This window comes from Stenotrophomonas sp. AS012628 (genome assembly GCF_010608305.1).
Classification (GTDB): domain Bacteria; phylum Pseudomonadota; class Gammaproteobacteria; order Xanthomonadales; family Xanthomonadaceae; genus Stenotrophomonas; species Stenotrophomonas geniculata.
In genome coordinates, this window is the sequence record NZ_VMBJ01000004.1 from 56,094 (window position 1) to 111,655 (window position 55,562).

66 protein-coding genes (1 of these 66 only partly in view) are annotated in these 55,562 nt (G+C 56.7%); 32 read left to right on the forward strand and 34 right to left on the reverse strand.

Annotated elements, in window-relative coordinates:
• Positions 1-680 precede the first annotated feature (680 nt).
• Complete coding sequence (locus G5A07_RS03425; RefSeq protein ID WP_262405814.1) at positions 681-1,436, forward strand: hypothetical protein; 756 nt, start codon at positions 681-683, stop codon at positions 1,434-1,436.
• 30 nt (positions 1,437-1,466) lie between these two features.
• On the opposite strand, the gene G5A07_RS03430 is transcribed toward G5A07_RS03425, so the two are convergent.
• The 11 genes from G5A07_RS03430 to G5A07_RS03480 all read right to left on the reverse strand — a co-directional run bounded on the left by G5A07_RS03430 (position 1,467) and on the right by G5A07_RS03480 (position 7,068).
• Positions 1,467-1,622 carry a hypothetical protein gene (locus G5A07_RS03430; RefSeq protein ID WP_191862747.1) on the reverse strand — a complete coding sequence of 52 codons (156 nt, stop codon included), beginning with the start codon at positions 1,620-1,622 and terminating at the stop codon, positions 1,467-1,469.
• A 193-nt stretch (positions 1,623-1,815) separates the two neighbouring features.
• Positions 1,816-2,229 carry a hypothetical protein gene (locus G5A07_RS03435; RefSeq protein ID WP_191862749.1) on the reverse strand — a complete coding sequence of 138 codons (414 nt, stop codon included), beginning with the start codon at positions 2,227-2,229 and terminating at the stop codon, positions 1,816-1,818.
• A 127-nt stretch (positions 2,230-2,356) separates the two neighbouring features.
• Positions 2,357-2,530, reverse strand: coding sequence for a hypothetical protein (locus G5A07_RS03440; protein WP_191862751.1), 174 nt, complete (start codon positions 2,528-2,530; stop codon positions 2,357-2,359).
• Between the two features lie 122 nt (positions 2,531-2,652).
• Positions 2,653-2,880, reverse strand: coding sequence for a hypothetical protein (locus tag G5A07_RS03445; protein ID WP_191862752.1), 228 nt, complete (start codon positions 2,878-2,880; stop codon positions 2,653-2,655).
• Positions 2,881-3,014: 134 nt separating this feature from the next.
• Positions 3,015-3,299 carry a hypothetical protein gene (locus tag G5A07_RS03450; RefSeq protein ID WP_191862754.1) on the reverse strand — a complete coding sequence of 95 codons (285 nt, stop codon included), beginning with the start codon at positions 3,297-3,299 and terminating at the stop codon, positions 3,015-3,017.
• Positions 3,300-3,647 carry a hypothetical protein gene (locus G5A07_RS03455; protein WP_191862756.1) on the reverse strand — a complete coding sequence of 116 codons (348 nt, stop codon included), beginning with the start codon at positions 3,645-3,647 and terminating at the stop codon, positions 3,300-3,302.
• Positions 3,644-4,351, reverse strand: coding sequence for a hypothetical protein (locus G5A07_RS03460; RefSeq protein ID WP_191862758.1), 708 nt, complete (start codon positions 4,349-4,351; stop codon positions 3,644-3,646). The genes G5A07_RS03455 and G5A07_RS03460 overlap by 4 nt, the downstream gene beginning before the upstream one ends.
• A 305-nt stretch (positions 4,352-4,656) precedes the next feature.
• Complete coding sequence (locus tag G5A07_RS03465; protein ID WP_191862760.1) at positions 4,657-5,091, reverse strand: hypothetical protein; 435 nt, start codon at positions 5,089-5,091, stop codon at positions 4,657-4,659.
• A 72-nt stretch (positions 5,092-5,163) separates the two neighbouring features.
• Positions 5,164-5,580, reverse strand: a complete 417-nt coding sequence (locus tag G5A07_RS03470) for an ankyrin repeat domain-containing protein (RefSeq protein ID WP_191862762.1) — start codon at positions 5,578-5,580, stop codon at positions 5,164-5,166.
• Positions 5,581-5,742: 162 nt separating this feature from the next.
• Positions 5,743-6,261, reverse strand: a complete 519-nt coding sequence (locus G5A07_RS03475) for a hypothetical protein (RefSeq protein WP_191862763.1) — start codon at positions 6,259-6,261, stop codon at positions 5,743-5,745.
• A 207-nt stretch (positions 6,262-6,468) separates the two neighbouring features.
• Positions 6,469-7,068: a hypothetical protein gene (locus G5A07_RS03480; RefSeq protein ID WP_191862765.1), complete on the reverse strand. Its 600-nt coding sequence runs from the start codon at positions 7,066-7,068 to the stop codon at positions 6,469-6,471.
• A 399-nt stretch (positions 7,069-7,467) separates the two neighbouring features.
• Between G5A07_RS03480 and G5A07_RS03485 the strand changes: the two genes are divergently transcribed.
• A complete protein-coding gene (locus G5A07_RS03485) occupies positions 7,468-7,980 on the forward strand; it encodes a hypothetical protein (protein WP_191862767.1) in 513 nt (170 codons plus the stop codon).
• 9 nt (positions 7,981-7,989) lie between these two features.
• Here G5A07_RS03485 and G5A07_RS03490 read toward each other — a convergent pair whose 3' ends face one another.
• Positions 7,990-8,790, reverse strand: coding sequence for a hypothetical protein (locus tag G5A07_RS03490; protein WP_191862769.1), 801 nt, complete (start codon positions 8,788-8,790; stop codon positions 7,990-7,992).
• The gene (locus G5A07_RS03495; RefSeq protein WP_262405815.1) at positions 8,787-9,593 is read right to left on the reverse strand and encodes a hypothetical protein; all 807 of its coding nucleotides are present in this window, start codon (positions 9,591-9,593) and stop codon (positions 8,787-8,789) included. The genes G5A07_RS03490 and G5A07_RS03495 overlap by 4 nt, the downstream gene beginning before the upstream one ends.
• A 200-nt stretch (positions 9,594-9,793) precedes the next feature.
• Here G5A07_RS03495 and G5A07_RS03500 point away from each other — a divergent pair, with 200 nt between their 5' ends.
• Both G5A07_RS03500 and G5A07_RS03505 read left to right on the forward strand, forming a co-directional pair.
• Positions 9,794-10,168: a hypothetical protein gene (locus G5A07_RS03500; RefSeq protein ID WP_191862771.1), complete on the forward strand. Its 375-nt coding sequence runs from the start codon at positions 9,794-9,796 to the stop codon at positions 10,166-10,168.
• 171 nt (positions 10,169-10,339) lie between these two features.
• Positions 10,340-10,651, forward strand: a complete 312-nt coding sequence (locus tag G5A07_RS03505) for a hypothetical protein (protein WP_191862773.1) — start codon at positions 10,340-10,342, stop codon at positions 10,649-10,651.
• Between the two features lie 56 nt (positions 10,652-10,707).
• On the opposite strand, the gene G5A07_RS03510 is transcribed toward G5A07_RS03505, so the two are convergent.
• The 9 genes from G5A07_RS03510 to G5A07_RS03545 form a co-directional block, all read right to left on the reverse strand.
• Positions 10,708-11,253, reverse strand: coding sequence for a hypothetical protein (locus G5A07_RS03510; RefSeq protein ID WP_191862775.1), 546 nt, complete (start codon positions 11,251-11,253; stop codon positions 10,708-10,710).
• 1 nt (position 11,254) lies between these two features.
• Complete coding sequence (locus tag G5A07_RS03515) at positions 11,255-12,067, reverse strand: hypothetical protein (RefSeq protein WP_191862776.1); 813 nt, start codon at positions 12,065-12,067, stop codon at positions 11,255-11,257.
• Between the two features lie 72 nt (positions 12,068-12,139).
• Positions 12,140-12,673 (reverse strand): DUF4113 domain-containing protein, encoded by a 534-nt coding sequence (locus tag G5A07_RS22560; RefSeq protein WP_316248766.1) that lies wholly within the window; start codon positions 12,671-12,673, stop codon positions 12,140-12,142.
• Positions 12,674-12,828: 155 nt separating this feature from the next.
• Positions 12,829-13,401, reverse strand: a complete 573-nt coding sequence (locus tag G5A07_RS22565) for a hypothetical protein (protein ID WP_316248765.1) — start codon at positions 13,399-13,401, stop codon at positions 12,829-12,831.
• Positions 13,401-14,033, reverse strand: coding sequence for a hypothetical protein (locus G5A07_RS03525; protein WP_191862778.1), 633 nt, complete (start codon positions 14,031-14,033; stop codon positions 13,401-13,403). Before G5A07_RS03525 ends, G5A07_RS22565 begins: the two co-directional genes overlap by 1 nt.
• Positions 14,034-14,270: 237 nt before the next feature.
• Complete coding sequence (locus G5A07_RS22405; RefSeq protein ID WP_262405816.1) at positions 14,271-14,552, reverse strand: S24 family peptidase; 282 nt, start codon at positions 14,550-14,552, stop codon at positions 14,271-14,273.
• A gap of 262 nt (positions 14,553-14,814) precedes the next feature.
• On the reverse strand, positions 14,815-15,588 hold the full coding sequence (locus G5A07_RS03535; RefSeq protein ID WP_191862780.1) for a hypothetical protein: 774 nt from the start codon (positions 15,586-15,588) through the stop codon (positions 14,815-14,817).
• A 90-nt stretch (positions 15,589-15,678) separates the two neighbouring features.
• On the reverse strand, positions 15,679-17,034 hold the full coding sequence (locus G5A07_RS03540) for a hypothetical protein (RefSeq protein ID WP_191862782.1): 1,356 nt from the start codon (positions 17,032-17,034) through the stop codon (positions 15,679-15,681).
• Positions 17,035-17,042: 8 nt separating this feature from the next.
• Positions 17,043-17,561 (reverse strand): hypothetical protein, encoded by a 519-nt coding sequence (locus tag G5A07_RS03545; protein ID WP_191862784.1) that lies wholly within the window; start codon positions 17,559-17,561, stop codon positions 17,043-17,045.
• Positions 17,562-17,671: 110 nt separating this feature from the next.
• Here G5A07_RS03545 and G5A07_RS03550 point away from each other — a divergent pair, with 110 nt between their 5' ends.
• From G5A07_RS03550 to G5A07_RS03590, 8 genes are all read left to right on the forward strand, one after another.
• Entirely contained in the window at positions 17,672-18,166 is a 495-nt protein-coding gene (locus tag G5A07_RS03550; RefSeq protein ID WP_191862786.1) for a hypothetical protein, read from the forward strand.
• Between the two features lie 56 nt (positions 18,167-18,222).
• On the forward strand, positions 18,223-18,708 hold the full coding sequence (locus tag G5A07_RS03555) for a hypothetical protein (RefSeq protein WP_191862788.1): 486 nt from the start codon (positions 18,223-18,225) through the stop codon (positions 18,706-18,708).
• A gap of 276 nt (positions 18,709-18,984) precedes the next feature.
• Entirely contained in the window at positions 18,985-20,202 is a 1,218-nt protein-coding gene (locus G5A07_RS03560) for a S1 family peptidase (protein WP_191862790.1), read from the forward strand.
• A 525-nt stretch (positions 20,203-20,727) separates the two neighbouring features.
• Entirely contained in the window at positions 20,728-21,024 is a 297-nt protein-coding gene (locus tag G5A07_RS03570) for a hypothetical protein (RefSeq protein ID WP_191862794.1), read from the forward strand.
• A gap of 124 nt (positions 21,025-21,148) precedes the next feature.
• A complete protein-coding gene (locus tag G5A07_RS03575) occupies positions 21,149-21,634 on the forward strand; it encodes a hypothetical protein (RefSeq protein WP_191862796.1) in 486 nt (161 codons plus the stop codon).
• Entirely contained in the window at positions 21,631-22,227 is a 597-nt protein-coding gene (locus G5A07_RS03580; RefSeq protein WP_191862798.1) for a hypothetical protein, read from the forward strand. Before G5A07_RS03575 ends, G5A07_RS03580 begins: the two co-directional genes overlap by 4 nt.
• A 200-nt stretch (positions 22,228-22,427) precedes the next feature.
• A complete protein-coding gene (locus G5A07_RS03585; RefSeq protein WP_191862800.1) occupies positions 22,428-23,138 on the forward strand; it encodes a hypothetical protein in 711 nt (236 codons plus the stop codon).
• Positions 23,135-23,581, forward strand: coding sequence for a hypothetical protein (locus G5A07_RS03590; RefSeq protein ID WP_191862802.1), 447 nt, complete (start codon positions 23,135-23,137; stop codon positions 23,579-23,581). The genes G5A07_RS03585 and G5A07_RS03590 overlap by 4 nt, the downstream gene beginning before the upstream one ends.
• A 35-nt stretch (positions 23,582-23,616) precedes the next feature.
• On the opposite strand, the gene G5A07_RS03595 is transcribed toward G5A07_RS03590, so the two are convergent.
• The 6 genes from G5A07_RS03595 to G5A07_RS03620 form a co-directional block, all read right to left on the reverse strand.
• On the reverse strand, positions 23,617-24,573 hold the full coding sequence (locus G5A07_RS03595) for a hypothetical protein (RefSeq protein ID WP_191862804.1): 957 nt from the start codon (positions 24,571-24,573) through the stop codon (positions 23,617-23,619).
• A 239-nt stretch (positions 24,574-24,812) separates the two neighbouring features.
• On the reverse strand, positions 24,813-25,100 hold the full coding sequence (locus tag G5A07_RS03600; protein WP_191862806.1) for a hypothetical protein: 288 nt from the start codon (positions 25,098-25,100) through the stop codon (positions 24,813-24,815).
• 23 nt (positions 25,101-25,123) lie between these two features.
• Positions 25,124-25,654 carry a hypothetical protein gene (locus G5A07_RS03605; protein WP_191862808.1) on the reverse strand — a complete coding sequence of 177 codons (531 nt, stop codon included), beginning with the start codon at positions 25,652-25,654 and terminating at the stop codon, positions 25,124-25,126.
• Positions 25,655-25,710: 56 nt separating this feature from the next.
• A complete protein-coding gene (locus G5A07_RS03610; RefSeq protein ID WP_223107577.1) occupies positions 25,711-26,241 on the reverse strand; it encodes a hypothetical protein in 531 nt (176 codons plus the stop codon).
• Positions 26,242-26,370: 129 nt separating this feature from the next.
• Positions 26,371-27,024: a hypothetical protein gene (locus G5A07_RS03615; RefSeq protein ID WP_191862886.1), complete on the reverse strand. Its 654-nt coding sequence runs from the start codon at positions 27,022-27,024 to the stop codon at positions 26,371-26,373.
• A 127-nt stretch (positions 27,025-27,151) separates the two neighbouring features.
• Positions 27,152-28,606, reverse strand: coding sequence for a DUF5906 domain-containing protein (locus G5A07_RS03620; RefSeq protein ID WP_191862812.1), 1,455 nt, complete (start codon positions 28,604-28,606; stop codon positions 27,152-27,154).
• A gap of 31 nt (positions 28,607-28,637) precedes the next feature.
• On the opposite strand from G5A07_RS03620, the gene G5A07_RS03625 reads away from it, so the two are divergent.
• On the forward strand, positions 28,638-28,976 hold the full coding sequence (locus G5A07_RS03625) for a hypothetical protein (RefSeq protein WP_191862814.1): 339 nt from the start codon (positions 28,638-28,640) through the stop codon (positions 28,974-28,976).
• A gap of 657 nt (positions 28,977-29,633) precedes the next feature.
• On the opposite strand, the gene G5A07_RS03630 is transcribed toward G5A07_RS03625, so the two are convergent.
• The 4 genes from G5A07_RS03630 to G5A07_RS03645 form a co-directional block, all read right to left on the reverse strand.
• Entirely contained in the window at positions 29,634-30,314 is a 681-nt protein-coding gene (locus G5A07_RS03630) for an ankyrin repeat domain-containing protein (RefSeq protein WP_191862815.1), read from the reverse strand.
• 140 nt (positions 30,315-30,454) lie between these two features.
• The gene (locus G5A07_RS03635) at positions 30,455-30,961 is read right to left on the reverse strand and encodes a helix-turn-helix domain-containing protein (RefSeq protein ID WP_191862817.1); all 507 of its coding nucleotides are present in this window, start codon (positions 30,959-30,961) and stop codon (positions 30,455-30,457) included.
• A 127-nt stretch (positions 30,962-31,088) separates the two neighbouring features.
• Positions 31,089-31,502, reverse strand: a complete 414-nt coding sequence (locus G5A07_RS03640; RefSeq protein ID WP_191862819.1) for a hypothetical protein — start codon at positions 31,500-31,502, stop codon at positions 31,089-31,091.
• Between the two features lie 5 nt (positions 31,503-31,507).
• On the reverse strand, positions 31,508-31,996 hold the full coding sequence (locus tag G5A07_RS03645) for a hypothetical protein (RefSeq protein ID WP_262405818.1): 489 nt from the start codon (positions 31,994-31,996) through the stop codon (positions 31,508-31,510).
• Between the two features lie 335 nt (positions 31,997-32,331).
• Here G5A07_RS03645 and G5A07_RS03650 point away from each other — a divergent pair, with 335 nt between their 5' ends.
• From G5A07_RS03650 to G5A07_RS03675, 6 genes are all read left to right on the forward strand, one after another.
• Positions 32,332-32,922 (forward strand): phosphatase PAP2 family protein, encoded by a 591-nt coding sequence (locus G5A07_RS03650; RefSeq protein WP_191862822.1) that lies wholly within the window; start codon positions 32,332-32,334, stop codon positions 32,920-32,922.
• A gap of 109 nt (positions 32,923-33,031) precedes the next feature.
• A complete protein-coding gene (locus tag G5A07_RS03655; RefSeq protein WP_010484749.1) occupies positions 33,032-33,340 on the forward strand; it encodes a hypothetical protein in 309 nt (102 codons plus the stop codon).
• 88 nt (positions 33,341-33,428) lie between these two features.
• Complete coding sequence (locus tag G5A07_RS03660; protein ID WP_010484747.1) at positions 33,429-34,535, forward strand: polysaccharide biosynthesis/export family protein; 1,107 nt, start codon at positions 33,429-33,431, stop codon at positions 34,533-34,535.
• A gap of 13 nt (positions 34,536-34,548) precedes the next feature.
• Positions 34,549-35,241: a YjbF family lipoprotein gene (locus G5A07_RS03665; RefSeq protein WP_010484744.1), complete on the forward strand. Its 693-nt coding sequence runs from the start codon at positions 34,549-34,551 to the stop codon at positions 35,239-35,241.
• Positions 35,238-36,011 (forward strand): capsule biosynthesis GfcC family protein, encoded by a 774-nt coding sequence (locus G5A07_RS03670; RefSeq protein WP_100053203.1) that lies wholly within the window; start codon positions 35,238-35,240, stop codon positions 36,009-36,011. Before G5A07_RS03665 ends, G5A07_RS03670 begins: the two co-directional genes overlap by 4 nt.
• A complete protein-coding gene (locus G5A07_RS03675; protein ID WP_191862824.1) occupies positions 36,011-38,131 on the forward strand; it encodes a YjbH domain-containing protein in 2,121 nt (706 codons plus the stop codon). The genes G5A07_RS03670 and G5A07_RS03675 overlap by 1 nt, the downstream gene beginning before the upstream one ends.
• A 182-nt stretch (positions 38,132-38,313) precedes the next feature.
• On the opposite strand, the gene G5A07_RS03680 is transcribed toward G5A07_RS03675, so the two are convergent.
• Positions 38,314-40,542 (reverse strand): polysaccharide biosynthesis tyrosine autokinase, encoded by a 2,229-nt coding sequence (locus G5A07_RS03680; protein WP_191862826.1) that lies wholly within the window; start codon positions 40,540-40,542, stop codon positions 38,314-38,316.
• Positions 40,543-40,580: 38 nt separating this feature from the next.
• Positions 40,581-41,021, reverse strand: coding sequence for a low molecular weight protein-tyrosine-phosphatase (locus tag G5A07_RS03685; protein ID WP_010484736.1), 441 nt, complete (start codon positions 41,019-41,021; stop codon positions 40,581-40,583).
• 315 nt (positions 41,022-41,336) lie between these two features.
• On the opposite strand from G5A07_RS03685, the gene G5A07_RS03690 reads away from it, so the two are divergent.
• The 13 genes from G5A07_RS03690 to G5A07_RS03755 all read left to right on the forward strand — a co-directional run.
• Entirely contained in the window at positions 41,337-42,758 is a 1,422-nt protein-coding gene (locus G5A07_RS03690; protein WP_191862828.1) for an undecaprenyl-phosphate glucose phosphotransferase, read from the forward strand.
• A 505-nt stretch (positions 42,759-43,263) separates the two neighbouring features.
• Positions 43,264-44,343: a hypothetical protein gene (locus tag G5A07_RS03700; RefSeq protein WP_171952074.1), complete on the forward strand. Its 1,080-nt coding sequence runs from the start codon at positions 43,264-43,266 to the stop codon at positions 44,341-44,343.
• A 188-nt stretch (positions 44,344-44,531) separates the two neighbouring features.
• On the forward strand, positions 44,532-45,650 hold the full coding sequence (locus G5A07_RS03705) for a hypothetical protein (RefSeq protein ID WP_191862830.1): 1,119 nt from the start codon (positions 44,532-44,534) through the stop codon (positions 45,648-45,650).
• The gene (locus tag G5A07_RS03710; protein ID WP_171952076.1) at positions 45,647-46,849 is read left to right on the forward strand and encodes a glycosyltransferase; all 1,203 of its coding nucleotides are present in this window, start codon (positions 45,647-45,649) and stop codon (positions 46,847-46,849) included. The genes G5A07_RS03705 and G5A07_RS03710 overlap by 4 nt, the downstream gene beginning before the upstream one ends.
• Positions 46,850-46,875: 26 nt before the next feature.
• Positions 46,876-47,997, forward strand: coding sequence for a glycosyltransferase family 4 protein (locus G5A07_RS03715; RefSeq protein ID WP_223107590.1), 1,122 nt, complete (start codon positions 46,876-46,878; stop codon positions 47,995-47,997).
• Between the two features lie 19 nt (positions 47,998-48,016).
• Positions 48,017-49,060: a UDP-glucose 4-epimerase GalE gene (galE, locus tag G5A07_RS03720; RefSeq protein WP_191862834.1), complete on the forward strand. Its 1,044-nt coding sequence runs from the start codon at positions 48,017-48,019 to the stop codon at positions 49,058-49,060.
• Positions 49,061-49,218: 158 nt separating this feature from the next.
• Positions 49,219-50,751 carry an aldehyde dehydrogenase family protein gene (locus G5A07_RS03725; RefSeq protein ID WP_191862835.1) on the forward strand — a complete coding sequence of 511 codons (1,533 nt, stop codon included), beginning with the start codon at positions 49,219-49,221 and terminating at the stop codon, positions 50,749-50,751.
• A gap of 40 nt (positions 50,752-50,791) precedes the next feature.
• Complete coding sequence (locus G5A07_RS03730; RefSeq protein WP_191862837.1) at positions 50,792-51,601, forward strand: SDR family NAD(P)-dependent oxidoreductase; 810 nt, start codon at positions 50,792-50,794, stop codon at positions 51,599-51,601.
• Positions 51,602-51,761: 160 nt separating this feature from the next.
• The gene (locus G5A07_RS03735; RefSeq protein ID WP_010484694.1) at positions 51,762-52,046 is read left to right on the forward strand and encodes a DUF4190 domain-containing protein; all 285 of its coding nucleotides are present in this window, start codon (positions 51,762-51,764) and stop codon (positions 52,044-52,046) included.
• Positions 52,047-52,051: 5 nt separating this feature from the next.
• Positions 52,052-52,822, forward strand: a complete 771-nt coding sequence (locus tag G5A07_RS03740) for a class I SAM-dependent methyltransferase (RefSeq protein ID WP_010484693.1) — start codon at positions 52,052-52,054, stop codon at positions 52,820-52,822.
• An 8-nt stretch (positions 52,823-52,830) separates the two neighbouring features.
• The gene (locus G5A07_RS03745; RefSeq protein ID WP_019338469.1) at positions 52,831-53,886 is read left to right on the forward strand and encodes a quinone-dependent dihydroorotate dehydrogenase; all 1,056 of its coding nucleotides are present in this window, start codon (positions 52,831-52,833) and stop codon (positions 53,884-53,886) included.
• Between the two features lie 8 nt (positions 53,887-53,894).
• Entirely contained in the window at positions 53,895-54,956 is a 1,062-nt protein-coding gene (gene murB, locus G5A07_RS03750) for a UDP-N-acetylmuramate dehydrogenase (protein WP_019338468.1), read from the forward strand.
• A 32-nt stretch (positions 54,957-54,988) separates the two neighbouring features.
• On the forward strand, positions 54,989-55,562 hold the 5' portion of the coding sequence (locus G5A07_RS03755) for a DMT family transporter (protein ID WP_019338467.1). The gene runs 314 nt beyond the window's last position; only the first 574 of its 888 coding nucleotides appear in the window; the start codon lies at positions 54,989-54,991; its stop codon lies beyond the right edge, outside the window.

A 55,562-nucleotide genomic window follows, 5' to 3' on the forward strand; every position in this document is an offset into this window, starting at 1 on the left:
TCGTTTTTTTTTCTTTCGCTCTCCTCCGCCCCACTCCTTCGGCTTACCTTGGCCGTTAATCGTCGGCCAAATGAAATTTCAATTCATTCAGAACACTGTCCCTTCCCGCCATCCGTACTCGGTCGCCTCAATTCCCCCGCTCACGTTTGCCACAGGCCATCAATAAAATTTTTCAAAGCCATTGCTCTCGCCCGGCCTTCCTACCAAAGAAAAAATCCCGCCATGTGGCGGGATGTACGACTTTTCCTTAGATGTTTTGTTGAAGCCCCCTCCTTCTCGCTTGATGCTGCCCTCGTCGTTTGGTGCTGCTTGTTATGAAGCTTTTGTTTTTTATTCGACTCACCCATCACTTCAAACAACAATGGATATTGACCAAATGGGGATTTCTGCTTATCTGATTGAACACTTCCCCAGTTAAAGGCACACCCATGCTTCCCCCAGAGCGCGCACAACTGCTCCTAGAGAAATCCAAACCCGCACGTTGCCGCGTCCCCAGGTATCAGCGGGCAACGGTCTTTGATTTGTGGAAAGGCGTTTGTGTGTACTGCGCTCGTCCACTGAACCGCGAACGTAAAGCCGCCTGGGGTGTGACTCACTTGATCCCAACGCACCTGGGTGGACCACAAGACATCTTCAACCGCGCACCCGCGTGCCGGTCGTGCCTGGAACGCTACGCCCGCGTGGATGTGTTGCACGTCCTTGAAAGCGGCGCGCTCGCCTTGGCGGATCACACCCACACCCAACGCATCATTGATCGGAGAGCGAACGCCTTGTTTCTGTCGGCGAACCACCTCACGCACGTCTCTCCGCGCTCTGGCATAAAGCCTGTGAGGAACAAACTTGCCCAGCGGTTCCAAAACGAGCGCACGCGTCTGCTGGTTTCCCAGAACAGTACTCACTGCCACATCGCCTTAGCCCAACACTCCGGCTCACCCTCGCGCGTCGGCGAGATCGCAGCGTTGCTTCGGGTGGGCTTTGGAGCCCAACTGGTCTTTGGCGATAGCAGTTCTGAGATGGTGGTGTTTGAAATGAGCGCAGACGATTTCAACTCCGCAGCCTGGGAGCTCATCGAAGAGAACGCTCTCTTGATTGTTGCGGGCGACAGGCCCCACCAGGCCGTCTCAGATGATTGGGTTCAGTTTTGGGATTGGACGTTCAATACCGTGCGCGCGAACCGTGCTCGATGCAGGCGAAGCCAAACACCTGCCCCTCGTCGCATCTTGGTCGCGCCACGGTCCCATAAGTCCTCCGCCCGTGCGGAACGCAAACGCTATGCAAACAAGCGCGCGACGGCAGCGCATCGCACTGCAAATCAACTCCATCTTGCAGATCTTCGGATGCTCAGCGGTGCGCTGACAGACCACAGACAGCGGGAGCGTCAGGTGGAGTCCGCGTTGCTTCAACTAATTAAGCACAACAAAAAAGGGACCGATTGACGGTCCCTTTTAACTGAACGGCGGCATATTTCACTCTTCGTCGCGTGAGTCCAAAAGTTCTTTGACGGCCACATAGAGATCTGAAAGCAGTGCGACATGCGCGTCAGTAATGTTCTCATACAACTCTCTGCGGTTCTCCGTGAGCATTTCTGTGGTGCGCTCGATCTGTTCGTATATTTTATCCATGCACGTTTTCTCCGATTTGGGCGACTGGAGCCGCGTCATAAATGTCAGGATAGTTGGGCTCAATGAAAGCCACATACAAAATTCCCGTGACAAAGCAAACAGTTGCCACCCACATGACAGCCAGTATTTGTTTTTTCTTTTTGTAGTACGTTTTGTTATTCATAGACACCTCTTTAGTTGTTAGTATGTTTAATTACGCTATAGCGCTACGCCTTTGGATGAAATACGTATCAGACGTATGGTAGTCAGCCTCAATATGCTGACGGATAGCAGGAGGCAATGAGTTGCGGTAGCGCATAAATATTGTCTGACCTGAGCCAGAAACAAATCCATGCGAATTGCGTCTGCGTGCGAATTCCTGCCCCAAACAGACACCGGCTTCAATCATTGCCCGGCAAATCTGATCATACGACTTCTTCTTGTCCTCTTCGGCCTCGCTGTAACGTTGGCAGGCCACAACGATAGGAAACAGATCTGTTCCTGCAATGCGGCGGTTGACCGCCTGCATGGCTTCAAGCACATCCCGAGCTGAGGCTTCCTTGAGTATTGAGCGAACGGCGGCAGCATTTCCGGCATCAATGGCGCTTAGCAGTTTTGATGGGCTCATATTATTTTCTCCTCATCTTGTCCAGCTGCCGGTTGCACAGATTGCTTTTGCGGCGCACCTTGCGCTCAATGCGCTCTTTTCTCAGCCAGTCCACCAAAGGCATGTAACTCCTGATCATTGGCCCACCTCACTTTGTGTAAGCCGACGAAACAATTGCTTCGGCTCGGTCAAACTGAGACGTCGATATTGTCGCCGCACCGAACAAACTGCCGACAATCAAAGAGAATACGTACAAGCCTGCGCAGACAATCAATCCAATTGCAGCCACCTTGATTGTTGTTTCATTGATATATTTTTCCATTGCGAACCTCCTTATGGTTGCTTATTAGAAATTGACCAGGGCATTGATTGCCGTGGATATGATTGAATAAAAACCGATTGCTGTAATTAAAGTTGCTAAAATCATTTTTATCTCCTTTGTGATTATGTATTCATTAAAGCAAACAATTTGCATTCGTCAATACCTATTTTGTATTTTTTACAAATTATTTTCCCAGCGAAAGCAGCACACCCCACTGCAAACAGAGCGGCACAGATAGAAATGGAGAAACTCATTCCCGTCACTTTCGAGTGGAACAAGGCTGTCAATTGGGCCATCAGGACCAAGAACAATGCATATATTGATACTTCCATCTTGGCGCTAGTGATCATTAGAACCTCCTTTATTGCTTGATGTAGACATATCGAGTGAAGCAAAGAATTTGCAATTATCAATACATAGCCCACAAAAAAGCCCAGCAAATGCCAGGCTCTTTCTATCGCAAACGCGGTTATTGCATTTCCAGTTACGCCAACACCCCACCCTCAAGCCGAACATTCAATTCTTGATATTCTTTCTTGCTGATTTGGCTTTTTTTGCGCAGGACATCAAGCAGCAACGCCGATCTTTTCCATGGCACAACTTTTGCAATCAGGCTCGCGGTGACAGGTAACACCACGCGGTACTTACGCGCCAGGGCGTCAATCTCTTGAACAATGCTGGGCCGCGCCGCAACAACCAACTCCACACACTCTTTTAGCGATGCTTTGTCGTACGTTCGCCCTTCCAGGTGATGTGCAAGATCCCACAATTAGGTTTCTGAGGGATTGATCAAGCCCAAATCACCGGCAAGCTTAGTCACGTCTTGGATGGTAATTTCGGCGTTGGTGATTGTATCAATGGCCGCCATTTTATCGGTCACCACCATCTGAGCGCCCACATTTGGTCGCTGTGAGTACCGGCGAATCCACAACGCTCGATACAGCAAAGATGGCTCAACGTGGTTGTTCACAAGCTCCTCGTCTACATTGTCTCCTTCGTAGACAATTCGGCTTTTGCTCAGATATGGGACGCCAAGCTCAACGGCAAGCCCTCCGTCAGGCTCAACCGTCACCGATTTAACGTCATGGAAATGCCTGAAATATCGAATGGATTTCATACCGCCCCCTTGTAGCGGGTGTGCAACGACTCCAAAAATGTCGCATTGCCTAACGCACTTTCGATGTAGTGTTGCACCAACTTGCTTGGCCGAATTTTTTCTTGAGCCGCCTGGAGCAGCAGTTGCGCGTATGCAAAGCGCTTGCCGTCAATGGTGGTCACCACCACCTTTTTTTCACCCGATGGCGTGCCACGGTTCGCGACGGGAACATTCTGCTTCAATCCGTCGTTGACGATCTCCACAATCAGCGTCTTCACTGGCATGTCCAGCTTTTCTGCCTGCAGCTTAAGCGCGTGCGCTGTTTCAACTCCGACCATCAAGCGGAACGAATGGGGAGGGTCCGCTTCAATCGGTATCGGGCGAGGAAAGCCCACCACCTGGGTGGCAACGGCGTACCGCATCAATTCGCAGGGCAACACCCCAAAGCTGTGAGCGAGCTCTTTGAACTCTTCCACCTCATCACTCTCGCCACACGGGGTTGCAATCCACACCCTCTTGGGAGCATTGGCAACGCGGTGCATTTGCCCGCAGTTCAAGCGATCAAACTCTGCGCGATCAAAGTGCGGTTCCTGAACGAACCCATCGATGGCTTGTTTGATGTATGCCCTTAATGGGACACCTAGCGAGCTCGCGAAGCCTTTCAGTGCGCTGCGCACCTGTTGCGTATCTTGGTAAATCGAATAGTTTGCTGCGTGTTTGGTCATTAACCCTCCATTTTGTTTGCCTTCAATCGTTGCTCAATGGTCATTAGTTTTTTCTTCCCGTATGTCGGCGCATCTTCATGTAGTCCAGGTTGATGCCGCCTTTGCACAAGTAGTCGTGCACTCCCTTGGGAAACCAGAACGTTTGCTCAGATACAGATATCCATTCGTAGTGGTATTTCCGCATAAGCCCCTCCTGAATTCGCGCACATATTGATCCAAACAGAGAATGCGCATTTGTCAATATCCATTCTCGGAAACAAAAAAAAAGCCCGCTTTCGCGGGCTTATATGTATGGGGTGCGTTTATTACAGATCGCCGTACGTCGGCTTGCCTTCCTTGATCAGCTTTACACCTGCTTCGCTTGCTTCAAAGTCGCGCAGAATGTCGGGCTTACGACCCTTGCCGCCGTACGCAAACGGGGTCTTCTTACCATCGTGCAAGAAGCGGTTGTGTTCGCGCGGCGCCTTCGGCGTGGCGCTACGGGTCTTAGAAGCACCCTTGATCTTCTTGGCGGGGCCAAAGAAGTTGCTCACCTGAGCCTTCTGTGCGTCGGTCAGGTACTCGGCAATGTTGGAAAGCGTTTCCAATGCTTCATTCAGAGCATCACCGGCAGAAGCGCGACGAGCTTCTTGGATGCGCAGACGATCCGCAGCCTGCTTTTCTTCCAGAGCCGCCAATTCCTTAGCAAGCTTCTCCTCCAACGCCTGGGCTTCTTTCCAACTCAAAGATTTATCGGTCATCTCAGCAATTCGTCTGTAAGGCCGCTATTGGCAATTCGATCATATCGCATGGGATTTCCATTGCCAAGCTTCCTACATCTTTCTTTTAGGGTGCGAAATGTCAGGCACAGAGCCTATTTCGATCCAGATCACACCCCGCTGCTCGTAGGCCTCAATGAGTTCACACAGATCCGAGCGGGCATTGAATTTAGCAGCATCTTTTGCGGTCATGCCGGATCCACACGGCAAGTCTGGGTTGGCTCCCAGGTCCAACAGCAGACGAACTATTGCGCGCTCCATTTCGTTGACATGACCGGTCACTTCATCCATTCGTGCAGCGCCCCAGACAAACGCGTGAAGTGGGGTCTCCCCCATTTCGCTGAGCGCATTGATGTCCCAACCTTGATCGATCAGAGCACGCACACCGTCCAGGTCACAGGCCTGCGCTGCGGCGTGTAAAGGCGTGTAGCCATAGATGTTGTAATACGGGGGAGCCCCTTGGTTCAGCATTTGGCATGCTCCACGTGATCTGCATTCAACCAAACACAGATCGATAACTTGTCAAGCCCCCCACGCAAGCACACGTCATTCCAGTTGTAAATCGAGATCGAAAAATTTCAACCACGAAAAATACCCCAATTGGGGGCCATTTTGAAAGAGTCAATCTAAGCATTACAACCTCGATGGCGGTGGACGACGACGCCGTGTCGAAGACGGATGGGACCAACCACTCAGAACATCATCGACTAAGTTGTAAGCCTTGTTTTGCTGGTCAGCGTCGCCTTCGATCTTCTGCTTTTCCTCTGCGCGCATGCGCACGTAGTCTCCGTCAAATTCTTCAAAGCGCGCTGGATCTGCCCACTTGCCTTTGAGCGCGTCAATTGCTTTACGAATGCTAGAGCGGTCCAAAATGACATCCGCAGCGATGTCGCGCAGAACCTCATTGCTGTGTTTTAGCTTACGCAACTCACTTTTCAAAGCCTCCGCTTCGCGAGCTTTTTCTTGCCCGTATTGAATGGCTTCCAGTTCATCGCGCATGCTCCTGCGCTCGCGCTTTTCATCCTGCTGATCTAGCTTAATTCTTCGAAGCTCGGCCTGCCCTTCCGCGAATTGCTTGTTTTTGTTTAACAGGTCGCTGGTGCTTTGGTCCGCGTCCCGACTGACTTGCCCCGCAATATTCACCAAGTTCATAAGTCCTCCTTTGTATATGGGTCAGCATCAAACAAACACGGATGCGAACTTTGTCAAGCTCATTGGAACGGCGTTCGACGTGCGCACAGCCCCACCCTCAAACAAAAGTGCTGGAACGATCTGCCTCGGAACGGCTATCGGCATGCATCGACCGCTGCACACCCTGCTAGCTAGCTCCCCTTTCGGTTGGGAGTCAAGCTCAGTGGGTTAAATTCCCGACAAATTTCGTCCGCCAAGTCGGCGCCCGAAGAAGTCCCCGCCGTTGCTAAACGTGGGGTCACCTTTTTCAATCCTTAACTTTTTACCACCTTCACCGCACTGCTTGTTCAGAAATTCATGAAAGGATTTAAGGTAATCCAACCTTTTTTGAGGCGACGCTAAACGATACTTCCAGGATCTGATAAGCCCTGATCGTTGTAGGTAGTACTCCTCCAAGCGTTCAGGTTCACACTCCAAACCAGTGATGACAACTGTTGAGCCGTACGGCAAGAACCATCGAGGATCGTTGTTTTGATGATGATTACCGGACCCATTGAAGTCGTACAGCACGTTTGGCGTCGAATAGTCATGCGCTTCGTACGGCAGGGGCACACTGATAAGCCCTTCCCATTTGCAATGCAACCTAGCACCACGCCCCCTGGGCCATGTATTGCCGACTGGCCCAAGCACGCCGCAGAAGTTCATCCCACCGTCGTAACCGATCTTGTTCGATCTGTATGACCCCGTAATGATCATTTCAGCAGCGGCACGAGCGTTGCAGATGTGATAAATGCTCTTGGAACCAATGTACGTCTTGTGTGAAGTCATGCGTCCACCCTGGCTTGATTCATTCATTAGTTCGAATTCTTCCCATACAAAGCCCGACTTTAATTTGATTTAGACCCTCATTGGCAGGCGACCGCTGACACCTATTGTTAATTATAACGCGACGTGTAGAATTCCCACCGCACACTTCAGAGATGAATATGCAATATCCCAATAGAAGGAAAAATAATGGATATCTATATAACTATCGTGGTAATAATTGCAATTTTAAGTCACACCCCAAACTCCAAGCTAAAAATTATTCTGAAATTACTTTTAAAGTTTGGTGGCCGCGACAAATGAGAATGGGCCGGTGCACGCACCGGCCTTATCTTTTACACCCCTTGCCAAATCATGATTACTGGTGTAATGAATCAGTGTATCCACATCAAAGGGGGCTTCATGAGCTACATCAAACAAACTGGCGACGTAATTGTTTCAAGCGGCGCCGACACTCAAAACCTGCTTGCAGATGAAGTCCAACGCAGCGCGGGCGTAACCGCTGTGATGATGATCAAGAACGATCAGCAGGACGAAAAGCTCAAGAGGTTGAAGGCTCGAAACGACCTGGACAACATCCAGAGATTGCAAGAAGCCCAGCGCGAAATCGCCAACCTTCGGTTACAGCTGGTGCAAATGCAAGCTCGTCATGACGTGATGCGTGACTTGGCGGCAGACATCTTGGTTGACCGCTCGTGCTGCACAGCCGCTGCACGTCAGTTGGGACAGAAGTGGGCTGGAACTGGTGAAGGTCAAGATATTGAGCGCGACTTTGAACAGTTCAGAGCAAATGAAAAGAACGCAATCAACTCCGACGTAGAGCGCCAGAAGAACGCTTATCGAATTGTGGATGAGGTGGCAAGTGGCTGGCTGCTTCCTGAGTCCACTCGCCGGCGCCGTCCGCCCAAGGAATGATGAATAGCGCTACTGGTCGAGCCAGCCTGGACGCCGGCAGAAGCGCCCGCGTCCGACAAGCTTATCCAACCGCGTAATTCTTTCATGTCTGTTGTGCCGGGGGGCGCGCCGCTTGAATTCGGCCAGTGCCTCCCGTGCCGCCTCAATGTCTCCCTGCCCCATGTACCACTCCACAATGTACGTAATGAACGATGTGTTGATTGGCTGGTACGCGTCCATATCCCGCAGCACCTCACCAAAACGTCCGGTCTCGGTCCGGTAGGGGTTGAGGGCGTATTGCATATTTTGGGCCGTGAGTGCGGCCTGGAAGATCACTGCAGCTGGCTTCTTGCTGCGCACGATCGGGTAATACGGGCGGATGGCGTCTTTTTTGTCGTTCTCTTCCTTGAGCGCCGCGTAATCCATGCCCCGGTGGAAGCTTGTTTGGTTGAGTAGCCGTTTGTTATAGGTCTCCAACATCTGTTCAAAAATGCTTTGGGCGTGGGCCTCCGACATGCCAACGGCCAACACCACCACGCGGTACTCACCGCCCAGCCGCTCACGAACAAACCATTCCCAGGCTACACCACCGTTCTTCTGCCACGCGAAGGCCCCACGACCGTAGCCGGCGTAGAACGGCACGCCCTCCGCGTCCACGTGCAGCCATGCGTAGTTCTTGTTGAAGTGGGGGCCGGCCATCCACTGCGTTTGCGTCACGCACGCGTCTTGGGAGTAGGACGCAAGCAAGGGAACATCCACGCTGATCTTGCTCACGCCGGACATCTTGGCCTGTGCAACCAATTCTTCCACGTCCACAAGCTTGAACGTCACTGATCGTTCCCCAGTTCGTACACCTTGAGGATGGTGCCGGTCTTGACATCAACTACGGCAACTTTGATCAAGCGCCCTTCAATGAAGTGCTGCTCGTTCTCGTAATGCGTCGGAAGATCAAAGGTCGGGTATTCCAGCTCGGTGTCCTGCGAAATGAGGGGCGGAACAACTTCATACTGGTAGATCTCCGTAAGGCGGCCTTTATGCGCGCGCGCATCGGCAGGCTCCATAGGAAGAATGGCCACAATCGACTCTTTGTCCACTGTCAAGCCAGGAACGTCAGACGCGGCATCGGTGAGCGCGTTGCGTGGCAGTGCAACTTGGTAGGTTGTTCGCTCAACCTTTGGGACGCGCGCGGTCACACCATAGGCGTTGGTTCCCATATACGAGCTTTCGCGTCGCCTCGTCTCTTTGCCGTAGATCGGTGCGTAGTAGCCACTGACACGATGCATCTTGGTGTACAGAGCCGTTACTTCGTACTGGCGTTTCTCAGCGTTGTACTTCCACCTGTCAACCAATGGGCTGATCACCATGCTGTCCGCGCACAGTTGTCCCGTGGCAATTGCCGCTTGGAGGCCAGCGACAGCGCTTTTGACACGCGTGGCGTGATCCGCAGCAGTCTCAAACTCGTCTTTGGCCGGTATCGAATTCAAGGCGTTGTACACCGCCACCATGTCGTGCCCGGCAAAATTGGTTGGGAGGGTTGCGCCCTCTTCCAGTGTGCACGGAGTGGTGAGCGGCAACGGCGCTGCCGACAGACTGCCACACCCCACAAGCGCGGCGATCGCGAAGATCCTTTTCATGTTTTCCCCTGTATGTACTTTTTGATCGTAAAACGTCGATGATAAGCCGGCCCTAGCCAGATCTTGCACCAATCAACCGGTCGGAACCCAGCCCCCCCTTTGTCGGATACACCCCAGCCGGCCAGGGAAGTAACCATTAGGGTTCAGAGGAACGACAGGCTGCGTGTAGCATGGCCGTTGAGCCACCATTACACACCGACATGAGCCTGATATCGACCGTTTTCCTGCTGGCCGTTGCTGGAATCCTTCCACAGCCGGCCCCTGTGGACGCCAAGGTGCTTGTCGCCGCCTACGCCCGTGACGCTGCCTCTGCCGACAGGCGCTACAAGGGCCAACGGCTGCGGGTCACTGGGGTGGTTGCCGAAGAGCCCGCCCTGTACCGCCGCTCCCCCTCCTTGGCCTTTAAGGGCACAGGGATCCACGACCGGCCCGTGGCTGTGCTGGACCCGGCACGCAAGGACGAACTGGCCGGTTTGCGCAGTGGGCGGTCGGTGACGCTGGATTGCCTGGGCAACGGACACGTCTCAGGCACGCCAATGTTGAAAAATTGCACGCTGGTTCATCCAGCCCGTTGACCACTGCCGCTTGGGTTGTGGGTTGGTCAGCCCCCATAGACTTAGTGGTGGCTTACTCAGGCGTGGTGAGAGCGGGAGAGTGCATCGTTCAGCTAACGGTCCGGCGAAGCTTGTCATCCGCAAAAATCTTTGCCTATATCTTTCTCGCCGCTCCGGCAAGAGAGTATTGAAATGGCCAAAAAGTTCCACGATATCGATGTGCGGATGATGCACACCACCAACCGCATTGCTGAAAACGTCAATGAGGGCGCCAGTCCCGACGCAATTGCGCTGCTGATTAACGTTCCGGGTGTCGATGGCACCTTCATCAACACGCTTTGCGCGCTCCGCGCGGCCAACGATCGAAAGGCTGCTTACACAAAGAAGCAATATAAGACGATGAGCCGCGTCACCAAGGAAGTTCGGGCGGAGAAGAAGGCCGAACCGGCTGAGGAACCGTCCCAGGAAGATCTGGATACCTTCAAAGTTACCTTTAAAGACTGAGGCGCGAAAAATGCATCACCTACGCCCGCTTATAGCGGGCTTTTTTATTGCCAGAACTATTGGACTCTGAGCTTTGAAAAAGCAATGAGCGCTGTTTCCGTGTCCAACAGTCGCGCTCGGTACTTGCGCCGTACTTGGTCAATCTGCTCTTTGGATATGTGCGCCGTGTACTGCTCCATCTTTCGCGTTATTTCGGCCATAACGCGCTCAAATTCATCTGCACCAATCCTGCCACTGATGGCATCCAAGTACACCTTGGAGCGGCTTTCGTAAAAAGCCCTGATTTGAGGTGAGTTCGTAGCTAATGGCACAAGCATTGCATTTGAAGTTCCTGCGACCTTCAAGACCCACTGCATGTCCCCCCTACTCTTCACGGCCGGGATGAGCTTAGTGTCCACGTGGGTGGATACAGCAAGCCCCAACGAAACCAACACAACCTCTTGCTCAAGAAGCGGTAGCTCTTTGACCCAGGCCGAGTTGACCGCCCAATTTTCGGAATTCTCCGGCTCGTACTCATCCGCATATGCACTTCGCAGACCGCACAGCACCAGCAACACCAACAGCACCCACTGATATCTGCTCACACTCACAGCGCTTTTCATTTTATTTCACCGATACCGACATTGGTTTTACAGCAAGAACTTTTCCATCCCGGCCATCTATCACACCAACAGCCACAAGATCTGCCAGTACCACAACCTTCTCAACGGCGATGCTCACAGGCGCGTCGATTGTCGCGGCATGGACATCCGTACCACGGGCAACAAATGGATCCCTGAGTCGATACTGATACACAATTGCTGCGTGCGGCTTCACATCGCGGGCAGCGTCTGACTCAATTGGAATAGACAAAGCTCTAGAGGGGAACGCGCTTTTGAAGCGGTGATACGGCAGCGACTTGTGTAGATCATTCATTTGATCTGTGGTGAAGCCAACCGACGCCGACTTACTTGTGGAGTTGATCCCCGCTACTTGGACCCCCATTGCGTTTGTCAGAACGCGATCATCCACAACTTGATCCCACTCATCGGACACAACATCCCGAACTGTTATTCGACCTACAGTGGACCGAAATATCCGCGTACCAGATGCCTCTTCCACATTTGCCCATAAAACTTGGGCATCGGCGTCGTAGTCGAACAACTTTTGGTCGGCGATTGGCGATACACACAATTGCCCGCCCTGCACTTGTGCCGGGAGAGTTGCAAGAAATGCCTTTACGTTCGCTGCGTGTTGCTCCGATGTCTGGAATTCATCCGTGGTCGGCGCCGCCTCCAGCAGTGCGGCAACTTCCAATGTGGGATGCGTCCCAACCACGGCCCCAACAGTCAACACGCATGGCGAAGCAAGCGGAGATGCACTCGCCCACAGATTGGCACACGCGGCCATTGCGGCAACACCAAAAATCCATTTCATAAAAAGCCCCTGTCGTGATCGTTCGCGCCTGTCTACATCTGTAAGCCAGACATCATGAGGCTAGGTGCCACCTCATCTGGCAACCAGTATCTCACTCCAACGTGTGGTAAACGAGGGCGACAGATGCTCCTGCCGCATGGCCCATGCGGGGGTACTGTCGGGCGCTGCACTGGACGACGCGAACGATACGCTGCCGCGCCCGAATTTGTGGTTGGCCGCGTCCAGTACCTTCATCAAGGCTTCGTTTTTGGGGTTGCGCGCTGGGGCAAACAGGTCCGCTTGCTGGATGTGTTCGGCGCTCAGATCCACCAGCCCTACCCCGGCCTTCTTCCATGCAACGTTGGGGCGGTACATCGCTGCTGTTGCTGCCTGTACCGCTTCCAAAATAATTCGGGTGTCGGATGTCGGCGCAACCAGACGGACGGTGCGAGATGGGTGGTATTGGGAGGTCTTCCCAAACGGGTTGGTGTGGAAGAACACCCACACCCCGTGCGCTTTGAGATGGCGGGCGCGCAACTTCTCGGCGGCACGCTGAGCGAAAGTGGCCACCGCTTGCGCCAGGTCGTCATGGCTTTCAATTTCCGTTCCAAAGGAGCGGGACACCATGATCTGCTGTCGCTCGGGCTCTTCCTCCTGCAGCTCGGCGCAGCGCACGCCGTTGAGTTCGGTTTGCGTACGGACCAGCACCACCCCGTAGCGGTCCTGGATGGCTCGCGGATCTATCTCCACCAGATCCGCTGCTGTGTGGATCCCCTCGGCCGTCAGGCGCGCAGCAAACTTCCTCCCAACGCCCCACACATCATTGATTGGGAACGCGCCCAGGTCTTTGCGGCGAACGTTCCACACCCCATGCGGTGTGCGCTTGGCAATCTTATTAGCCATTTTTGCCAACGTCTTTGTGGGTCCAATTCCCACACAACACGGCCCCCCCCCCATTGCAGGATCCGCGCACGCGCTTCAATGGCAACCGCCCGCCTCTCCTGGGCGCGGATCCCGTCAAAGGACACGAAGCTCTCATCGATCGAGTACACCTCCACCTGTGGAAACAGGTCGGTCAGGATCGTGGCGATGCGTCCGGAGATGTCGCCGTACAAGGCAAAGTTGGGTGAGCGAAACGCGATTTGCTTGCGGATGTGCGCGGGGATTTGGTGGATGGGTTGCCCTATGGTCACGCCCAGCGCTTTGGCTTCCTCGCTGCGGGCAATGGCGCACCCATCGTTGTTGGACATCACAACAACAGGAACCCCGCGCAACTTCGGGTCAAATACGCGCTCAACGGAACAGTAGAAGTTGTTCCCATCCACCAAGCCGATCAATGGTTGCGCAACAGACATCACATCCTTCTTTTGGGTTTAGGGGCGTCATCTTGCGTCAGGCCGGCATCGGCAAGTGCTTGGGTGATATTTGCAGCGTCACGCTCGGCGATACGGCGTTCGCCTTCATCGATTTCCGAATTGATATATGCGGCCATCTCCGACAATCCATGTTCCGTCGGACGCTCAACACTTACGCCCCACTCGATCAAATCAGAAATCAACCCAGGGCTGGGATTTGGGCAAAAGAATGTCTCTGGTGCTACAGGAGAACCGCCGTGGAAGTCGTAGCCATTCTTGTGCATGATCCGAAGAACATGGTGGACGGCTGACGCCCCATTCTCTAGCGGCGGGCGAGTCACTTGATTAAGCACTTTCACGTAGCTCACCTTACTCCGCCGCCGGATGATGGCTGCAATCACACTCTCAATTTCCGCAGGACATTTGCACCACGCAGACAATTCAAACAGAATTTCCTCGACGTAAAAACATTGATCCAAAAGCCCCGAATCGACCAACTCAATTGTCGTCTTGATGTCGAGATTAAATGCAGCATTGTGCAAGAATGCATCTCGTATAACTTCAAATCCAGCAACGCTTGCAGCGGCCTTAAGAATGCCCGATGCTGAATTATTGAAATGCGAGTTGTACATAACAGCGCTACCAAAGATGTCCCAGTCTTTTTTGGCTTGACCGACAAGAATAATTGAACTGCTCTTACACCGCACGCAACAACCAGAACAATCAAGAGTCGATCAATAAAATCGATCACAGAGATCAATGATTCAAGCGACTTCACATAAATATATGACTTAAACGATGAACAGACTCCCATATTGAACCCCTAATTTGCCTTTAATACGTTCAAGCAAACATGGATGCCAATATTGTCAAGCGTGGCGGGTAAACGACCACGTGACCACGCCCCACACATCCAATTCAATGTCGGGCGGTACGATGATGGGGGGGATATCTTCTGCGGACGAATGCAGTTCAAAACGGCCGCGCCGCTGAACCAACTTCTTTACAGTGAACCCGCCTTCCCAGTTCACCATCACGATGTCCCCGCTCCTGGGCGTGCGCGAGCGATCGACAATCAGGGTGTCCCCAGGCCGGATCCCAAAGCCCACCATCGAGGTTCCGGTATCGGCCTGGGCAAAGAAGGTGGCCACAGGGTTGGAGATGCAGTGCTAGTTGAGGTCCAGCCCGTCGCCGGCGCCGTAGAAGTCCTCTGCGGGGCTTGGGAAGCCACAGGTCACGCGTACCGGCAGAAGCGGTGAAGAAGCCGCAGCAGGCGCAGGGTGGGCGTTGACGGTAGACGGGCAAGCCATGGGTGCAGCCGGTGTCGATGGCCCGGTATCCTACACCCATCGTTAGCAGGATTACTAACGAAGTTGACTGAACGTCTTCACTTAGGCACGCCAGGAAGGTCGCCTACTCGGTGTCAAACAAACGCGTGCTGTAAGGCGTCTGGGCGCACAGCGCAGCAAACACTTTGACCATGATGTCCGCCAGCGACGGGTGGGAAACTGCCTTCTCATACGCAGCGTAGACGGCTTGGTCGTACTTCAACAGCAGATCCACATCCCCAGCGGCGACAGCTTTAATAGCGCGGGTGTACACGGCTTGGTCGAACCATAGAGCTTTGGCGTAGGCCACAAGCGTTTCTCGATTTCGCGTGGCTTGCCCCTCAAGCTTGTAGTTCACATTCATGTAGTCAGTCACCCCTTCAAACGACAACTCGTTGTTCAATATGTTCGTTACACGCTGCTTGCCTTGATTCAACTGCTCACTAGCTTGGAGCATGAGGGGCGGGTATCGGCCACTGGCGGTCTTAAAGTGTGTAGAGCGGAGCATGTCGTGAAATGCCGCTCCAACAATCCACTCATCAATTTCGCAGATCAATTTGTCGTCCGCACGCATGGATTGAGTTTTCAATTCAACAACCGTCTGATCCCCTGAAAGTTCACCGAAGGCCGTCCTCTTCGCCTGGAAAACACACCAAAGCTGGATGACTTCTTCGGCATGACGCGGCCCCTCGCGCAGCAAGCAGCGCCGCCACATCTGCGCACCTTGTTGATGAAGAAGATCCTGCTCCAAGTCCAGCGTTTGGTTCATCATTGAACGGCGCTGGATGTCGGCGGTTCGCGCGCGCGACCGCAACAAGAACAGCGACACCTGCGTATCCATATCGGGTGTGTGCGGCACTGCCATCTCCTTTTGAATTATTCAAAGCGTGATCCGACGCATGCATCCTACACGTATGCGGCTTTCGTACACCTGGTCAAGCCCAAAAACTCAACCGGTCGATGTTCCCGTCATTGTTTGGAACGCTCTTGGTACATCCGCACCGTCGTATGAACACAAGCGTTCCAGCGAAATCCGAAGCGTGATCCCGCACAACTGCTGAGCAACTTGGCGCATTTCCGCAAAGGACTTAAGCCGGTCCACGTGGTTGCCGTGGAGGATCTGAGACCGGCCCTTTTCGTAGATGTCATCAACCCATTTTTTCAGTGTCTTCGGCTCGGGCCACTTCGTGACGACCGCGTCGCTGTCCAAACCCAGTAGACAGCATACGGTCCGGCGAATTCCACTTGCTTTATCACCACCGGACAGAACGTCCAACGAAGCGCCAATCTTCGCGACAGCAACCGCGTCGTCAGGCTCGCGGCAACCTTCAGCAAACCAATGCAGCGCCATCGACCAACGCGCGCACAGTTGGGGGTGAGCAACATCGGGGGCAGTCAAAACGGCCCCTACAACTCGGGAAATGGACCCGCTTAGTTCACTGACGCGCTCCATAACAGCGCCAAATCGAGAGCCCCCAAGCATGGGCCTGAGCCTGGTGTTCCCGGATATATTGAGAAATCCATCCATCTCGCTGAGCGTGCGCGTCTCAAGCGGCTGCAAGCGGTCTTCAATAAGCCCCTGAATGACAAACGTATCTGGGGTCTCATGAAGCAGCGAGAGGATGTCTAAACAATTCTTTGCCGCGATATGGGCGAGCTTTCGTGAGAACTCCTGCTCAAAGCCCTCGATCGTCACTGCAACAACGGCGTTGCATGTGCCTAGCGACTCTTCGACGGCATCGAGCAAAAGGCTGGTACGTGCATCGGTTGGCCTTGCCGCGTCACCCTGCACTGCCAGCTTCCACGAAGGGTCGATCGAGTCATCCTCCGGACCCGAATAGATTTCAACGGTCTTCAACCAGTCGGATACAGACAGAACTCGGACCGGCCCAAGGAAGACAGGTCCTTTCCGCTCAAGTCCCGTGGTCCACGCCGGGAAGAAGTGGGTGACGGGATCGGCGGCCTCTTCTATTTTTGCTTCCAGCCGCTCAAGCAACTCACGCTTGGCTTTGCGAATTGCCGCTTTGTCCCCGCGCTGCAACAACCCGTCTGCATAAGCATGGGCCACAACCGGCCGAAGCATCTTGATCAGTTCCGCCACCTCGATCCGCACATCCGACGCGCGCCTGTTGCTGTGGATCATCCGGCCGATCCGGGACAGGCTCACCAGCGCTTGGCTGGAAAAATGGCATTGGCCTCCCCTTACAGTCACGAAGTTGGGGAACTCTCCCTCTGCGCTCCAATCGAAGTCCTTAGAGTTCACCCGCTGCAACTGAGCAATAAGCTGATCGATCTCGTCGTCCATCAGTGCCCTCACTCCGGCAAGCGTGTGCGGTACGGAGCAAGCTTCACGAAGCCGTCCTGATCCAAGCCCACAATTTTGGATGTGAGCGCGTACTGATTGAGATAGATCTTGACTGGGCGATCCTCGATCGTGGCCCACGGCCGCGCAACACCGTACGCAACCGCGTCCTTTTCACCGTCACTGCGGAACTCAAGCCGGTCGTGTCGGTAGTGCAGGCCCAGGACCTCGGTGTCGTCGCTGCTACCACAAGCCATGATCAACTCGCGCTCAGAACCGGCGCTGAGGGCTTTGAAATCGTCCAGAGCGAACGGTGGAAGTTCGTCAAACCACTTGACGCGGCGTTGCTCGCGGCTCAGAAGCACGCGATCGGCAACCGCGTCCATCACTTGCCTCAACGCGGCAATGTCCCTGCCCTGCTGCCCCGACTGTTCGCGCAGTTCACGGATCACCCGATCCCTGGACGCCACAACGTTGAACAGGACCACGAGCAAAAGCACCAGTACCACGATCCCCACGAAACCAGCCATAGAACCCCCTTCCTTGACGGTCCCAGTCTAGCTGCTTCGTGGTCGGGTGCGACGGAACCAAGGGATATGATGGCGGTCGGCATACCGAGCTTTTGGACAAGGACCGTGGAATGAGCATGGAAGACCTGACGGACCGGCAGTTGCTGGAACTCCATTGCACGGTCATGGAAACACTACGGGAACGAGGGGTGGTGCGCTCTTCCAACAACCCCGTGGCGGACTACACAGAGACGCTGGTGGCTCGCGCCCTCAACGCCACTCTGGCTGTGGGCTCCCAGGCTGGTTTTGACGCGGTTGGAAAAGACGGCACGCGCTATCAAATCAAGGGACGACGGCTTACCGCAGCCAACAAAAGCACGCAGTTGAGCGCACTGCGGAACTTGACGTCCAACCCTTTTGACCAACTTGCCGCCGTCGTCTACAACAGCACTCTGAATGTTGAGTACGCCGCCCTCATTCCGTTGGACGTGGTGGTGCATTTTGGTCGTTACCGTGCCCACACAAATGCACACACTCTGAATTTTCGACGCAGCCTATTGAACGAAGACGGCGTTATCGACATCACGAAGCTCATCGCTCAAACAGCGGCCGAGAAATCGGAATAGTCACCAGCCACCCATCCCATTCACGAAGCCAATGCAAATAGGACTTCGCACAGATCATGAAACACAGATTCACAAAGATCATCGAAAACAAAGCGCGATCGAAGCAGCCTGAACTGCACGACTACAGGCCTGTCTACACCATCCACATTACATACAAAGACAGCAAAACCCCGACGCCAGCATATTTCGTCTTCGTGTGCTTCTTAAACGCCGCAACGATGAGCGACGCCGCAGCAGAAGCAAGCGAACGCAACTTATCTGTACTCCAAGTATTGCTGCCCGTGTTCGATGCGATGTACCAAGACACCACCTACCGCCCGGCAACCATGGTCAACGCCATCTTGTACAGCATGGAAACGGGGATGGAACTGTATGAGGACTCAATTGAATTTGAGACTGTCCCGAGCGGTGCGCGCCGCACTGGCTTCATGGGCGCTTGCTATGGCCGAGAGTACATTCACATCATCTACAAATTGTTGCACACAGAAATCGAACGAATTCCCTCCACAGTCGTGGTAAGTGAGCTTCAAGGGCTGAGTTAGACCCGTATCTACAACCAAACCTGGCGGCTTCGTGGGCGGGCGCCACTCAGCCAGGGGATATGATGACGGTCTGCCGACCCCAAATATGGGCATTAAGCCTCGCAAGCGCTGACACTCTTTAGTCAAATCTCAAACCGAAAATCACCCTACAAGCTTTGGCACCAGCGCTCACCAGTTGTGCGTCCCGTCTCGTTGTGCATGGGGAGACAATGGTAGTCTCTCATATCGAGGCAAGTGAACGCCTCGATAACTTGTTACAAACTCTGGAGATGTCGCATGAAATGGAAGGTTCTAGGATGCTCCGCAGCACTTCTTGTATCCACCTGTGCTTTAGCGCAGGTGCCTGACGCTGACACGCAAGAAGGCAAGGAGATGCAGATTCAGATTCACAGCTATATGAGTGAACACCCCACGGTCTCGATAGATGACGCAATCACGCGCCTAGCGGTTCAAGGTGAGGTGATGTCGGATATTGAAGCGTTGCGAATCGAGTTCGCAGATCGTCTAACGGAACTGTCGATCAAAGACGCGCCAGATCAACACATCCTGGTGCAGCTCAAGGGGCCAGATCCAGTCGCGGATCGAACGATCAACACCGAGAGCGGGACGACCCGCGTGGTGTTTGAGGTTGGTCACAAGTACACCCAGGACGAGTTTTACGCGCTCCTTGCTCAGCACAGACCTCTTCTTCAAAGCGCCATACCAGGCATCACGGGGACGACTGGGTTCCCAGGCGAAGAACGGGTGCTGATTGACATAAACGGCGACAGCCGCCAAGCAGAAGAGTTGAAGGATACAATCAAGAAGCTTGAAAGAGTCACCGGTCTCAAGATTGAAGTCCGCCCCAACATGCCGAAGTCCGTCAACGCGGAGTATGTTGTTGGCGGCGCCCCCCTCCAATCTAACAATAGCTACTGCACCTCAGGATTTCCGGTTATTCATAAGGCCACTGGACGAAGGGGTATCACCACTGCGGCGCATTGCCCTGACAATCTGATCTATGGAAACTACGCAACCGGCGCAGGGAAGTACACCGTGCCGCTGACGTTCGTGGACCAGATCAATGATGCGAGCCACGACGTTCAGTGGCATACGGTGGGGTCACACACACCGCTCCGGGAGGTGTATGCCACCTCCACTTCGGATTACAGTAGGCGCCGCATCATGTACATGTGGACCAACGCTACTCAAGGCCAGAGCATGTGCTTCAGAGGCGTCACCAGCCAATACACCTGCGGAACTGTCGTGAGCATCAATCACAGGCCCGAGCTCGCATGCGGCCCAAGCGGAAACCTTCCCTGCGCGGACGCGTGGATACGCATCGAAGGATCGTCGTTGGCGTGCGGATTTGGAGATAGCGGTGCCGCTATCTTCTTCGGAGACAATGGATACGGCATTGTCGCTAAGGCAAGCCTGAAAGACGGAAGCTGCAAGGGAGTCTCCGCAATGCCTTGGGGCGCAGTGAGCGCATTAGGGCTGGAGGCGGGCGGTTAGTCTCTCCGACGAAATGTCCGGCTGAGGATGCAGAGCCAGCATCCTCAGCCGGACGTCAACGGACAGATTCTGAACACTTGGGATTGCTGTGGGCTCTATGGTCCTGCTGACGGCCTACACCCGTGACGCTGCCGCTGCCGACAGGCGCTACAAGGACCAACGGCTGCGGGTCACTGGGGTGGTTGCCGAAGAGCCCGCCCTGGCCTTTGAGGGCACAGGGATCCAGAACCGGCCCGTGGCTGTGCTGGGTCCGGCCCGCGAGGGCGAACTGGCCGGTTTGCGCAGTGGGCATGGCGTGACGCTCGATTGCCTGGGTAACGGGCACTCCGATGCTCAAAAACTGCACCATGGATCAGCAAGCTCACGAACACAGCCTCTAGGGTTGTGATCGACGGCCCATACGCATATCTAGTGGACTTGCTTCTGTGCGCATTCCATGACGGCCCTGTCTGTTCAGCTTTGCGGCTTGTCTTCACTGCGTGGCGCACTTATACCTTGCTTGGCCCTCGGGGGCAGGAGAACAAGATGACAAAGAAAATTCACGATATTGATAGCAGAACGGCAGTTTCTATTGCGCGCATCGTTGAAGAGATGGAGAACGGTGCAAGTGGAGAACTGATTGCAGCGAATTGCGGAAAGGGGCGACTCAATGGCGACTTCTTCCGCGACCTGATCATTTTCCAATCGGCCAGCAAGACCAAACCGGCTTTTACGAAAAAGGCGCAAAGAACGGTTCGCCGTATCACCGACGAAATCGCTGCGGAAGTGGATGCCGAACTTCCAACGACGCCCAAGCGTAAGCAGCGTGAAACCAACTCCTAACACCCCATACAACACCGCATACGCCCGCGCACAGCGGGCTTTTTTTTAGCCGCACCCAGGCGGGCGTGCCCAACATCGCGGCCTCGGGCGAGATCTGTTCAGCGTGGTGGACAAGGAGTGCGCAATGGATACGGATGAACTGACGGACCGGCAGTTACTGGACCTCCACTGCCTGGTCATGGAAGCACTTCGACAAAGAGGAGTCGTGCGCTCATCAAACAATCCCGTGGCGGACTACACGGAGACATTGGTGGCGCGCGCACTCAATGCAAAACTGGCCGCGGGCTCCCAGGCCGGTTTTGATGCGATTGGCCCAGACGGAACGCGGTACCAAATCAAAGGCCGAAGACTGACCGCAACCAACCGCAGCACACAGTTGAGCGCGCTGCGGAACTTGGCGTCTGATCCATTCGACCACCTCGCAGCAGTGGTCTACAACAGCTCGTTGAATGTCGAATACGCGGCACTTATTCCATTGGACGTAGTGAAAAGGGTGGGCCGCTACAGTTCGCACACAAACGCACACACGCTTCACTTTCGGCGTTCGCTATTGAACGAACCGGGAGTGGTCAATATCACCAAGCAAATCGTCAAGGCAATGGACGCATGAAGGCTCAATTGGATTTCAACGACTATCCGGACATCGTTGAGGGCGACATATTTTGGCGACCACCGCCAAGCGCACTGCAAAAAGTGCCCCAGTTCTATGAAAGGGCGACATCCGCTCTTTATATGCTCTTTCTTTCGGGCGGCTCAGACATCCCTCTTCGCGACGGGGTGCCAGCCGCGCTCCACGTAGCGATGCATGTCCGTGCGGCACTGACCGAATTCGTGGGCATAGAAGAGGCCATGAAGAACGCAGGACACGCCTATCGGATAACGAACAGCACAAGTCCACTTCTACATTTCATGAGGATGCTGCGCAACTATCAAATCCACATTGGCACACAGCCAATGGCGCGCAAGACCATCGAAATTGTTTTTGGAGGCTCAGATGCAGTCATAGAAATCGCAACGGTCGACAACTTGCGTACCGACGACTTCATGCAGCTGGATACTATCAAGAAGTACAACTCGTACAGCCGGAATGCGGTGGAACGAATGATTGAGTTGTTTCGCGATCAGCAGGAGCGGCTTGGTGTGTACGAAATTCTCAAACAAGGAACCAATCGTCTGATCCATGAAGTGCTCCAGGTCATCTAAAGATGGGCAATGGTTCGCCTACCAAATAGGTCCGAAAAAATTCAATGAGCACTTGACGGCTGCGAGCTGCTGTCGCTCGATGTGTAACATCTGTCGCAGCTTACGAGACTCGCTTGGTTCATGGTAGCGTCTCACCCAAGAGCAAGGAGCACTGAGGTATGTGTGGGTATTGCACTGAAAGCGCAGTGCTGGAAGATAGGTTGCTGGCAGTTGAGGACCCTGTGGATCCCTTTTTCTGGCCGCTCCACTTCCAGGTTGCCCCAAATTGGTTGACGGCGCTTCGCCAGCACTTCACGGGCAACAGCCACGCGCTGGATCTGGCGACAGAGGTGGTAGCTATGTGCCGGTGGTGGGACGACCGTCTTACGAATATCTCGTCGTTGTCGTTAAATGAACTGAGCTCGCTTCTCGGCAAGCCTATCGATGCGCTGGCCGCATCAACGCCGCCAGGACTGACTGTCGCTTTGAACGCGATTGATGCTTATCTGCAAGCCAACGTGACCGGGGTCGAGAGAGACAGTGAATGGGAAGGCGGCGCGCTTGATGAAGGATTCATTCACCTCTATCTCTCGCTAATAGTGTTGATTTGCAACTTACCTCATGATTCGCGTATTGACCGTCTCGCATTGGCGCAACCTGATCATACGCCCGCCTTCGATGGGCCCGATCTTTGGTTGAAGCGACGGGCACTGCGTGGCTGCGTCCAGCGAGATGGGGCCGCGTTCCTGTCCCGAAACGCGGAGGCCTTACGACTGGAGGACCTTGCGGATCTACTGATATCCAGTGTGCTTCAAATGGATGACCTTTTGGTTGTGCGCGCGTTGCTCGACAACAAAGAATGGTTTGAGACCGGTTTGGCTAAGAGTACGGTGGAGCAATATTTTGCAACGAAAGGGCAAGAATGCGAATGAAGCCGACTGAAGAACTCACCGAGAACGATGTAGTCACGATCACTGTTGAATGGTTGGAGCAACATGGATTTTCATGTACTGAGCCGCCAAAGCTGAATCGTAGAAAAGGCGACGACATCGCTGTTTTGGGGCCGGACGGAACGCGCCTTTTCGTTGAGTGCAAAGGCGCTGTATCACTGGCGGGCAACGTGCTGAACGATTGGGGCAACGCTGCCATGGCGATGTTCGGAGCCCTTCGCGAAACTGAAGGTGGGCGCAAACTAGATCTACATGCAATCGCTGTGCCCGACACAGGCCCATACCGAAAAACGCTGGGGCCATTGGAGGCGTTCATGGCTCGTCAAGGAATTCTACTCTTGTGGGTGCATGGGACCGGCGAGGTATTCTTGGGCGGTGCAACTGGGCGAATTTCTAAAACACTCGAATTTGAATCAGGGTTCTAAGGTCGTTTTGTCAGGTGAACAGATTTTGGGGTCTCTCACCGCCGCCCCTCCATCATTCCCTTGACCACAAAGGGCTTCTTGATTGAGGACGGCCCCATGCCCCTGAGATCACCACGATTGATCTTAGAACTGGTGGATGCCGAATGTTGTTGCCCGGCCAGATCGAACACTTTCAAAATCAGTCCAGTGCGAACGTTGATGACAGCCAACTTCTTGAGGGATGCGATTACCAGAGTCTGTTTTTCTTCCGACTCAAAGGGCCAATCAATTTTCGGAAACTCATACTCAGAGTGGCTACCCACGTACGGGCGCACAACACTGTACAAGTACACTACATCAATATCATCCTTTTGAGCGCGTGCATCAGCCCCACTCATTTCCACGTCAGCTCTCAGTGAAAGCTCCTTGTGCGAAAGCCCTGGAAGCCCACCGGCCTCCACCACTGATTGCTTGTCAAAAGCAACGTAATAGGCATCCCGCTTCGCCTTTGTGACAGACACGGACACCCCATAGGCGTTGCTTGCGTCGTAGACGCTTCTGCGAACGTTTCTTTCACCCCCGTAGACCTTGGCAATATCGTGGAATTCCTCGCCATCAAACCATCGGCTGCTGTACGTGCCGAGAGTGCGTACCCGCAGAACTTGTGCATCCGCGTCGAAGTCGTCCGTCAAACGCGCACCGGCACTGATCACACATAGATGACCGTCTCGCAAAGCAGATGGCTTAGTAGACAGCACGTTCTCAGTGCGCATCTTGAACTCATCGTTGGTTTCGTACTGATCTTTCGGCGGGATATTTCCTATCGCCGCAACCACCCCAATGAGCGAATGCCCCTTGAAGTTGGGACCGAGACTCACCCCCTCCTCTAACACGCACGCTTGCGTCAAAGGCATGTAGCCTCCGGCTGGGACTTGGGCTTTTGACTTGGCCGCACCAAAACCAGCGGGAATTACAGCCATCCCGACGCACAACAGCAGCAAACGCTTGAACACTGATCACTCCTCAATACCCAGCCCTTACAAGAGACTGCGCTTAAGCAAAAAAATAGACCAAAGATTAGATAGGCAACTCCAACAATGACAGTCCCAATGACAAAAATAGCGCCAGAACGTTGCGCACTCAGGAACCTTTTGGGCACCCTGTGACTTGTCCATGTTGAACGCAACCTTGAATTGATGCATCTGGCTTTGACCATTACCAACCCCTGCAAACCTCCCCCTTCCAACTAAAATCAATCGAAGAAGTTTTCCAAGTCATCGGACACAGTATTGGCATTGGCGATCACCGCGTCGTAAATTCTCAGCATCTTGGGATAGTCTTCATCACTGTCGCTGACACTGAACGGCGTGCTCTTGCCGCTGGAAATAAAGCGAAAAACAACGTAATCCCTCTCGCGCTCTTCATCGAAGTGCCGACGAATGATCAAGGTATATTGCTTGTGATCGCACACGTAGGAGTCATATTCACCATCACTCCAAACCAACGTTCCATCTTCGGTCTGCTGCAACAGCTGCGTCATGAACCCCTGAAATACTTTTGGTATCACTTGATTTTCTCCTTGCCGCGTTTGGTGTAGCCCTGCACTTGTCCCAGGTGCCCTGATATCGACATCAAGGCCCTTTGAGTTTTTACGGGGACACTCCCATTCTCCTGCACATGATCGGCAAAACGATATGACTGCAAGATCGAACGATTCTTACGATGCTCGGACTTATCGTCATTCATTGCATCAGGGAATACCTGGGTGTACAACCGAATGATCTTGACAACATACCGTGCAGAAATATCCTCATTTCGAGTAATTCCTTCGATGGCGGACTCAACAGCAATCTGGCACTCTGTAATCTCACGCGCGGTCATCAAGTCTTCAACCACCCGAACAACTTCCGAAACCTTCTGCTCGGCAAGTTCTGCCGCACTTCGTGTGCGCGCAAGCTCAATTAAAGCAATAATAACGGCGTAGATCGTAAGGAAGATGCTTATTGAGCCCAGTGTCTTGGGCAGACCATCATAAAGATCCTTGTCGTAGACAAAGCAACCAATAGCAACAATCAGCAAAGCCAAGAAACTCAACAAATGATCTCGTTTGCTTGGAACCCATCTGCGGTATCGATCTTTAATGCGCATTTTTAGCCCAAGATGAGATAGGCGGCACCGACAACGACCGCACCGATCAAAAAGTAGCGCCAAAACGATGCGATTTGTCTACTGCGTCCCTCAACGACAAACTGATTGAATGTGGCCCTACGAAATGCGTACATCGAATTCGCAATCATCAGGATCGCCGTCAAGTACGACTGGTCGCTGTCAAAGCTGGATTTGTACTGCATATCTTTGAGCAACAAGTTGACCACAGCCCCCGATATTGCCTTGGACTTTGCATCATTGACTTGCTGCATGGTCAACATCGTGAACGCCTGGGCAGCGTCTGCTGTGTCCTTGAACGAAAAATTGAACTCGCCCCGATTAAACGTAAGCGCCACGCCGTTCAAACGTCGTGCAAAATACTCGGCAAACTCTTGGTTGTGAGCTCGCACAACCACTTGGCTGGCAGAAAAGGCCGCCGCCACTGTCTGAGCGTCTGAGCCTGGCTCGTTGGCCTTATCCATCAACGGTTGCAGCCGCACAAGATCCTGTGCGAGCTCTGGCGTCATCTTCATGTGGTCGTCCATGCCCCTGTTCGGTGCATGATAGCCCAGCATAACCCTCATTCCCAACAGTCCGAACACCGGACATCAAAAAAGGGCGCATGCCTGCGCCCCGTCTTTGATCACCATTGCGGAACTCGATCAGTACGTCACCGTAAAGGTTACAGAAGCGGTGTAGGTGCCTTCCGCCAGCAGCTTGTAGTAGCCGAAGTGGTCGTCGCGCTGGCCGAAGTCATAGGACAAGGCAATTGGTTGGTGCGCGCCTGTTCCCACACCAGACAGAGCTAAGCCGTTGGCGTCGGTTCCGAACTTCGGAGCGGAACGGGTGTCTATTCCGCGATACAACGTCACGGGGTACTGGCGTGACGACGTGGCGGACGTAGCCAACACCTGTCCATTGGCGTCGGTGGAAGCCTCAACGATGTAGGGCAAGTCTTCGCTGCATGTCACGCCCAGGTTGTCGTCCCAACCTTGACCGGCGATGTCATGTACGTCGGTTTGATTGATGGTGTCGGTTGTGGACAGGTAGATGTCGCAAGTGGACGCGACAACGAACGAAAAGTTCATTGTGGCGGACTTTGAAGCTGCGAACGACGAACCGGATGCCATCAGGGCAACAGCGGCGGTTGAGCCATTGCCGTCGGCGATGTAATTGCCGGTTTCGGTGTCGAAGCTGAGCTTGTCGGTACCGACGAACTGGTCACCCCGGCGCAGCGCCACGTTGCCCTCGTACTGCGGCACGGTGGTGGTGCCCAGCAGCTGGTCACCCTCGATGTCGTTGTTGTTCACCGTCATATTGGCCAACCCATCGATAATTGGAATTTATTAAATGGGCGAAATTCCGAAAGTCAAGCTTTTGGAATTTTAAAAATGAGAAAGGCGGTCTTTCGACCGCCCATTAGACCATGCTCATTGTATTTCCTCAGAACGACCAGTTTGGATCGGAAAAATTCACATCACTGATGACAATCGGAACCGTAACTGCGGGCTCAGGATTGCGTTTGATTGGCTCGCATGGCTTTTCCTTTTCTTGTGAGGTGGAAGCCAACACCAACACCTCCCCGGTGGGCAATTCGTAGCTCGGCTGCACTGGAATGCGGGCACGCACACAATTGACTTGCACACCATCGATTCGCCGTGTATCACCGCGCGGGGACTGTGGGCGTTCAAATCCAGGCATGGCCCAAAAGCGCGTCCAAAATTGCGGTGCGTTGAGCACATGGCGATCATCAGCCTCGCAGAATTTTACATACGAGTTGTACACTTCTTTTTTGGGCGTCAGGGTGTTGGCATCGGGAACAATGCCAATGTCCTCGCGCCAGGCTCCAACACAATCGTTCTTATTGCGAATGGATTGTTTGAACGCTGTGGTAGCTTCGGGCCATTCGCTCTCCGGCATAAATCCACCGCGCCTAACGATGCGGCTGACCCCATCCAACAGCCAATCCAGAACAATGTGAGCTTCTTCCTTAAGAATGCGCTCGGCGAGATCCCCAATCTTGTTGAATGAGCCGTACCGCTGATTCCACTTGACCACGCACAAACGGCGGTACACGCCATCGGTTGCGTCGGTGATCATCGGCTCGTCATTGGAACTGACGATGTGGCAAGAGGTGTTCACGAACTCAACCATGTCGCGGTACAAAAACTTAGCAGTCAGCAGATCGCCGCCACTGAGAGCTTTGAAGGCCTCCTGATCAATGCCGCGCGCGCCCTTCTTTACTTCCGGGGTGAAGATCAAACTAGCGTTCACGCAGTTGGCGAGCATCTGTGGTTCACCGCACTTATCCAACCAAATTTGGGCGGTGCGGTGGTGGAAGCCGCGAATGATTGACGACATCACACCCTTGCCATTGCCACCCGTTCCAACCCACCACCACACCAATTGATGGGGACCAGGAATAAGCGTCAGGGCGCACTGCTCTTGAACCAGCGCTCTAATTTCGAGGTCAGGCAATGCGCTGGCGAGAAAGCGACCAAACATTGAATTGGCGGGGACGGCTTGAGGGGTGTGAAGCTTGTTGTAAGACGTGCTGACAGTCGCGTTGACACCAAATGTCATGCCAAGCTTCTTGTCAGCTGGAAGAACAGTAACCGTCCCGTCCTTTTCCACGTGGAGGTAGCCGTTCTTAGCGGCAATGACAATCTTGCTTGCGTCCAACTTGGGCAGTGGATCAAGCATGTTCGTGGCAAATTTGAAGCAATCCGTTGCGGCCGCATTGGTGGCCTTGTCGGGCATGTGTTTGAACAAGAAATCGGTTGCCAGAAGCGTTCCATCAGCCTGCGAAACGGTGTCCCAGAACACGCCATTCCATTTGTACGCCAGACCGTTGGCGCGGGCCCAATCTCCACACGCACCGCTGTAGATGTAGTTCACCCAATTCCATGCGGGCGTGTGGGAGGTCACAATGTTCGCGCTGTTGATTTTCTTGATTTTCGGCGGGCCAGCTTTCGTCTTGGCCTGTTTTGCAGCATTGGTGGATGGGGTTGACACCCCGACATTATTTGATACGTTGATTTTAGACATAAGCTTCTCCTATATGGTGCACCTCTTTGAAATCGCGCGGCTGCAACCGCGCGGTTTTGTTTATGCGTTCTTGGCCGACTGGAACAACCAACTGTCCTGGACCGCCAAATCAGTGAGTTCGCGGATGTACTCTGAAACCGTCAATCCACTGCGTTGCGCCACGTCCTCCAAAAGCGCCAACTTCTCCTGGTCAAACCGAAATGTCCGGTTAACCTTCTGAGGCCGCGCACGGCGACGGTATGGCTTTCTCTTTTTTGTAATCTTGAATTGCAAAACATCACCCATCAGAACCTCCATTTTTATGTAAATACAATTTAGTTCTAATTTATTTTTCTCACTTGTCAAGCATATTTTGCAATACAAATTTCAAAGCCCTTGTGCTGCAATGAATTTCCAGTTTTCCGACAATCATTTTTACCCGCATTTCCATCATTGAAGCTAACTTTTTAGCGGTGATTTGATAAAACCCCTCCAAAGCCTTATAGCGCAAGACTTGGAGCGCAATTTTCAATGAAATACGCAATACAAATTATTGCGTGAGTAGGGTGTTGAGTAGGGTGGTTAGTAGGGTCTTTTGAATCCACCCTACTCAACCGAAACCATTGGCATATATAGATCTCACTCTTTTTGAGTAGGGCGAGTAGGGTAAAACGTTAAAAATTTTATTCTGAGAACTCAATTCTGTTGTATTTGGCATTTTTCCCTAAAATATTTTTCAACAACCACCCTACTCACCCACTCACCCAGTTACGGCCCACTCCCACAAGGCTCTCGGTGAGTAGGGTCAACTTTAATTGACCTTACTCACGCAATAATTTGTATTGCGTTTTTTAATCGATCCTTGCTTTCATTTAAATGCCAAGCGACCAATACACCCTTACATTCGACGCTTCTTTCCGCTTTCAGCATCTCTCCCCTCAACCTGCTCCATGATTTTTCGCGCCATTCGCTCGTCCAGGATTTTCCGCGCCTGATTTGTGTAATACGAGTCAGCAATCTGCTCCGGCATGAACCCGTAGTCATCCAGCGCGTACAAATCCGCACCATTGTCCAAAAGAAAATTGATTGTCTCGCTTTCGGGGAACAAGAACGCAGCGTGCAACGGCGTAAAGCCTCGATAGTCACAATCCAAGTTGACATCAGCTCCGTACGAAATCAGCAACTTCATTGCCTTAATGTCCCGCTGCCTCACTGCCATGTGCAAAGCGGCGTGACCTGGGAAATCCATGTCACTCAATGACGCGCACGTATTTGGATCCACCCCCATTTTGAGAACATCCTCAAGCTGCCACTGATCATTGCGGGTGCAGTAGTGAACCATTGTGTAGCCACAAGAAAATACAATGTTTGTGTTCGCCCCGTATCGAACCAAAATCTCCAACGACTCCATTTTCTTGCACTTGAAAGCTAGCTCCACAAGACTGCGAAGGTCACCTTCTTTGTAGTAGGTTGAATCTGGGTCAACGCCGAGCTTCAACCTTTCTTCAAGCAGATCCAATTTCCCCTTCACAACAGCAAGTCCCAGGACCGACTTGCCGCGCTTGTTGTAGTTCTCCATTTCATATCTCCACATTTGCCCGCTGGGGCGATAGGGAAATATTGACAATGGCGAATGGATTTCTCCACATAAAAAAAGCCCCCAAATTGGGGGCCGAAAAGGACTGCAAGGGACAACTAGGGACTGAGGCTTAACACCGCCTATCTCAGTGCTTGCGTGAGGGCGTTTCTTTCGTGCAAAGCAATACGCTCTTGCACCACATCGCGCTGTTGTTTTTGCTCATCGAACAACACCTGCTGTGCTTCGATCATCAGTTCAGTGCTGCTCCACTGCAGCTCGGTGAGCAAGTCAAAAATACAGCCGACAATTGTGTTGTCGTCCAGATCCTTGGCATGTCCAATAATGACGCCGTTCGCCATCTGAAACGCTTGCAATTGCTTGCCGAGCAATTGCGCGCTGGGCATTACAGGATGTTGGAGCCATGCGTCCACGTCGCTCTTTCTGTAGCGCACTGGTGTGGTGGACCATCGCTCGTCGGTGCGTTCTGGACGCTCCCCAATGGGTGGTGGCGGCATCCTTTGGTTGCGCAGGCGCTGCAACGTCTTTGTGCTGACCTGCATCAACACAGCGGCTTGTGCCGCAGTTAGGTGAAGATCCCCAGGTGCTTGAGCCAGCGCTTGGCGCTGCTGCTCGTCAACTCTCGCCATCGCCGCCTCCAATGTGCCTCATCAGATCGTGCCGCTGGACTCGGGCGCTGTGGAGTTCGTCTGGATCTCTAATTTGCATGGACGGGCATTGGTCGGCGTTTTGCGTGATGCTCAGTTCACTCATCCGTTAAACCTCGCTTATTTGGATTTCCACACCAATCTCTTGGATCTCATCCAAAATCATGTTGAGGCTACCAATTGTGGAGCCCATCTTACCCTTTAGACTATCTTTTCTTTGAACGGCCAGGGCATTGGAGAAGTTTTCCAATATCCAATTGCGCCTGCGGCGGACATCATCACCATCCAATGCCATCAAACGCTCATTGATGGGATGAAACAACCGTCTTAGTTCTTGAAATCGTGTGTGCGCGTATTGCGTGTAAGTAGCATTAGCTGAGCGCCGGTTCATTTGCCGCGCCTCCTCAACCATCCTTTTGAAGTTACGCACATCACGATACAGAAGCCTCAGTTCTTCGACCGAGAGCTTCCGCACTTTCTTTTTTTCATTGCGTTCGTCAACAAAGAGCATCCCATCACTCATAGCTCTTATTCATCCTTGGTATGTCCCTGCCCTGTGAGCGCCGCAAGCAAACTCAACTTCGAGCGTTCTGCGCGGCGGGCATAGTCTTCTTGACGGAGTTCCTCACGCACGGTCCAAGCATCATTCCGGAGAGCCTGCGCGCCCTGCGCGTATCCAATGAACTCGCACACCTGGGCGAAAAACCGTGCATTGATCACAAAGCGAATTCGTGGGCCAACCTGGGAGCGGCGGCGACCAGATTTGGCGACAACCGGCACCAGCACCGTTTCGGGTGTTGGGTCGAGAATTTCTGCCAAGTCCTCCAGCGGCAGTTGCCAGTGCCCGTCAATCTTTCGGGCACCTGGGTAACGGCCACTTTTCATGCCCTCGCGGATCTTCTGCAACACGCCCCGAGAGTTGGAGTTGCGACCGAGAACAACCGCTACTTCTTCCGGGTTCAACGCATGGCGCTTGGGCCAGTCCCGACGCAGGTTTTCCAACGCTTTTCTGCTCATATCGAGACAGTAGCAGCCGACCCAGGCTGGGGCAAACAACTGGGGCAAAAAGGGGGTGTTCGGAGATGTTTGAGGGTGTCTTAGGGTGTTTGGCTGACGGTGATCAACCAACGCACGACACGCCTAACTCACGGAAAATAAAGGGGTTCCCCGTCCACCCTAAACTTGCCCCTAAAAAGAGTTGACCTTAGGAGGGGGACGCTCTATCCAGCTGAGCTACGGGGCCATTGGCAGCGGGAAAGGATACCGCGTCTGGCTGAATGGACCAAGCGGGCGTCGTTCTGCGCAGCCCACGAAGTGGATATGCTGGCCCGCCGCGACCCGTTGTGAACTGGATGTCCGACATCTGGCGAACCCTCTCCGCCCTCGGCGACAGCCGCTGGCTGCTGCCGATGGCCCTGGTGCTGCTGATCACCCTGCCCCGCGCAGACGCACGCCTGAAATGGCGATGGCTGCTGGCCATCGCCGTCACCGCCGGCGTCACGCTTGCTTCGAAGCTGGCCTTCATGGGCTGGGGGATTGGCATCAAGAGCGTGCACTTCACCGGCTTCTCCGGGCACGCCGCGATGTCCAGCGTCATCTATCCGGTCGTTGGCGCGCTGCTGGCGGGGACCAGCAAGCTCCCCCGGAGAATCGGCCTGGTCATCGGCGTGCTGCTGGCCACCGCCATTGCCTGGACACGAATCCCGTTGCATGCGCATAGCCTTTCGGAGGTCATTGCCGGGCTGATGCTTGGACTGGGCTGCAGCACGTGGGCAATGCACACCGCGGGCCCCTCGTCTCGTCCTAACGCAGTGGCAGCCGCTGCTGCCGTACTCGCGGGAATGGTCCTGCCCCTCGCCTTGCCCGATGTCCACACGCACCAACTCGTCATCGCGTTGGCAAAGCTCATCTCTGGCAGGGCCGAGATCTTCCAGCATTTCTGAGAACTGCCAACGAGACCGCACAATTCCTTCACGTTCCTTGACAGAGCAAATGAATAGCAGCCAACATAGCGGTGGAAAAATTTCCCTCACGGAGTAGGAGACCCCGTAGATGAAGAAGATGATTGCCGCCCTGGCCCTGCTGGGCCTGTCCTCGCCGGTGTTCGCCCAGGAAGCTCCTGTCGCCGCCGAAACCAGCGCCGAAGTTGCTGGTGCTGAAGCTGCTGGCGCTGCCGCCACCGGCACCCTGACCACCGTCGCTACCGTGGGCCTGGGCATTGCCGCTGCTGGCGTGCTGTACAGCGTTGCTGCGGACAGCAGCAAGGACGACGCGGGCAACAACGGCGGTACCGGCACCACCAACCCGCCGACCGGCACCACCGGTACGACCGGCACCACCGGCACCACCGGCACCAACTGATCGGTCCGCCGAAGCAGTAACCCCGCCCTCGCCGGGCGACGTTCGGCGAGGGCTTTTTCATGCCCGATCGGGCCAGGAACAGATTTCGATGGACTGCAAGCGTTTCGTAGCCACAATGACGGTGGCACTCACCCTGACCGGCTGCATGTGGGCGCCAGGCCAGCATCTTCGCTCGAGCACCTTCGCTCGCGATGATCAGCCCATTGGCAACGACCAGATCGAACTGATTCCGATCACGCCCAAGTTGATCGCCATGGAGCGCGCCACCCGCGACGTCGCGGCGCTGCCCGCTGCCCTGACCCAGTATCAGCCAGGCCCCTACCGCATCGGTGCTGGCGACATTCTCTACATCACCGTCTGGGATCACCCCGAACTGACCGTGCCAGCGGGCCCGCAGCAGCAGCTGAACGCCGCAGGCCGCCTCGTGCAGTCCGACGGAACGCTGTTCTATCCCTACATCGGCAAGATCACCGCAACGGGCAAGACGCCCGGCGAACTGCGCGAAGAGATCTCCACCAAGCTGGCACGCTACATCGAAGCGCCGCAGGTGGACGTCTCCATGTTGACCTATGCCAGCCAGCGCGTCTGGGTCACCGGCGCCTCGCGCCAGGCCGCCACCGTTCCGCTGACGGTAACGCCGCTGACGATGGGCGATGCCATCAGCCAGGCAGGCCTTGACCCGGCACAGGCCGACCTCTCCGGCATTCGCCTGACACGTGATGGCACCACCTACACCATCGATCTCGATCGGCTGGGTCGCAGCGGCGGCGGTGACACCAATGTGTTCCTCAAGTCCGGCGATCACATCTACGTGCCTTATCTCGACCACAAGGAAGTATTCGTGGTTGGCGAGGTCAATCAGCCGGGTGCAATGAACTTCAAGACCGGCGAAATCTCCCTGAGCCAGGCCCTTGGACGTGCGCGCGGCCTGCTGCAGACCACGTCGAATGGCAACGCTGTCTACGTGATCCGCGGCTCGAACGACCTGCAGAGCACTCCGTCGCAGGTGTTCCATCTGGAAGCCAAGTCACCGACCGCATTTGCCGTGGCCAGCCAGTTCGACCTGCAGCCCGGCGATGTCGTGTTCGTCGGCGCCGCTGGCGTGACCCGCTGGAGCCGGTTCGTGAACCAGCTGCTGCCGTTCACCTCCATCATCAGCAACGCCGCCAGCGCGCGCAGCGACCTGGACAAGTAAGGTGGCCCGCACCATGAGCAGGATCGCTCAGGCCGCCACCCGACACGCAAACCGCCAGCGCCCCGTGGCGCTGGCCTTGCTTGTACTCATCACCGCAACCAGTTGCGGCGTGGTGGGCAAGACCAGCGTCAAGTCGGTCCAGATGGCGCTGCAGGGCAAGCCCGACGTGGACCCCACGGCCGCCGAGGTAGCCGCCAATCGATTCCCGCAGATCAAGGTCACCGGTCCGGCAGGCGGCGCCGTCTTGGTGCTTGGCAACATCGACTCCGGGCGCCAGGCCTGGTACAGCTCCGAGCGAAGCATCGTCTTCCTCCGTGATGGTGTCGTCGTCGGAACCCACGGCAGCAGCCCGGAGCTTCAGGACATGACGCTCGAAGGGGACTCCCCCTTCCACGCGCTGCACCGGATAGCAGACGGCACGACCGTGCAACGCCGATACGACGTGATGCCTGATTATCGTTATGGAATGAAGGTCATCGGCACCCTGACCACCCTGGGCAAAGAGAAGGTCCATATCCTGGAGAGCGAACGCGAGCTGCTGCACGTGCGGGAGCAGCTTCAGGGCGAAGGCTGGAAGCGCGACAACCACTACTGGGTCGATCCTGCCAACGGGTTCATCTGGAAGAGCATCCAGGCCATCGCACCCGACACCAGCCTTGAAGTTGTCCAGCTCAAGCCCTACTCGCAGGACCTGCAGAACCGATGACACTGCGACCGATCATCCTTGGGCTGGCACTGGCGCTGGCCACCCATGCGCACGCCTCATCGCCGATTGGCGTCGAAGCGGTCGGCCATGTCCGTAACCCTGGCGCACACACCCTGCCTGCCCGGGCCCGCCTCAGCGCGGCAGCACTCGCAGCAGCACCGGATACAGAAGCCTACATGCCGGGAGCGGCGCTTCTGCGACAACGCTCACTGCTGCCTCAGACCCGCCTCAAGGCCGGCCTGCTCTTCGACCTTGAAACGCTCGCTTCTCAGCAGGACGCCCCGGAGCTTGCCGAGGCAGCCGCTCTACTGGCGCGCGAACTCGGGGATCTACCCGTAACGGGGCGTGAGCCACAGCTGCTTGATCCGCGCCGCCTTGAAGCAAGCGCCACGGAAAATCGGCCCGCACTTGAGGGCGACCGCGTTGTCTATCCCGGCCGACCCGATACCGTGCAGGTGACTGGTGCCGTAGCACAACCGTGCAAGCTCGAACATCAGTTCTCGCTTGACGCACGACACTATCGCAGCGCCTGCCCCATCCTGCCAGCGGCGAGCCGGGATGATCTCTACGTCATCCAGCCCGACGGCAAAGTGCAGCAACTCGGCGTGGCCCTGTGGAACCGCAGCACACCCGTGCACCTTGCTCCTGGAGCGGTGATCTATGTGCCGCTGGACGCCGCGAAGATCCGCACGATTGCCCCCGATGTCAACGAGGATGCCGTGCGCTTCCTTGCCACCCAGGTGCTGGATGCACCCGGAGTTTCATACTGATGCGCCATCGTTCCATCCCACTGGCACGCACCAGTGCTGCCCTTCTCAGCCTGAGCGTCAGTGCTGTATTGCACGCACAAGCCGCCCCTGCTCCCACCGCGAGCGACTGGGGCGGCGTTGGCCTTCTGCAGACCCCCACCGCACGCATGGCCGACGACGGCGAGGTGAGCTTCACCGCAAGCCATACCTCGCCCTACAGTCGCTACAACGTGGTGATGCAGCCCCTGCCCTGGGTCGAAGGCGCGTTCCGCTATGTATCGGTAGCGAACCGACGCTATGGCCCGGAATGGCTGAGCGGCAAGCAGAACTACAAGGACAAGTCGATCGACCTGAAGGTCCGGCTGTGGCAGGAAAGCCGATGGGCGCCTGAGCTGTCCGCAGGCTTCCGCGATATCGGCGGTACTGGCCTGTTCTCCAGTGAGTATCTGGTTGCAAGCAAGCGATTCGGGCCCATCGATGCAAGCCTCGGCCTCGCCACCGGCTACATCGGCAATCGAGGCGATTTCTCGAACCCACTTCGAGTGATCAGCGATCGCTTTGAAGAGCGCCCGCGCGCGCAGGGCACTGGCAACTTCAACAGCAAGGGCATGTTCCGCGGTCCCGTCGGCATCTTCGGCGGCATCGCGTACCAGACCCCCTGGGAGCCCCTGCAGCTGAAGCTTGAGTACGACGGCAACGACTACACGCGCGAACCACAGAACAACAATCAAACGCAGAAGAGCCCGATCAACCTGGGCGCAAGCTATGCCGTGAATCCCAACGTGCAACTGCATCTTGGCTGGGAGCGCGGCGACACAGCCATGTTCGGCATTACCCTGCGCGGCAATGTGGCACGAGCGAAATCCACGCCCAAGCTGCTGGATCCGCCCCCAGTTGCACGTGCATCCGCGGCACCCTCTGCGCAGTCAATCGATGACATCGACTGGCCCGCCTTGAGCCGGACCCTGGAAGAGAATGCCGGCCTTCGTGTCACGGGCATCAGCCGACGTGGATCGGAAGTCATCGTCAGCGGCGAACAGCGCCGGTTCTACTACCCGGCGCAGGGAGTTGGCCGTGCGGCGCGCATCCTGGATTCCGAACTGCCATCCGATACCACCTGGTTCACGATCGAGAATACCCGCTTGGGCGTACCCGTCGTGGAAAGCAGCATCGAGCGCAGCACCTTCAACAGCTACCTCGACAATCGTACCCCGCTGAGCGAACTGGCCGGCCACATCGAGCAGGCAGCACCTGCGCAGCAGCGCCGTGAGAGCCTTTATGCGGCGCCACTTCGGCGCTACGATGGCGCGTTCAATATTGGGTACCAGCAGCAACTCGGCGGTCCCGATGGCTTCTTCCTGTTCCAGGTCGCAGGCACCTACTCGGCCAATTTCCACTTCACTCGGAATACCTGGCTGAGCGGAACGCTCAGCTACAACGCGTACAACAACTACGACCGCTTCCGCTACGACGCCCCAAGCAACCTGCCCCGGGTCCGCACGAACATCCGTAAGTACTTGACTACGGAAGACCTGACCCTGACCAACCTGCAGTTCACCAGCAATCATCAGCTGGGCAAAGACCTGTATGGCTCGGCCTACGCCGGGCTGTTCGAGGCCATGTACGGCGGTGTGGGAGGTGAGATCCTCTACCGCCCCCTCAATGAGCGCTGGGCCGTGGGTGCCGAGCTGAACTGGGTGAAGCAGCGCGATTTCGATCAACGCTTCAGCTTCCGCGACTACAGCACCACCACCGGCCACGCCAGCTTCTATTATCAGTGGGGCGATGAGCACAAGATCACCAGCATGATCAGCGCCGGTCGCTACCTGGCAAAGGACTGGGGCGCCACGGTCTCGGTCGCGCGCGCCTTCGACAATGGCGTCAACATGGGCGCATACGCCACCAAGACCGATGTTTCATCCAAGGACTTTGGCGAAGGCAGTTTCGATAAGGGCATCTTCATTTCGATCCCCTTCGACTTCCTGCTGCCACGCTCAACCCGCGCGCGTGCAACGTTCGCTTGGAATCCGCTGTATCGGGATGGTGGCGCGCGCCTGAGCCGAAGCTATGCGCTGTACCAGCTGACTTCAGAGCGGGATCCGGACTTCTTCTTCAACAATCTCGACAGAATCGACGACTGACGACGGGCATCCACCCCACTCGACAGAGACCAAGGAAGGGCCGGCTGTCAGCGCAGCCGGCCCTTCTCGTTTGCCTGCGCTGACCTGGTGTCCTGCAGCCAAAAGAAAGGGCCGGTTGCACATGCAACCGACCCTTCCTCTCTCCCGGAGGTGAAAGCCCTTCAGCTCACCCCTTGGAGCAATCACTTCTCGCTTGAAGCGTACTCGTAGTAGCCATAGCTGTAATAGCCCGTGGCACGCTTCTCCACCGCATTGAAGATCGCGCCCTTCACCTTCACGCCATTCTGCTCGAAGCGCTTCATCGACAGCTCGATCTCCTTCGGCTGGTTCACGCCGAATCGCGTCACCATCAGGGTAGAGCCGGCGTGGTTGGCCACAATTGCGGCATCGGTGACCGCAAGAATCGGCGGCGTATCGACGATCACCAGGTCGTATTCCTTGGCCAGGCCCTCCAGCAGCTGCAGGAAGCGCGGGTGCATCAGCAGCTCGGACGGGTTCGGCGGAATATCACCGCGGGTGATGTAATGCATGTTCTCCAGGCCCGGGACGGCATGAATCGCATCCTGCAGCGTCACCTTGCCGGCCAGCACGTCAGACAAGCCCCCGGAATGCGACACGCCCAGCACCTTGTGCAGGGTACCCTTTCGCATATCAACGTCGACGACAAGGACCTTCTGGCCCGCCTGAGCGACGACAGCCGCCAGGTTCGCCGAAATGAAGGTCTTGCCGACACCGGGCCGCGGGCCCGAGATGGCCAGAATGTTGTTCTTGGCCTCAAGCATTGCAAAGTGCAGGCTTGTGCGGAGGCTGCGCAATGCCTCCACCGCAAGGTCGGCAGGCTCGGCGGCGGCCAGAAGGTGGGACCGGCCATCTGCCACCACGCGCTTCTTGCCACCCTTGCCCTTCTGAACCTTCAGAAGATTCCGCGAGTTGCTGAGCGGAATGGCGGCATACACGGGCAGCCCCAGCTCCTCGATCTGCGCCGGATCCTCCACGCCAGGATTGAGCATGCGGAGCAGGAAAACTGCAGCCGTGGACAGGAATGCGCCCAGCAGGAACGACACAAGAACAATCAGCGGCTTGCGAGGCTTCACCGGCTTGCTGATATCAACGATCGCATCATCAACGATCCGGACATTGCCAACCGTACCGGCCCGCGCAACATCCAACTGCTGCGCCTGGTTCAACAGCGCGGTGTACAGTTCATTGCTGACCTGCAGATCACGGGTATGTCGCAGCAGCTCCTGCTGCGTATCAGGCAGTGCGCTCACTTCACGACGGAAGCCACTCTTGCGTGCCTCAAGCTCGCCGATCTGGTTCAGCATCGCACGGTAGGCCGGATGCTCGCGCGTGAAGCTGCGATCCATCTCCGCCTGCTTCAGGCGCAGCTGCTGGATGCTGGCCTCAACGGCGACCTCCTGCTCGAGCAGACCCTTGGTCTGCATCGTAATGTCGACGGAGTTCGAACGGGACTGGTAGGCCGCCATTGCCGCCTGCGCGTCCTCCACCTGCTTGCGCACGGTTGGCAGCTGATCCTTCACGAAGGCAAGCTGCGTTGCGGCCTCGGCAGAGCCGCGGTCGACATTCTGCCGGACGTAGGCTTCAGCAATGTTCTGCACCAGCGCCTGCGCACGATCCGCATCGGTGTCTTCGTAGCTGACGCGAAGAATGCCCGAGTCCTTACCCTGTTCGGATGCGCGGATGTCTTCCTGCAGCCCGGCGATGACATCGAGGCGACGTTGCTTGGTCAGCGCGAAGCGCATGCCCGGATTGGCATTCAGGCTCGCGACTTCAATCTTGATTCCCCGCGCCTCGGCCGGCATACCGACCTTGCCGGCAAGAATGGTTTCGCCCTCGCCATCAAGCAGCGAGTACTCCCCAGCCTTGTCACCTGCAACAAGCATCATCGGCTCGTCGAGCAGCCGTGCCGGAACATCCAGGCGATGGATCTTCAGCTCATCGCCGCCCCAGCCATAGCTGGAAAGCCCCAGAACCGGAGCCGCCACTTCACCCTCGGTCTCACCCGAGAAACGACGTGCAATCAGCCCGCCCACCAATGGGAAACGCCGGGGCTCGATGACCGTCTCAAGCTGCATCTTGTCGACCGCGGTACCGACGATCGTGCGCGAGGTCAGCAGCGCAACCTCAGTGGTGGACGCGGTACTGCCGCCGCCGCCAAGAGAGGTCAGATCTGCAAGACCCGGAATGGTCGGCATCTTCGACTCAACCTGCACCGTGGCCTCTGCCCGATACACCGGCGGCGTCAGGATCGCGTAGGCGGCGCCAACCATCGCGAACAGGAAGGTTGTTCCCAGGATCCACCACTTGCGGTCAATCAGAACGCCCAGCAGATCCCGCAGATCAATCTCGTCGTCTTCGCGGGTGGGCCGCGCACTGGTTTCCTTGGTCATAGCTTCCGTTTCGTGAAAAAACCGCACCAGTGCGGCAATTACTTGATGTGGCTGGCCCAGCGGGCAACGCCCTGCTCGATCAAACCGTAAACGTGTTCGAACGCGATCCTCTGCTGGCGGTAGGGGTCGGGGATCTCCACCCTTCCATCCCAATGCCCCAACAGGAATGTCTTGCCGCTTACCTGAGGAACCTCGCGGGCGATTCGCGCCACGTGGGACTGCTCCATCACCAGCACCAGATCAGCCGCCGCCAGCACGGATGGCGTCGCCAGACGCCCTCGATGGGCGCTCGGATCATGCCCCTTCTCCCGAAGCAGCTCTCCCGCGGTCTCATCTATCGGCCGACCGACCAATGCCTGAAGCCCTGCGGAAGAGACATCTACCCCTGTGCGATCCCTGAGTTGGTGCCGCATGAGCACTTCTGCGGTCGGGCTTCGACAGATGTTTCCGATGCAGACCAACAGCACCTTGTTGAACATGGGCCAATCCTCTGGCGGGGCGACGTGAGGTGCATAACGTCAGTCACCAACGCTTCGCATACGAAAGTTAGCCAAGCAGCATACCTGACATGAGGGTGTAACTGAACCCAGCCCTACCAGGCCGATGAGGCGGCGCCCCTGGCCCTAACCCCGGGAATCCGGACGCAGGTCACGCCTTGGTGAAGGTTCTGTTATCATCCTGTGATCGATTGTAACAGCTAACGGGTTGGACTGACGGCCGGATTGGCGCCGCCAGCCCGCCGGGCAGCGAGGCGATTGCTGGATGCACGGATTCTCTACAAGGAAGAAATCGACATGTCTTACATGCCTGCACGGCACCACGCTGGGCTCTGGAACGCTTCAGGAAACAGGTTTGCCCCTGCGCTCAGCCTAGCTCTGCGGGTCGGAGACCCGATTGTTCTGGTGGTAGCCGCGCTGGCCGCCTACGCGATGAGATTCGGCGATCTGCACATGCCGATGAACTATGCCCGCTTGGTCTCCATCACCGTTCTCTTCGCACTTCTCGTCCTTGGGTCCTCGTCATTGTACGAGAGCTGGCGCGGGCGCGGGCTGCTCGCCGAGTTCGGCAAAGTCCTGATGAAGCTGGCCGTGATTTTCGGCGGCCTTCTCGCCTACTCGACCGCGATCCAGGTAACCGATGAGCTTTCACGCATATGGCTTGCCTCGTGGTTTGGCATGAGCCTGGCTGGCGTAATTGCACTCCGCATTGGCGTTCGCGGCATTGCCGGCTGGATCCGGGCCCGGGGTGCAGACTTGCGGAGCGCCGTCATCGTGGGCGCCACGACCGATTCGCAGCACATCGTCAGCTCCCTGAGGTCGGCATCCTGGGCAGGAATTGAGGTGCGCGGCTGGTTCGGAACCCCCTCTGACCGCGGCAGCGTGCAGCATGCAAGCAAGCTGGGGGAACTGGATGGGCTCGGCGCGTACGTGGAGGCCAATCATATCGACCAGGTGTGGATTGCCCTGCCGATGCGCGACGAAGACAACATCGCGATTGCCCTGAATCAGTTGCAGCATTCCACCGCCGATATCAAGTTCGTGCCTGACATGTTCGGGCTGCACCTGCTGAACCACTCCGTCGAGCAGGTCGCGGGCCTTCCCGTCATCAATCTTCAGCAGACCCCCCTTCAGGGCGGCGCCCGCCTGATCAAGGCCCTGGAAGACCGTATCCTTGCCGGCCTCATCCTGCTCATGATCTCACCGATCATGCTCGCGATTGCGGTGGCGGTGAAGCTGAGCTCCCCAGGCCCGATCTTCTATCGGCAGGAGCGGATGAGCTGGAACAACAAGACGTTCTGGATGCTGAAGTTCCGCTCTATGCCGGTCGACGCCGAGGGCGCGTCCGGCGCAGTGTGGGCGAAAGCAGGCGAGAATCGCGCTACCCGCGTGGGCAGCTTCCTTCGCAAGACCAGCCTGGACGAACTACCACAGTTCATCAACGTCCTGCTGGGCGACATGTCGATCGTTGGACCAAGGCCGGAGCGGCCGGTGTTCGTGCACAAGTTCAAGCACGAGATTCCGTCCTACATGAAGAAGCACATGGTCAAGGCGGGCATCACTGGCTGGGCCCAGGTCAAGGGTTGGCGAGGATCTACAGATCTGCAGAAGAGAATTGAGTGCGACCTATTTTATATTGAGAACTGGTCACTCCAATTCGACCTCAAGATAATATTCATCACAATCTTCAAGGGCTTCATACACAAGAATGCCTATTGACCCAAGAGCAATTACACCCAAACCCTTGATCAGTAAAGCCTGAAAGGCTTGAACGTGTCGAATAAAAACAACAACATCCCACACCTGGTGAGGACCGATTTTCAGAGAATCTACGGAAGCTCAAGTGGCGTTCGTCCGCTCGCACGAGCACTACTTAACCCGTCGATACGAGCTGCGCTTCTCATTCGAGTGGCGCTTGCAGGAAACACGGTCATCCACGCGCTGGCAAGAAACATTTTAATCAGCTTGCACTCAATTGATGTAGGTCGAGGCGCCGAGATTGGAGAAGGAATCTATTTACCTCACCCAATGGGAATTGTTATCGGCGAGGGAGCTAAAATCGGAAAGGGCGTCACGATCTACCATGGAGTAACCATCGGAAAGCTCAGAGAAGCGTACCCCACTATTGAGGACAACTCGACGTTATTTCCCAACGCAGTGGTGATCGGAAACTCGACTGTATCCAGAAAAACAAGAGTTGCGCCCAACTCAGTAATCAGACCGCATGACGTCAATTCATAAACTCTTCTGGTACGGCCTCGCACTATCACTACCACTGATTGCACAGTCGACGCTTGTCGGCGGCAAACTAGTACCTGATGCCGACTCTGCCTACTACTTGGCCACCAGCCTACTTCTTACCGCAGTCCAGATTGGGCAGGCAGCCGCATTCCAGACGTCACTATCGACAGTTTCTTCTTATCAATTTTCCCGCAAGACTCGCAGCCTAATTGCGCTCGCAGGAGCATCTGCACTCGCACTATCCCTAGCATTCTCGGATCAATCGCTAGCATTGACCTGCACCACCATAGCTCTCGGAATTCTAGCAGGCGCAACATTCTCTATCAGTAACGCATACCTTCTTGCCAAAGGAACTGAAGTTAAATACTTCAGGAGGCTCTTCTTTCGAAATGCCTTGGTACTCACACTATGCGTTACCTGTGCCAACGCACTCCCCCTCGACAGCACAGCCGCAGTTTGCTGCGCAGCTCTCATTATCCTATTCATCTCGATATTTGACCCAACGGTCGCAACACCCGAAGAAGCGACACCCGCTCCCACACCAAGCCGTCAACACCTCATATCAATAGCGACTGGCGTTGCCGCATCATCACTCTACAGAAATGATCAAAATCTCGTTCGCGCAGCATCTGAACCTTCGGTAAGCTTCGCCCAGATACACAACACTTTTCTTTTCGGCGCGGCAGTTCAAGCGGGTGCAGGAGCATTGCTCACATCACTGGTACTACCGCGAGTAAGAGCGACGGGCAACACCGAGAGGCTTAGGAGGCTACTGGATGCATCAAGCGCTACGACATTGATCGCCGCGGCCATCATCGGATTCATTTCCAGCAATGAAACTCTAACCATCATCAGTGCGTCGGTGATCTTGGCATCCAATCAATGGGGATCATACAAGCTCCATCTTCAAGGAAGATCACTACAAGTTTATGCAATTGGCACGACTGCATTCGCCTTGCTGGCCACACTTCTCGCTAGCGGGATCGATCCCGGCTATTCATATCTCCTCTTCGCTGTAGCCACACACGTCGCAATTTCCGCCTTCGGTTTCGCCAAAAGATGATCACAAAGCATGCCTCGACCTCTGCGAGCCTAGCATCCATCGCACTGATAATAGTCGCCACTGCCGCAGCACTGGTTGAGGCCGGGATCGGTGCATCCTTAATGCTCTCGGCAATCATTCTATTCACTTGCCTGTGGATAGCGTCCAGGTCACGGATACCGCTTAGCTGGATTGCCGCCGCCCTAATCTTGAAGACGCTCTATGCGGGCGACATTCTTTTGGCTGTATTTGACGGACGACCTCTGCGATACGCACCAGAGGTCGGCGCCCAGGCTGCCGAGATTCGCGCCCAATGCTTGCTCATGCTTTGCATCTGGGCACTATCTTTCCTCACAGCAGCCTCCCATCTCGCAAGAAGCTATTCAGGGTTAGCCATCAACCTGGACCAGAAGCCGTCGCCAAAGGCAATTCCGATCCTTCTCATTCTGCTTTCCCAGATTGCGTTCGCAGCCATTGTAAATCAGGTCGGCGGCCTCAGCACTATGCTTGCCAACATGAGCAGTCGCTATGAAATCTACTTCGGCATCGGATTTCTAAGAGTCATAGTCGGCTTTGGTGCTGTCGGATGTGCCATTTACTACCTCAGCGGCCGCAAGCGTCTGGCTTGGATAATCTCGGTTCTAATATTCGCCGAGCTCGCCATGCTTGGCGGGAGAAGCTTTGCCTTGTTCTCCACAATTGCACCAATTGCGATGCTGTGGCTTGCAGAACGCAAGAGCATCCCGATTGCAAGAACGGCGATGATGGCTGCACTTGGGATCACTTTTGTTAGCGCTCTAGGGACATACAGATCTTCCCAACTATCACAGCAGTACCATACCGCAACCGGTGTTTTTTTAAAACTGGTATTAGACACCGGAGCTGCAGACAATTTCCCCAGCCTCCTGTCACTCCTTAGAAGGGACGCGACACCTTATGCAGGCGCTGAAATTGTGGCGTCAAGCCTATTCTCCGCCATTCCCCGAGCCGTTTGGAAAGATAAGCCCATGACGGATGAGGCTGCCGCGGTAGGCACGGTGTTAGCAAATGCGGGAACCGTAAACTGGGGACTCCCAATTGGACCACATGGCCTGGCCTTCTATACCGGGGGAGCCATCCTAGTTCCGCTCTTCGGTCTCATAGCCGGGACATTCTTTAGTTTCGTCCTGAGAATGTCGGAGAGGAATCTCGCGTGGGCAAGCATTTCTCCATTTTTGGCACTTCTTGCTCCAGATGTTATCTCCCCATCCACCTCTGCCCGAGCCTTGGTGCTCATGGCAGTTGCAATCTCTCTGTCAATCGCGCTCCGTGTACGGCTGAAACGATGAAGATACTTGTCGTCAACAATTTCTACTTCCCTCACCAAGTTGGCGGAGCCGAGGAGTCACTTCAACTTCAGTGCGAAGCGCTCATGGGACTAGGACAGGAGGTGCATGTACTTACAATTGCGCACGACGAGCAGCCGCGCATTGCGAATGTCAATGGCGTAACTGTGCACTATCTCGCCACAGCATTCTCCGGCGGCTCCCCACTGCAGAAGAACAGAACCCTGCTCAGAAGACTGGGCTGGCAATTTGGAACATCTGCTCAGGTTATCGCACAAACCAGGATATTTCGCCTTCTTAAAGACGGAAAGTTCAACATTCTGTATGCGAACAACCTACCCGGAATCGGGAGAGCTGTCGTATTGATGGCCAGAATGCTCGGCATTCCTGTAGTTGCGGGACTAAGAGACTACGCATGGATTTGTCTACGGCAGTCTCGCTTTGAGGGAGGAAAGAACTGCGAGTCGACGTGCATGAAGTGCCGCATTGGCTGCATAGGAAGAAGGGCCCTTTCAAAAACCGTTCGTGGCGTTGCCGCAAATAGCAAGATACTTCTCGAACCATTCGAAAGGGACTCCGCCTTTACTTCCGCAAGGAAGAAAGTCATATACGCAGGCGCCCCAAGCACAGGTAGAGCCACGCCCTTATGCGGCGCGAAACATAACGAGCTCACCTCAGTAAGAGTAGGAGTGATGGGTCAGATCCAGCCATCAAAGGGCTTCGACATTTTCCTGGATGAAACAAAAGATATCGCACTATCAGGACAGATCAGCATTGTTGTTTCTGGATCCATATCTAGCGACTACGCTGTAAATCTTCGCAATAGACATGATACTGATCGAGTGAATTTCACAGGCCACATCAATCGCTCCGACTTCTTCTCTCTAGTTGACATAGTAGTCATCCCCTCCATTTGGAATGAGCCACTCTCTCGCGTCACGTATGAAGCTCTTTCACATGGAAAGGTGGTAGTCGCATCCACCCATGGAGGACAGAAGGAAGTAATTAAAGATGGATATAATGGATTTATATACACACCTGGAGATGGATCACTGAAACTCATTCTCATGAAATTAATTAACGAGCCGCGCACGATTGCGGAGATCGAGTCAAACGCAATCAAATCTGCCCAGCACTACACGCCACAGCGTGCCGCCGCTGACTTGCTTGATTTGTTTGAAACAGTTGAGAATTCGAAGTGAAGATCTGCCTAGTTCACGACTGGTTAGTGACATACGCCGGCTCCGAAAGGGTACTTTCCGAAATATCCAAAGCATTCCCAGGCGCCGACATTTTTTGCATAGTAGACTTCCTTTCCGAAGCTGATCGAGAGAGAATTACTCAAGGGCGCTCAACCAAGCAGACTTTCATCCAAAAGCTACCCGGCGCAAAAAAACATTACAGAAACTACCTTGCTGTAATGCCAATTGCAATAGAGCAGTTAGATCTTTCCAGCTACGATGTGATTATCTCAAGCTCGCATGCGGTCGCCAAAGGGGTGCTAACCGGACCCGATCAGCTGCACATCAGCTATGTTCACTCTCCGATTAGATATGCATGGGATCTTCAGCATCAGTATCTGCAGGAGTCCGGCCTCACCACGGGGCCGAAATCATGGATCGCGAGAGCCATACTTCACTACATTCGACTTTGGGATTCGCGAACGTCAAACGGAGTTGATCACTTCATCGCGAACTCAAAATTCATTGCACGAAGAATAAATAAGGTGTACGGAAGAGACGCGGACGTGATATACCCTCCTGTCGACGTGGAATCCTTCAAGTACAGAGAAGGCAAGGAGCAGTTCTATCTTTCTGCATCTCGACTCGTGCCGTACAAGAGAATGGATTTGATAGTCAGAGCATTTTCACGACTGCCCGACAAGCAACTAGTTGTTATTGGCGATGGGCCTGACATGGAAAAAATACGCAAACAAGCAACGCCCAACGTAAAGATACTCGGACATCAACCATTCGAATCACTAATGAGCCACATGCAGCGTGCAAAGGCTTTTGTTTTTGCCGCGGAAGAAGACTTTGGAATAACCCCCGTGGAAGCCCAAGCTTGCGGAACTCCTGTTATAGCGTTCGGCAAGGGCGGCTCTCTTGAAACCGTAAAACAAAGCGCCGACATGGGCGAGTCGACAGGAATCTGGTTCTCCGAGCAGTCAGAGGACTCAATTATTGATGCAATATATCGCTTCGAAAATCTAACCAATCCAATTCTAGCTGAAACGTGCCGAAAGCATGCGGAGAAATTCTCGTCCGACCGTTTCAGGTCTTCGATCATTGATTATGTAAATAGCCACTGGGATAGTTTTTCTAAATGTCATCCCAATCAAACCACCTGAGCTGGCTGTGAGCTCCGCCTTGTTCACCAGAAATATCCTCATCTGCGGCGGCGCCGGCTACATCGGCAGCCACATGGCCCAGTACCTGGCCGAAGCCGGCCACTCCGTAACCGTGCTCGACAACCTGTCTACCGGTCACCGCGATGCGGTTCGCTGGGGCGAACTGCTGGAAGCCGATCTGCTGGCCCCCGAAACACTCGAGCGCGCCCTCCAGGGCCGTCACTTTGACGCCGTGATGCACTTCGCCGCACGTTCGCTGGTGGGCGAATCGGTTTCCGCTCCTTATACCTACTACGCCAACAACGTCACTGGCACACTGAACCTGCTGGAGGCCATGCGCCGCCACGACATCGATCGCATCGTGTTCTCCTCCACCGCTGCGGTATTCGGTAATCCACAGTCGGATGTGATCGATGAGGACCACCCCAAGGCGCCCATCAACCCCTATGGCGCCAGCAAGCTGATGGCAGAGCGGATCCTCGCTGATGCAGCCACAGCCTACGGCCTGCGCTCGACCTGCCTGCGCTACTTCAATGCCGCAGGCGCCCTGCCCGACCACGGCATCGGCGAGGCCCATGCCTGCGAAACCCACCTGATCCCCAATGTGCTGCGTGCCGCCTTGGGTATAGGCACGGCCATGAAGGTGTTCGGCGATGACTACGCAACGCCCGACGGCACCTGCGTGCGCGACTATGTACACGTGCAGGACCTGGCCCAGGCACACGCACTGGCTCTTGAGTACATGGAGCACACGCCCGGCGCGCACGCCTTCAACCTGGGCAATGGTCAGGGCTTCTCTGTCCGCGAAGTCATCGCCGCTGCCGCAGAGGTAAGCGGGCGAAGCATTCCATTCGAGTTGGCGAACCGCCGGCCGGGCGATCCAGCCAGCCTGGTCGCCTCCTCCACCCGCGCTCGGCAACTGCTGGGTTGGCGACCCATATGGACCGAGCTGGCACCGATCATCGACAGCGCCTGGCAGTGGCATCGCAACCCGCCCACATGGTCGCCGCAGCCGGCGATTCCTGACACCGCGCGCAGCCCGGGCGAAGCCCTGCCTGCCTGAATAGGCATTCCTCACTGGGATGGCGTCTCGGCGTGGCCTCACCCCGCACCGCACCAAAGCCCAACCACCACCCTCTGCTACCATCGGCGGTTCTGTTCATCGCGTCCCCCACCTGCCCGCGATAGCGCCAAACAACGTAACGAAACACAGGAGTCTGCATGTCTTCCGAGCTGCTCAAGTCCCTTGGCCTGGACGCGATCAACGCTGGCACGTACCTGGGCAACGGGGAGTGGTCGAGCGCGACCAGCGGTGAGCTGATCACCCCGGTCAACCCGACCACCGGCGAGCCGATCGCGCAGGTCCGCGCGACCGCCGAGGCCGAGTACGAGATCGTCGTCGCTCGTGCGCAGGAAGCCTTCAAGGTCTGGCGCACCACGCCTGCCCCGCGTCGCGGTGAGGCCGTGCGCCTGTGCGGCGAAGCGCTGCGCAAGCACAAGGATGCGCTGGGTTCGCTGGTCGCCCTGGAAATGGGCAAGAGCAAGCCGGAAGGCGACGGCGAAGTGCAGGAGATGATCGACATCGCCGATTTCGCCGTGGGCCAGAGCCGCATGCTGTACGGCTACACCATGCATTCCGAGCGCCCCGGCCACCGCATGTACGAGCAGTACCACCCGCTGGGCCTGGTCGGCATCATCTCGGCCTTCAACTTCCCGGTGGCGGTGTGGAGCTGGAACTCGTTCCTGGCCGCCATCTGCGGCGACGTCTGCATCTGGAAGCCGTCCAACAAGACGCCGCTGACCGCCATCGCCTCACTGAAGATCTGCAACGACGCCCTGCGCGAAGCCGGCTTCCCGGACATCTTCTTCCTGATCAACGACGCCGGCACCGCGCTGTCGGAGAAGATGGTCGATGATCGTCGCGTGCCGCTGATCAGCTTCACCGGCTCGACCCAGGTCGGCCGCACCGTCAACGAGAAGGTCGCACGCCGTCTCGGCCGCTGCCTGCTGGAGCTGGGCGGCAACAACGCCATCATCCTGGACGAAACCGCCGACCTGAAGCTGGCCGTGCCGGGCATCGTGTTCGGCGCCGTCGGTACCGCCGGCCAGCGCTGCACCACCACCCGCCGCCTGATCGTGCACCGCTCGATCTACGCCGACGTGCTGGCCACCCTGGTCAAGGCCTACAAGCAGGTGGAAGGCAAGATCGGCGACCCGACCGATGCCGCCAACCTGATGGGCCCGCTGAACAGCGACGGCGCCGTGCAGCAGTTCCTCGATGCCATCGCCCAGGCCAAGGCCGCCGGCGGCACCATCGAAACCGGCGGCACCCGCATCGACCGCGCCGGCAACTTCGTGCTGCCGGCGATCGTCTCCGGCCTGAAGAACAGCGACGCCGTGGTCCAGCACGAGACCTTCGCGCCGATCCTGTACGTGATGCCGTACGACACCCTCGACGAAGCCATCGACATGCAGAACGGCGTGCCGCAGGGCCTGTCGTCCTCGATCTTCACCCAGAACCTGAAGACCGCCGAGAAGTTCCTGTCGGCCGCCGGCAGCGACTGCGGCATCGCCAACATCAACATCGGCACGTCCGGTGCGGAGATCGGCGGCGCCTTCGGTGGCGAGAAGGACACCGGCGGTGGCCGCGAATCCGGTTCGGATGCGTGGAAGGTCTACATGCGCCGCCAGACCAACACCATCAACTATTCGGATTCGCTGCCGCTGGCACAGGGCATCAAGTTCGACCTGTAACGCTTTCTGTAGTGCCGGGCCATGCTCGGCAGGATGTGCAATGAACACCGCAGGAAATGCAGCCGAGCATGGCTCGGCGCTACAGGGTGGCAAGCCGGTGATTGATTTCACCGGCCGCCGCGTGCTCATCGCCGGTGGCAGCAAGGGCATTGGCCGTGAGATGGCGCTGGCATTTGCCGGCGCCGGTGCGCGGGTCTCGGTCTGCGCCCGCGGCCAGGCCGGCCTGGATGCCCTGCGTGCCGACGCGCAGGCGCAAGGCGTCGGGCTGCACGCCTTCGCTGCCGATCTGGGCGAGGCCAACCAGATCCAAGCCTGGCTGCAGGCTGCCGCCGATACACTCGGCGGCATCGATGTGCTGGTCAACAACGCCACCGGCTATGGCATGGCCGATGACGAGGACGGCTGGGCCGCCAGCCTGCAGATCGACCTGATGGCGGCGGTACGGGCCTCGCGCCTGGCACTGCCGTGGCTGCGCGCATCCAGCGATGCCTGCATCCTCAACCTGTCCTCGATCGCCGCGCAGCAGCCGCGTCCCGGTGGCGCGCCCTACGCTGCCGCCAAGGCCGCGCTGTCGCACTACACCACCTCGCAGGCACTGGCGCTGGCCAAGGACCGGATCCGGGTCAATGCCATCGCCCCGGGCTCGATCGAGTTCGATGACGGCCTGTGGGATCGCCGCCGCACCGAAGATCCCGCGCTGTACCACGGCACCTTGGCGAAGATCCCGTTCGGCCGCTTCGGCCACCCGCGCGAGATCGCCGACGCCGCGCTGTTCCTGTGCTCGCCGCTGGCGCGCTGGATCACCGGTCATGTGCTCAACGTGGATGGCGGCCAGGTGTTGATGGGCTGAATTTGTAGAGCCGAGCCCATGCTCGGCTTGCGCGCAAGACGCGGTCCATACCGCATCGGCCCAGAGTTCAGCCGAGCATGGGCTCGGCTCTACAGGGCACTGCCCATGGGATTGCCCGGGCAGAGGCACTATCATGTGCACACTGCCAAGGAGGACCCCGATGAGCGTGGCACCCCGACAGACAAGCGCCCTGGCCGTGGTCAGCCTGGTCATGGGCATCGCCAGCTGGACCGTCCTGCCCTTCGTGGCCAGCATCGTGGCCATCATCACCGGCCACATGGCCCGTGCCGAGATCCGCCGCCGCCCGCATGAACTGGAAGGCGATGGCCTGGCCGTCACCGGCCTGGTGCTGGGCTGGGTGATGGTCGGCGCCGTAATCGCCGCCATCCTGGTCTTCATCCTGTTCTTCGGCGGCCTGGCCTGGCTCGCCGCGATGTCGAACTGATCATCATGACCACTTCCGACAGCACTGAACGCTTCAGCAGCCGCGTCGCCGACTACGTCCGCTACCGGCCCGATTACCCGCCCGCCCTGTTGGAGTGGCTGCATGGCCCGATGGGCGTCAGCCACGAGGCCGTGGTCGCCGACATCGGCGCCGGCACCGGTATTTCCAGTCGCCTGTTCCTGGCCAGCGGCCATCCAGTAGTCGCGGTTGAACCCAACGCCGCCATGCGGGGCGCGGCCGAGGAATGGCTGGCACCGCAGTACCCGCAGTTCCGTGCGGTGGACGGCCGCGCCGAGGCCACCACACTGGACGATGCCAGCATCGATCTGGTCAGCGTCGCGCAGGCCTTCCACTGGTTCGACACCGTGGCGGTGCGCGCCGAGTGGCAGCGCATCCTGCGTCCGGGTGGCCTGGCACTGATCTACTGGAACTCGCGCCTGCTCGATGCCAGCCCGTTCCTGATCGGCTACGAGCAGCTGCTGCTGGACTACGGCACCGACTACACCGCCGTTGCCGAGCGCTACCAGGACGACGCCACCATGCAGGCCTGGTTCGGCCCCGGTCTGCGTGGCATGGTGGAGCTGCCGAACGTGCAACATCTGGATTTCGACGCCCTGCGCGGGCGCCTGCTGTCCTCCTCCTACGCACCCCAAGCCGGTCATCCGCGCCATGCGCCGATGATCGCCGCCCTGCAGGACCTGTTCGCCGCCCACGCGGTCGACGGCCAGGTTGCTTTTGAATATCGAACCCGAGCCTTCCTCGGCACGCTGGACTGAACCGACGCATGTATTCGCTTGCCCGCCCCTTCCTGTTCTCGCTCGACGCCGAGCGCGCCCACGGCCTCGGCCTGTCCGCACTGGACCTGGCCTATCGCACCGGCACCACGCCGCTGCTGGCCGCACGCATCGCGCCGATGCCGAGCACCGTGTTCGGGCTGACCTTCCCCAATCCGGTCGGCCTGGCCGCCGGCCTGGACAAGAATGGCGAGCACATCGATGCATTGTTCGCGCTGGGTTTCGGCTTCGTCGAGATCGGCACCATCACCCCGCGTCCGCAGGCCGGCAATCCGCAGCCGCGCCTGTTCCGCCTGCCGGCGCACAACGCAATCATCAACCGCATGGGCTTCAACAATGCGGGCGTGGACGCGCTGGTGCGCAACGTCGAACGCGCGCGCAACCGTCGCGGCCTGCTCGGCATCAACATCGGCAAGAACAAGGACACCCCCAACGAACAGGCGGTGGACGATTACATCGCCTGCCTGGACAAGGTCTATCCGCTGGCCGACTACATCACGGTCAACATCTCCTCGCCCAACACCGCCGGCCTGCGTGAGCTGCAGGAAGAAACCGCGCTGCGCCAACTGGTCAGCCAGCTGCGTGACCGCCAGGAAGCCCTGGCTGCGCAGCATGGTCGCCGCGTGCCGATGCTGGTGAAGGTGGCGCCGGACCTGAGCGAGCGCGACATCGATGCCGCCGCCCGCGTGCTCGGCGAGCTGCAGGTGGACGGCGTGATCGCCACCAACACCACCATCGACCACAGCAAGGTGGCAGGCGACCCGCTGGCCAACGAGGCCGGCGGCCTGTCCGGTGCGCCGGTGCTGGAGCAGTCCACGCTGGTGCTGCGCCGCCTGCGTTCGCGCCTGCCCGAATCGGTACCGCTGATCGGTGTCGGCGGCATCCTGTCCGGTGCCGATGCGGTGGCCAAGATGGCCGCCGGCGCGGCGCTGGTGCAGTGCTACAGCGGCCTGATCTTCCGTGGCCCGGCGCTGGTCTCCGAATGCGTGGAGGCGATCCGTCGCCGTCGCGAAGCACCGAGCCGCGGCGCGGTGGCCCCACTGTGAGCGCGCCCATGGATACCGTCGACGGCAACGCACCGCTGCGCTGGACGCTCACCCGCAATGCGCCGCTGCAGTCGCTGAACACCTTCCATGTGCAGGCCAGCGCCGCGCAGCTGCTGGAACTGCACGATGCCGCACTGCTGCCGGACGTGCTCGCGCTGCCCGAGGTGGCCAACGGCCCGCTGCTGGTGCTGGGCAGCGGCAGCAACGTACTGATCGCCGAGGACCTGCCTGGCACGGTACTGGTGTTCGGCAACCGTGACATCAGTTTCCTTGAACACCGCGCCGACCATGCGGTGATCCGCGCCGGTGCCGGCGTGCCCTGGCACGGGCTGGTGATGTGGTCCCTGCAGGAGGGCCTGTCCGGCCTGGAGAACCTGGCGCTGATTCCCGGCACCGCCGGTGCCGCGCCGATCCAGAACATCGGCGCCTACGGCGCGCAGGTCGGCGAATTCATCCAGGCCGTCGAGGCCTGGGACTGCCAGGAGCGGGCCTGGGTGCGGCTGGACAACGAACAGTGTGGCTTCGCCTACCGCGACAGCGTATTCAAGCAGCAGCCTGATCGCTACCTGATCACCGCCATCGAGCTCAAGCTGCCGCTGCTGCACGATCTGCGCATGGACTACGCCGGCATCCGCGAGGAACTGCAGGCGCAGGGCGTAGAATTGCCGAGCGCGGTGGACGTGGCCAACGCGGTGATCGCAATCCGCCGCCGCAAGCTGCCCGACCCGGATGTACTCGGCAACGCCGGCAGCTTCTTCAAGAACCCGGTGCTGCCGCTGGAACAGGTCGACGTGCTGCTGCAGCACTTCCCCGAACTGCCGGTGTTCCCGTCCGACCAGGACGGCAAGCGCAAGGTCTCGGCGGCATGGATGATCGAGTCCTGCGGCTGGAAGGGCTTCCGCGAAGGTGATGCCGGCGTGGCGCCGAGCCACGCACTGGTGCTGGTCAACCACGGCAACGCCACCGGTGCTGAACTGCTGGCGCTGGCGCGACGTATTTCCGCTTCGGTGCTGGAGAAGTTCGGCGTACCGATCGAACCGGAGCCCCGCCTGCTCGGCGCACAGTGGTGAACAGCCCCGCCCTCTCCCCCAGCGCCACCCCGATGCGGGCGGCGCTGCTGATGCTCGGCAGCACCATGGCATTTGGCCTGATGGCGGTGGCCATCCGCTATGCCACGCGCTACGTGCCGACCCAGGAAGTGGCGTTCTTCCGCAATGCCTTCGGCCTGCTCGCGTTGCTGCCGATGCTGCTGCGCCCCGGCCACGCGCCGCTGAAGACCCAGCAGCTGCCACGCTATTTCGTGCGCAGTGCGATCGGCCTGGGCTCGATGCTGTGCGCGTTCTGGGCACTGGGCCACCTGCCGTTGGCGCAGGCGGTTTCGCTGTCGTACTCCACGCCGTTGTTCGTCACCATCGCTGCCGTGCTGTGGCTGGGCGAGACCGTGCGCGTACGGCGCTGGGCTGCAGTGGTGGTCGGCTTCATCGGCGTGCTGGTGATCGTGCGCCCCGGTACCGCCGGCTTCACCGCGGGCAGCCTGGTAGCGGTGGCTGCCGCCGTGCTCAGCTCGCTGGTGGCGATCCAGATCAAGCAGCTGACCCGTATCGACAGCGCCGATACCGTGGTGCTCTATACCTACGTGTTCTGGGTGCCGCTGTCGCTGCTGCCTGCCCTGTTCG

What these genes read in the sequence shown, in the direction of transcription:
- G5A07_RS03625 (WP_191862814.1), top strand. Translation starts at nt 28,638, where the DNA reads ATGTTCGCGCTGTTGATTTTCTTGATTTTCGGCGGGCCAGCTTTCGTC.
- G5A07_RS03615 (WP_191862886.1), bottom strand. Translation starts at nt 27,024, where the DNA reads ATGACGGTGAACAACAACGACATCGAGGGTGACCAGCTGCTGGGCACC.
- G5A07_RS03665 (WP_010484744.1), top strand. Translation starts at nt 34,549, where the DNA reads ATGAGCAGGATCGCTCAGGCCGCCACCCGACACGCAAACCGCCAGCGC.
- G5A07_RS03495 (WP_262405815.1), bottom strand. Translation starts at nt 9,593, where the DNA reads ATGAAAAGGATCTTCGCGATCGCCGCGCTTGTGGGGTGTGGCAGTCTG.
- G5A07_RS03675 (WP_191862824.1), top strand. Translation starts at nt 36,011, where the DNA reads ATGCGCCATCGTTCCATCCCACTGGCACGCACCAGTGCTGCCCTTCTC.
- G5A07_RS03525 (WP_191862778.1), bottom strand. Translation starts at nt 14,033, where the DNA reads ATGTACAACTCGCATTTCAATAATTCAGCATCGGGCATTCTTAAGGCC.
- G5A07_RS03680 (WP_191862826.1), bottom strand. Translation starts at nt 40,542, where the DNA reads ATGACCAAGGAAACCAGTGCGCGGCCCACCCGCGAAGACGACGAGATT.
- G5A07_RS03700 (WP_171952074.1), top strand. Translation starts at nt 43,264, where the DNA reads ATGACGTCAATTCATAAACTCTTCTGGTACGGCCTCGCACTATCACTA.
- G5A07_RS03430 (WP_191862747.1), bottom strand. Translation starts at nt 1,622, where the DNA reads ATGGATAAAATATACGAACAGATCGAGCGCACCACAGAAATGCTCACG.
- G5A07_RS03685 (WP_010484736.1), bottom strand. Translation starts at nt 41,021, where the DNA reads ATGTTCAACAAGGTGCTGTTGGTCTGCATCGGAAACATCTGTCGAAGC.
- G5A07_RS03745 (WP_019338469.1), top strand. Translation starts at nt 52,831, where the DNA reads ATGTATTCGCTTGCCCGCCCCTTCCTGTTCTCGCTCGACGCCGAGCGC.
- G5A07_RS03445 (WP_191862752.1), bottom strand. Translation starts at nt 2,880, where the DNA reads ATGATCACTAGCGCCAAGATGGAAGTATCAATATATGCATTGTTCTTG.
- G5A07_RS03480 (WP_191862765.1), bottom strand. Translation starts at nt 7,068, where the DNA reads ATGACTTCACACAAGACGTACATTGGTTCCAAGAGCATTTATCACATC.
- G5A07_RS03740 (WP_010484693.1), top strand. Translation starts at nt 52,052, where the DNA reads ATGACCACTTCCGACAGCACTGAACGCTTCAGCAGCCGCGTCGCCGAC.
- G5A07_RS03435 (WP_191862749.1), bottom strand. Translation starts at nt 2,229, where the DNA reads ATGAGCCCATCAAAACTGCTAAGCGCCATTGATGCCGGAAATGCTGCC.
- G5A07_RS03475 (WP_191862763.1), bottom strand. Translation starts at nt 6,261, where the DNA reads ATGAACTTGGTGAATATTGCGGGGCAAGTCAGTCGGGACGCGGACCAA.
- G5A07_RS03460 (WP_191862758.1), bottom strand. Translation starts at nt 4,351, where the DNA reads ATGACCAAACACGCAGCAAACTATTCGATTTACCAAGATACGCAACAG.
- G5A07_RS03660 (WP_010484747.1), top strand. Translation starts at nt 33,429, where the DNA reads ATGGACTGCAAGCGTTTCGTAGCCACAATGACGGTGGCACTCACCCTG.
- G5A07_RS03610 (WP_223107577.1), bottom strand. Translation starts at nt 26,241, where the DNA reads ATGAAGATGACGCCAGAGCTCGCACAGGATCTTGTGCGGCTGCAACCG.
- G5A07_RS03590 (WP_191862802.1), top strand. Translation starts at nt 23,135, where the DNA reads ATGAAGCCGACTGAAGAACTCACCGAGAACGATGTAGTCACGATCACT.
- G5A07_RS03555 (WP_191862788.1), top strand. Translation starts at nt 18,223, where the DNA reads ATGAAACACAGATTCACAAAGATCATCGAAAACAAAGCGCGATCGAAG.
- G5A07_RS03550 (WP_191862786.1), top strand. Translation starts at nt 17,672, where the DNA reads ATGAGCATGGAAGACCTGACGGACCGGCAGTTGCTGGAACTCCATTGC.
- G5A07_RS03465 (WP_191862760.1), bottom strand. Translation starts at nt 5,091, where the DNA reads ATGACCGATAAATCTTTGAGTTGGAAAGAAGCCCAGGCGTTGGAGGAG.
- G5A07_RS03655 (WP_010484749.1), top strand. Translation starts at nt 33,032, where the DNA reads ATGAAGAAGATGATTGCCGCCCTGGCCCTGCTGGGCCTGTCCTCGCCG.
- G5A07_RS03635 (WP_191862817.1), bottom strand. Translation starts at nt 30,961, where the DNA reads ATGGCGAGAGTTGACGAGCAGCAGCGCCAAGCGCTGGCTCAAGCACCT.
- G5A07_RS03560 (WP_191862790.1), top strand. Translation starts at nt 18,985, where the DNA reads ATGAAATGGAAGGTTCTAGGATGCTCCGCAGCACTTCTTGTATCCACC.
- G5A07_RS03670 (WP_100053203.1), top strand. Translation starts at nt 35,238, where the DNA reads ATGACACTGCGACCGATCATCCTTGGGCTGGCACTGGCGCTGGCCACC.
- G5A07_RS03500 (WP_191862771.1), top strand. Translation starts at nt 9,794, where the DNA reads ATGAGCCTGATATCGACCGTTTTCCTGCTGGCCGTTGCTGGAATCCTT.
- G5A07_RS22560 (WP_316248766.1), bottom strand. Translation starts at nt 12,673, where the DNA reads ATGGTGTCCCGCTCCTTTGGAACGGAAATTGAAAGCCATGACGACCTG.
- G5A07_RS03505 (WP_191862773.1), top strand. Translation starts at nt 10,340, where the DNA reads ATGGCCAAAAAGTTCCACGATATCGATGTGCGGATGATGCACACCACC.
- G5A07_RS03470 (WP_191862762.1), bottom strand. Translation starts at nt 5,580, where the DNA reads ATGCTGAACCAAGGGGCTCCCCCGTATTACAACATCTATGGCTACACG.
- G5A07_RS03510 (WP_191862775.1), bottom strand. Translation starts at nt 11,253, where the DNA reads ATGAAAAGCGCTGTGAGTGTGAGCAGATATCAGTGGGTGCTGTTGGTG.
- G5A07_RS03630 (WP_191862815.1), bottom strand. Translation starts at nt 30,314, where the DNA reads ATGGAGAACTACAACAAGCGCGGCAAGTCGGTCCTGGGACTTGCTGTT.
- G5A07_RS03485 (WP_191862767.1), top strand. Translation starts at nt 7,468, where the DNA reads ATGAGCTACATCAAACAAACTGGCGACGTAATTGTTTCAAGCGGCGCC.
- G5A07_RS03725 (WP_191862835.1), top strand. Translation starts at nt 49,219, where the DNA reads ATGTCTTCCGAGCTGCTCAAGTCCCTTGGCCTGGACGCGATCAACGCT.
- G5A07_RS03440 (WP_191862751.1), bottom strand. Translation starts at nt 2,530, where the DNA reads ATGGAAAAATATATCAATGAAACAACAATCAAGGTGGCTGCAATTGGA.
- G5A07_RS03710 (WP_171952076.1), top strand. Translation starts at nt 45,647, where the DNA reads ATGAAGATACTTGTCGTCAACAATTTCTACTTCCCTCACCAAGTTGGC.
- G5A07_RS03690 (WP_191862828.1), top strand. Translation starts at nt 41,337, where the DNA reads ATGTCTTACATGCCTGCACGGCACCACGCTGGGCTCTGGAACGCTTCA.
- G5A07_RS03730 (WP_191862837.1), top strand. Translation starts at nt 50,792, where the DNA reads ATGAACACCGCAGGAAATGCAGCCGAGCATGGCTCGGCGCTACAGGGT.
- G5A07_RS03545 (WP_191862784.1), bottom strand. Translation starts at nt 17,561, where the DNA reads ATGGCTGGTTTCGTGGGGATCGTGGTACTGGTGCTTTTGCTCGTGGTC.
- G5A07_RS03455 (WP_191862756.1), bottom strand. Translation starts at nt 3,647, where the DNA reads ATGAAATCCATTCGATATTTCAGGCATTTCCATGACGTTAAATCGGTG.
- G5A07_RS03640 (WP_191862819.1), bottom strand. Translation starts at nt 31,502, where the DNA reads ATGAGTGATGGGATGCTCTTTGTTGACGAACGCAATGAAAAAAAGAAA.
- G5A07_RS03570 (WP_191862794.1), top strand. Translation starts at nt 20,728, where the DNA reads ATGACAAAGAAAATTCACGATATTGATAGCAGAACGGCAGTTTCTATT.
- G5A07_RS03540 (WP_191862782.1), bottom strand. Translation starts at nt 17,034, where the DNA reads ATGGACGACGAGATCGATCAGCTTATTGCTCAGTTGCAGCGGGTGAAC.
- G5A07_RS03735 (WP_010484694.1), top strand. Translation starts at nt 51,762, where the DNA reads ATGAGCGTGGCACCCCGACAGACAAGCGCCCTGGCCGTGGTCAGCCTG.
- G5A07_RS03580 (WP_191862798.1), top strand. Translation starts at nt 21,631, where the DNA reads ATGAAGGCTCAATTGGATTTCAACGACTATCCGGACATCGTTGAGGGC.
- G5A07_RS03600 (WP_191862806.1), bottom strand. Translation starts at nt 25,100, where the DNA reads ATGACGCAGCTGTTGCAGCAGACCGAAGATGGAACGTTGGTTTGGAGT.
- G5A07_RS03575 (WP_191862796.1), top strand. Translation starts at nt 21,149, where the DNA reads ATGGATACGGATGAACTGACGGACCGGCAGTTACTGGACCTCCACTGC.
- G5A07_RS03515 (WP_191862776.1), bottom strand. Translation starts at nt 12,067, where the DNA reads ATGAAATGGATTTTTGGTGTTGCCGCAATGGCCGCGTGTGCCAATCTG.
- G5A07_RS03645 (WP_262405818.1), bottom strand. Translation starts at nt 31,996, where the DNA reads ATGAGCAGAAAAGCGTTGGAAAACCTGCGTCGGGACTGGCCCAAGCGC.
- G5A07_RS22565 (WP_316248765.1), bottom strand. Translation starts at nt 13,401, where the DNA reads ATGTCTGTTGCGCAACCATTGATCGGCTTGGTGGATGGGAACAACTTC.
- G5A07_RS03650 (WP_191862822.1), top strand. Translation starts at nt 32,332, where the DNA reads ATGTCCGACATCTGGCGAACCCTCTCCGCCCTCGGCGACAGCCGCTGG.
- murB (WP_019338468.1), top strand. Translation starts at nt 53,895, where the DNA reads ATGGATACCGTCGACGGCAACGCACCGCTGCGCTGGACGCTCACCCGC.